Consider the following 57,671-nt stretch of genomic DNA (forward strand, 5'->3'; position numbering starts at 1 on the left):
CTCATGGGAAGTGCGCTCTGGTCTCCTCATGATCACCCCTCCCGGCCCTGATGGCCACCCATTCGGCAAGGTCGGTGAGACAAGGTTGTGACGACGGGAGTGCATCCCCACATTCGGAATCACAGATTCCAGGGTGTGCCGTCGATACCTCCGAACGGGTTCCCCCGCGAAGTGCCAGGTCAGAAAGGAACGGCGGCCGAGCCCCGGTCCGCCGGGGACTCGGCCGCGAAATCGGTGTAGGACACACGTCGGGATGAGGAGATCTCACACGAATGATGGATCACCGATGGGCCGAATGATCCATACGCTGTGGATCACACCTTCGATCAACCCCGGCTGACCGCTTCGGAGCCGAGGCCGCCCGTTTCGGGGCCCGGGCTGCCCGCGGCGGGCAGCCCGCCCCGGCGGCTCAGGCGAGGGCGACCAGGTCCGCGTAGTCGGCGCCCCACAGGTCCTCGACGCCGTCCGGCAGCAGGATGATCCGCTCCGGCTGGAGGGCCTCCACGGCGCCCTCGTCGTGGGTGACCAGGACGACCGCGCCCTTGTAGGTGCGCAGGGCGCCGAGGATCTCCTCGCGGCTGGCCGGGTCGAGGTTGTTGGTCGGCTCGTCGAGGAGCAGCACGTTGGCCGAGGAGACGACGAGCGTCGCGAGCGCCAGTCGGGTCTTCTCGCCGCCGGAGAGGACCCCGGCGGGCTTGTCCACGTCGTCACCGGAGAACAGGAACGAGCCGAGCACCTTGCGGACCTCGACGAGGTCCATGTCGGGTGCGGCCGAGCGCATGTTCTCCAGGACCGTGCGGTCGGGGTCGAGGGTCTCGTGCTCCTGGGCGTAGTAGCCGAGCTTGAGGCCGTGGCCGGGGACGACCTTGCCGGTGTCGGGCTCCTCCACCCCGCCGAGCAGGCGCAGCAGAGTGGTCTTGCCGGCGCCGTTGAGGCCGAGGATGACGACCCGGGAGCCCCTGTCGATCGCCAGGTCGACGTCGGTGAAGATTTCCAGCGAGCCGTACGACTTCGACAGGCCCTCGGCCATCAGCGGGGTCTTGCCGCAGGGCGAGGGCTCGGGGAAGCGCAGCTTGGCGACCTTGTCGGACTGGCGGACCTCCTCGAGGCCGGCCAGCAGCTTCTCCGCGCGGCGCGCCATGTTCTGCGCGGCGACCGTCTTGGTGGCCTTGGCCCGCATCTTGTCGGCCTGGGAGTTGAGCGCGGCGGCCTTCTTCTCGGCGTTCTGCCGTTCGCGCCTGCGGCGCTTCTCGTCGGCCTCGCGCTGCTGCTGGTAGAGCTTCCAGCCCATGTTGTAGACGTCGATGGTGGCGCGGTTGGCGTCCAGGTAGAACACCTTGTTGACGACCGTCTCGACCAGGTCGACGTCGTGGGAGATGACGATGAAGCCGCCGCGGTAGCTCTTGAGGTAGTCGCGCAGCCAGACGATCGAGTCGGCGTCGAGGTGGTTGGTCGGCTCGTCGAGCAGCAGGGTGTCCGCGTCGGAGAACAGGATCCGGGCCAGCTCGACCCGGCGGCGCTGACCGCCGGAGAGCGTGTGCAGCGGCTGGCCGAGCACCCGGTCGGGCAGGTTCAGCGCGGCGGCGATGGTGGCGGCCTCGGCCTCGGCGGCGTACCCGCCCTTGGTGAGGAACTCGGTCTCCTGGCGCTCGTACTGCTTGAGCGCCTTCTCGCGGGTGGCGCCCTGGCCGTTGGCGATCCGCTGCTCGTTCTCGCGCATCTTGCGGATCAGTGCGTCGAGGCCGCGCGCGGAGAGGATGCGGTCGCGGGCGAACACGTCGAGGTCGCCGGTGCGGGGGTCCTGGGGGAGGTAGCCGACCTCGCCGGAGCGGGTGACGGTGCCGCCGGCGGGGATGCCCTGGCCGGCGAGGACCTTGGTGAGGGTGGTCTTGCCCGCGCCGTTGCGGCCGACCAGTCCGATGCGGTCGCCCTTGGCGACGCGGAAGGTGGCGCTTTCGATGAGGACGCGGGCACCGGCGCGCAGCTCGATGCCGGAGGCGGAGATCACGGTCAGACTCCTGGGCGATGGGTCCCCCCGCTCGGGCGAAGCCGGGAGTGGGGGAGGGTGGCGGTGGGCGGCTGAGGACGTTCCCGCCGTCTAATGCGCGAGGAGAATGGCCATGCGAGCCATTCTAACGGTGCCGTGCAAGCGGTTTTGCTGCGTGCGAGAGTCGGTGCACAGGTCCCGACACGAGGGAGTGATCGCCATGGCAGGCACGGGCGGCGGACGTCCGAGCGTCTTCCCGACGCTGCTCTACGCGGACGCGAAGGCGGCCATCCGGCAGCTCACGGAGGCTTTCGGCTTCACGGAGCTGTCGGTGTACGAGGGTGAGGACGGCACGGTGATGCACGCCGAGCTGGTGCAGGGCAACGGTGCGGTGATGCTGGGCTCGAAGGGCCGCGGCGGGGTGTTCGACACGGCGATGAAGGGGGCGGGTCCGGCCGGGGTGTACGTCGTCGTGGACGACGTCGACGCACACCACCGGCGGGCGGCGGAACAGGGCGCCGAGATCCTGATGCCCCCGACGGACCAGGACTACGGCTCACGGGACTACATGGCCCGGGACCTCGAGGGCCACGTGTGGAGTTTCGGCACGTACGCGCCCGAGACCGGCCCCGGGGCCTGAGAGACCCGCGGGCGGCTCAGCCGCCGGTGTGCACCTGGAAGGCGGCCCGGCGGACGGCCTTGGCCAGGGCCGGGTCGGGGTGCGCGGCGGCGAGGGCGACCAGCACCTGCACGGTGCGCGGGTGGCCGACGGCGCGCACCTCTTGGAGCAGCGCGGGGACGGTCGGCTGCACCGCGGACTCCAGGTGCCGGACCAGCAGGGGGGCCTCCCCGTGGTCGGCGACGGCGGCGGCGGTGTCCACCCACAGCCAGGTCGCCTCCTGCCGGGTGAGGACCTCGTGGGCGTCCTCGGGGTCGGCGCCGTCGTGCTCGGCGAGCCACAGCAGGGCGTAGGGCCGCAGGGTCGGCTCGTCGATCACGGCGCGGACCTCGGGCTCGGCGGGTGCGCCGACGACGCGCAGCGCCTCGAAGGCGAGGCCGCGCAGCAGGGCGTCCTCGCCGCGGGCGGCGCCGATCAGCTCGGTGACGGCGCTGCCGACCGGGCGGGCGGCGAGCCAGGCGCGGTATTCGGCGCGGGCGGCGTTGGGGCGCAGCTGGGCGCAGCCGCGCAGCATGTCCTCGGCGCCCTGCTCGATGTTCCCGGCGGGGCTCTGCGCGGCGACGCAGATCTGCTCCAGCTTGACCCACACCGCCCAGCTGCCGAGCGGGGTGAGCGTGGCCTGCCCGTCGCCGTAGGTGAGGGCGCCGACGGAGGCGAGGGCTTCGAGGGCCCAGTCGAGCAGCGGCTCGAGCGGGGCGTCGGCGGCGGCCGGCTCGGCGGGCGCGGGGCGCGGCCGCTGGAGCCGGGGCCCGGAATCCGGTTCGGGCGGACCGTCGGGGGTCGCGGACGCGTCGGGCCGCGGTGCGGGCGGCGGTGCGTCGGCCGCGGGCGCTTCGGCGCCGGCCGCTTCGGGCTGCGGGGCGTAGTCGATCTCGCAGCGCTCCGTACGGAGTTCGGTGACGCGCTGCTGCAGGAGATCGAGGAGCTGCGGTACCGGTACCGGGCCGGCGGACAGCTGGAGGAAGGAGAGCACCTGCGGCATGGCCGTGACGACCTCGGCGACGGCGGCGGGCTCGTACTCCTCGGGTTCCGGATGGGCGAGCGACCAGGCGTCGCAGAGGGCGACCCAGCCGCGCAGCACGGCGCTGTCGTCGCGGTCCCAGGCGCGCAGCCGCCAGCCGGGGCGGGCGCTGTCGCCGTGCACCTCGATGAGACCGGCCAGGCGGGCGGTGTCCCAGTCGGCGCGGACCTGAGCGGGGGTCAGGCCCAGAGCACGGGCCGCCCGTTCGGCGGTCGCGTCGGAGAGGGTGGCCTTGCCGTCGACGGTGGCGCTGTCCCCGCCGGGGCCGAGGGCGGCGTCGGCCCAGCGGGCGACGCGGGCCGCGGCGGCCAGACCGGAGCGCGCCATTCTGGCCAGCTCCGCCGGTGCGGGGGTGCCCTCCGGGGGGCGCGGCGCGGGGCGGCGCGAGCGCCGCTGGTTGATCGCTGTGGGGGCGGCGGCCAGGGGTCGCGGGCGGACAAGTCGAAGCCTGGAGTCGCGCGGGATACGGGACGTCACGGGTGCAGTCTTCCGGTTGACGGTCCGAAAACCCAAACGGAATGCGCACGAGGGCCCGGGGGCGGCCCGCGCGTCGGCCCCGGATGCGGTCGGGGGAGGGAATCAGGCCAGTGGTACGGCCGTAAACGGAATCCTCGGCACCGGCTGTGGGCCGCGCTCGGGGGCGCCGTCACATCAGGGGGGTGAGGAAGCGCCGTAGCACCTCTTCGTAGGTGGCCGGGTCGGCGTTCCACATGGCGGCGTGGGGGGCGCCCGTGACGGTGTGCAGGGTGATGGTGTTCGGGTGGTCGGCGGCGAGGCGGCGGGAGAACCGCCACGGGGCCACCGTGTCGTCGGGGCCGTGGAAGATCTGTGTGGGGACGGCGACACGGTCGAGGTGGACGGCGCCGGGCCTGCGGTCGCCGTACAGGCCCGTGCGGCCCTGGGCCGCGCGGACCGCGAGCGGCAGCAGCACGCCCGGGGTGCGGCCGGCCGCGGCGAGGGCGCGCAGGGTCGCCTCCCAGTTGAGCACCGGGGAGTCCAGGATGAGCCCGGCGACGCGGGCGCGTACGTCGGAACGGGCGGCGGCGCGCAGCGCCATGGTCGCGCCGATGGACCAGCCGTACAGGACGACCTGCCGGGCACCCGAGCGCACCGCGTGGTGGAGCGCCGCGTCGAGATCGCGCCACTCCGTCTCGCCGAGGTGGTTGAGGCCGTCCGGGGGGCGCGGTGCGCCCGGGTCGCCCCGGTGGGCGGGGGCGAGCACCGGGAAGCGGTGGCGGTGCAGGGCCTCCATGACGTTCATGGTGTGTTCCCGGGTGGCGCCGAGGCCGTGGACGGCGATCACCCAGGTGTCCCGGTCGCCCGGCACGAACCAGGCGGGCAGGGGGCCGAGTTCCCCGAGGATGTCGAGGTCGGTGTGGTCGAGGCCGAGGGCGGTGCCGGGGTCGCCGACGTACAGGTTCGGGGTGAGCCAGGCGTGGTCGCCGGGTTCCAGGGTGCCGTGCGTGACGCGTTCCAGGCGGCGCACGACGGTGTCGGCGGAGTGCGGGGTGCCGCCCTGCACGGGTCCGACGACCGCGTGGAAGCCGTCACCGGCGAGGCCGTAGCGGCCGGGGCGCAGCGCGGCGAGATCCCGGGTGAGGCTGACCCGGTCGGCCGCGGTGGCGTGCACGGTGAGCCTCGGTTCGGTGGGGAGGGGCCCGCCCGGGGGCGTCCTGAGGGCGGCGGCGCTGGCGAACCGGCCGGCGGCCACCGCGGCGGCACCGGCCCCTATCACGGCGGTGACGGCAGCGGCCGTCGCTCTGACAGTGCGCACGCTCCCAGTGTCCTGTCGGAACACACACCCGGCCAGTGGACGCGGCACCCGGATCCCGGCGGGTCAGTCCCGTTGGCCGTAGCCCCGCAGGCGTTCACCGACCTCTGTCAGCTGGTCCGGGGTCAGGAGGTGGGGGGACAGGGTGGGAATGGATGACGCGGTCAGCCATACGCGGCACATCCACTCCAGCTGGGCCGTGCGGTCGTAGGCCTGGGCGAGGGTCGTGCCGTGGGTGACGGTGCCGTGGTTCTGCAGGAGGCAGCCGGTGCGGTCGTCGAGGGCGCGGAGCATGTTCTCGGCCAACTCGTCAGTGCCGTACGTCGCGTAACGGGCGACCCGAACAGGTCCGCCCAGCGCCGCGGCCATGTAGTGGATCAGCGGCACCTCCTCCACGAGGGTGGAGACGGCCGTCGCGTGCACGGCGTGCGTGTGCACCACGGCGCGCGCGCCGGTGGTCCGGTAGACGGCGAGATGCATGGGCAGTTCGCTGGTCGGGACCAGCGTGCCGAGCACCTGTCGGCCGGCGAGGTCGACGCCGGTCACGTCGTCCGGCGTCAGCCGGTCGTACGGCACTCCCGACGGTGTGACCAGGACCGTCTCGCCGACCCGCACCGAGACGTTGCCGGAGGTGCCGACGACGAGTCCGTCGGCGACGGTCCGGCGCGCGGCCCCGACGAGTTCCGCCCAGGCGCGCGCCTCCTCCTCGCGCGCACGCCGTGCCCGCGGTTCCCTCGCGCCCCGGGCGCCACCCCCGGCGCCTCCCGCTTCCCGCCCGTCCCGCCGTTGTTCAGCCATGCCGCGATCCTGCCAGGCGCGCCCGGCGGTGCGCCGTGGAGCCGGGGCACTCCAGGCCGGTAGCCGACCCTCCGTAAGGGCGCATACCGGAACACATCACCCTTCGGTGGTGTGTGACCAGAGATCGTCAGCCATTCAACGATCTTCCGGAGTGTCATGACCTTCGGGCAGTACGACGACGGGGGCAGGTTCCCGGGTGACCAGAATCTCTTCGACGGCCCACTCGACCGGCTGAAGAAGATCGCCGAAGGTGCCTGACCGTCCGATGCGGCGGGGCCCCGCACCACACGGCGGCGGCCCCGCCATCCGGCGGAGCGACCACCCCCTCTTACGGTCACCACGAAGCCCATTCCAGTTCATCTTCCGTTCACCCTGGTTACCTACGGTCGACCAGCCAATGACCTCGAACGATTGCCTGGGTAAATGGAAAGCTTCTCGCTGATCCTCGCGATTGTGGTGGTAACCGCACTCGCGTTCGATTTCACGAACGGTTTCCACGACACCGCGAACGCGATGGCGACGACCATTTCGACCGGTGCGCTCAAGCCCAAGGTCGCGGTGGCCATGTCCGCCGTGCTGAACCTTGTCGGCGCCTTCCTCTCCGTGGAGGTCGCCAACACGATCTCCAAGGGCCTCGTCGACGAGGCCGGCATCCGTCCCGAGGTCATCTTCGCCGCGTTGGTCGGCGCGATCCTCTGGAATCTCCTGACCTGGCTGGTCGGCCTGCCGTCCAGCTCCTCGCACGCCCTCATGGGCGGTCTGATCGGTGCCACCGTCGCCTCCGCCGGCTTCGGCGCGGTCCACGGCGAAGTCCTCGTCACCAAGGTCCTGATCCCCGCGATCGCCGCCCCCCTGGTGGCCGGCCTCGCCGCGATGTTCGCGACCCGGCTGACCTACCGCCTGGGCAAGAAGGCCGACGGCAAGGCCTCCGAGAAGGGCTACCGCGCCGGGCAGATCGCCTCCGCGGGCCTGGTCTCCCTCGCCCACGGCACCAACGACGCCCAGAAGACGATGGGCATCATCACGCTCGCCCTGGTCGCCGGCGGCACCCTCGCCCCCGACTCCGACCCGCCCATGTGGGTCATCCTCTCCGCGGGCGTCGCCATCGCGCTCGGCACCTACCTCGGCGGCTGGCGCATCATCCGCACGATGGGCAAGGGCCTGACCGACCTCCAGCCGCAGCAGGGCTTCGCCGCGCAGACCAGCGCCGCGACGGTCATCCTGGCCTCCTCGCACCTCGGTTTCTCGCTCTCCACCACGCATTCCGTTTCCGGTTCCGTGATGGGCGCGGGACTGGGCCGCAAGGGCGGTGTCGTCCGCTGGTCGACGGCCACCCGGATGTTCATCGCCTGGGGTCTGACGCTGCCGGCGGCAGCCCTGGTCGCGGCGCTCGCCGAGTGGATCTGCGGCTTCGGTGACTGGGGCACCGCCGTGGTGGCCGTCTTCCTGATCGCCTCCAGCGCGGCGATCTGGAAGGTGTCCCGGCGCGAGGTCGTCGACCACACCAACGTCAACGACCACGACGTCCCCGGCGAGGAAGCGTCCGGCGTGGTGACCCAGGCGATCGCCGCGGTGACCCCGCCCCCGGCCGGCACCGTGACCGACGAGCTCGCCGCCTCCATCCCGGCCCCGGTGCCCACGGACCCGGCGGCCCCGCCGGCCAAGACCACCGTCTGACCGCGACCCGGCACGAAGGAAGAAGAGCACCATGAAGATCGACTGGGCGGCCCTCGGTTCCGTCTTCGGCGTCAGCCTCGTGGTCACCGTGGCCCTGGTGGGCCTGTTCACCCTCGGCATCACCGGCCTGTCCCGCCGCGAGCGGGCCGCCGCCCAGGGCCAGTCCGCGGCCCTGGCGGTCACCGGCGCCTACGCCTGCTTCGCGGCGTGCGCGGCGGCGGTCGGGTACGGGATCTACCTGATCATGGCCTGACCCGGGCCGACATCGCGGGTCATCACCGTCCGAGCGGGCGGTGCGGGAGCTTCGGCCCCCGCACCGCCCGCTCGCGTGTACCGACCCGCGCTCACGGGTCACCCACCGAGCTCCCGCCCGCGGCGCACCCGCCGCAGCCCACTCACCGTTCACCCACCGGAGCCCCGCTGTGGGCCTCAGCACACTTCAGCCTCGCAGGTCAGCGGCAGGTTGACGGCCCTTCCGGGGCCGTGGTGGACTGCCCCAGCCAATACGGCGGCAGGAGAGGAAGCCGGTGCGAGTCCGGCGCGGTCCCGCCACTGTCACCGGGGTGGACAACCCCGGGAGCCAGGAACTCTCACCGCCGGTCTCGTCGAACCAGGGCGTGGACACCCTGAGTGAGGACCTATCGCCATGCGCGGCTGCCTGTTGAGGTCGACCAGCGAAGCACCGCCCCGCCCCGGGGCCACTTGCTCCTCCGGATCATCGGCCGGCTGACCCCATGGGTGCCGATCGCGTGTTCGCGTACGGCGCCGCCGCCGGCCTCCTCGGCGACCTGCTGCTCGGCGATCCCCGCCGTGGGCATCCGGTCGCCGCTTTCGGGCGGGCCGCGGCTGCCGTGGAGCGGGTGCTGTGGCGGGACGACCGCGGGCGGGGCGCCGTGCACACCGCCGTGTGCGTCGGCGGGACCGTCGTACTGGGAAGCCTCGCCGCGCGCTGCGTACGCTCCTCCCCCGCCGCCTCCGTCGCCCTGACCGGTGTCGCCACCTGGGCCGTCGTCGGCGGCACCTCGCTGGCCCGTGAGGCCCGCGCCATCGCGCGGGCCCTGGAGACCGGGGACGTCGAGGCGGCCCGGGCCCGGCTGCCGCACCTGTGCGGCCGGGACCCGCAGGCCCTGGACGCCGACGGGATCGCCCGCGCGGTGGTCGAGTCCGTCGCCGAGAACACCTCCGACGCCGTGGTGGGCGCCCTGCTGTGGGGCGCCGTCGCCGGGGTGCCCGGCCTGCTCGGGTTCCGGGCCGTCAACACGCTGGACGCGATGGTCGGCCACAAGTCCCCCCGCTACCGCCGCTACGGCTGGGCCTCCGCCCGCCTCGACGACGTCGCCGGGTGGCCCGGGGCGCGGCTGACCGCCGTACTCGCCGCGCTCGCCGGACCGGACCCGCGGGGCGCCGTGCGGGCGTGGCGCGCGGATGCCGCGAAGCATCCGAGCCCCAACGCCGGGCCCGTCGAGGCGTCCTTCGCGGGCGCGCTCGGGGTGCGGCTCGGCGGCACCCTCTCCTACGGCGGGCGGGTCGAGCACCGGCCCGTCCTGGGCGGCGGCGGGCGTGCCGTGGCCGTGTCCGACATCGACCGGGCGGTACGGCTCTCGCGGCGGGTCGGCTGGCTCGCCCTGGGGGTCGGTGCCGCCGCGCGGCTCGTCGTGAAGGGACGTACGTCATGAGCGGTGGGGGTCTGCTGGTCGCCGGGACCACCTCGGACGCCGGCAAGAGCGTGGTGACCGCCGGGATCTGCCGGTGGCTGGTGCGGCAGGGGGTCAAGGTCGCGCCGTTCAAGGCGCAGAACATGTCGCTGAACTCGTTCGTGACCCGGGAGGGCGCCGAGATCGGGCGGGCGCAGGCCATGCAGGCCCAGGCCTGCCGGGTGGAGCCGGCCGCGCTGATGAATCCCGTGCTGCTCAAACCGGGCGGCGAGCAGAGCAGCCAGGTGGTGCTGCTGGGCAAACCGGTCGGCGAACTGAGCGCACGCGGATACCACGGCGGGCGCCGGCAGCGGTTGCTGGGCACGGTGCTGGACTGTCTGGAGCAGTTGCGGGGCACGTATGACGCGGTGATCTGTGAGGGGGCCGGCAGCCCGGCCGAGATCAATCTGCGTCGGACGGACATCGTCAACATGGGGATCGCCAGGAACGCCGGGCTGCCCGTGCTCGTCGTCGGCGACATCGACCGGGGTGGCGTCTTCGCGTCGTTCTTCGGCACCGTCGCGCTGCTCTCCCCGCAGGACCAGGAGCTGGTCGCCGGGTTCCTGGTGAACAAGTTCCGGGGCGATGTGTCGCTCCTCGAGCCGGGTCTGGAGATGCTGCACGGCCTGACCGGACGGCCCACGTACGGCGTGCTGCCCTTCCGGCACGGGCTCGGCATCGACGAGGAGGACGGGCTCCGCGTGTCGCTGCGCGGCGCCGTGCGGGAGTCGGTGGTGGCCGCGCCGGTCGGCGAGGACGTGCTGCGGGTCGCCGTGTGCGCGGTGCCGCTGATGTCCAACTTCACGGACGTGGACGCGCTCGCCGCCGAACCGGGTGTCGTGGTGCGGTTCGTGGACCGGCCCGAGGAACTGGCCGACGCCGACCTCGTGGTCCTACCGGGGACCCGCGGGACCGTGCGGGCCCTCCAGTGGCTGCGGACGCGCGGACTCGCGGAGGCGTTGCGGCGGCGGGCGGCCGAGGGGCGGCCCGTGCTCGGCATCTGCGGGGGCTTCCAGATCCTCGGTGAGCGCATCGAGGACGACGTGGAGAGCCGGCAGGGGCGGGTCGACGGGCTGGGACTGCTGCCCGTACGGGTGCGCTTCGCCCGCGAGAAGACCCTCGCGCGGCCGGAGGGCGAAGCCCTCGGGGAGCGGGTCGAGGGGTACGAGATCCATCACGGGGTCGCCGAGGTGCTGGAGGGTGAGCCCTTCCTGGACGGCTGCCGGGTCGGTCAGACCTGGGGTACGCACTGGCACGGCTCACTGGAGTCGGACGGTTTCCGGCGGGCCTTCCTGCGCGAGGTCGCCGCCGCCGCGGGACGCCGCTTCGTGCCGGCCCCCGACACCTCGTTCGCCGCGCTGCGCGAGGAGCAGCTCGACCGGCTCGGCGACCTGATCGAACAGCACGCGGACACGGACGCGCTGTGGCGGCTCATCGAGTCGGGCGCGCCGCAAGGACTGCCATTCATTCCACCGGGAGCGCCCGCATGAGCACTGTGTTGTTGTTGTCGACCGCCGACACGGACCTGCTGGCGGCCCGTGCCTCCGGGGCCTCCTACCGGATCGGCAACCCGACCCGCGTGGACGTGGCGGCCGAGCTGCCCGCGCTGCTCGACGGCGCGGACCTCGCCGTCGTACGGCTGCTGGGCGGCAAACGCGCCTGGGAGGACGGGCTCGCGGCGCTGAGGGCGTCCGGGATCCCGACCGTGCTGCTCGGCGGGGAGGCCGTGCCGGACGCCGAGCTGATGGCCGAGTCGACGGCGCCGGCCGGTGTGGTCGCGGAGGCGCTGAGGTACCTCGTCGAGGGCGGCCCGGAGAACCTGACCGAGCTGGCGCGGTTCCTGTCCGACACGGTGCTGCTGACCGGCGAGGGCTTCGAGGAGCCGCGGAAGATGCCGGAGTACGGCGTCCACGGCTCCCGTGCCGCGCTGGAGGGCCGTCCGACGGTCGGCGTGCTCTTCTACCGCGCGCACGAACTGAGCGGCAACACCGCCTTCGTGGACACCCTCTGCGACGCGATCGAGGCGCAGGGCGCCAACGCCCTCCCCGTCTACTGCGGTTCGCTGCGCGGCGCCGACGCCGGGCTCTACGCGCTGCTGTCGAAGGCCGACGCCCTGATCGCCACGGTGCTCGCGGCCGGCGGCACGCACGCCTCGCAGGCCTCGGCCGGCGGCGACGAGGAGGCCTGGGACATCGGGGCGCTGGCCGACCTGGACGTGCCGGTGCTCCAGGGGCTGTGCCTGACGTCGTCGCGCGCCGCCTGGGAGGCGTCCGACGCCGCCCTGTCCCCCATGGACGCCGCGATGCAGGTCGCGATCCCGGAGTTCGACGGCCGGCTGATCACCGTCCCCTTCTCCTTCAAGGAGCAGGGCCCGGACGAGGTGCCGGTCTACGTCGCCGACCCCGAGCGGGCCGCACGGGTGGCCGGGATCGCCGTACGGCACGCCCGGCTGGGGCACAAGCCGAACGCCGAGAAGAAGCTCGCCCTCGTCTTCACCGCGTACCCGACGAAGCACTCGCGCGTCGGCAACGCGGTGGGGCTCGACACCCCCGCCTCGGCGGTGCGGGTGCTGGACGCGCTGCGCGAGGCGGGATACGCGGTCGACGGCTACCCCTCGGGCGGCGACGAGTTGATCCACCGGCTGATCGAGGCCGGCGGGCACGACGTCGAATGGCTCACGGAGGACCAGCTGGCCGCCGCGCCCGCGCGGGTGCCGCTGGCGGACTACCGGGCGTGGTTCGAGAGGCTGGACCCAAAGCTGCGGGACGCGATGACCGTGGCGTGGGGCGAGCCGCCGGGCTCGCTGTACGTCGACGGGGACGACATCGTGCTCGCCTCCCTGGAGTTCGGGAACGTCGTCGTCATGATCCAGCCGCCGCGCGGCTTCGGCGAGAACCCGATCGCGATCTACCACGACCCCGACATGCCGCCGTCCCACCACTACATGGCGGCGTACCGGTGGCTGGAGCACGGTTTCGGCGCCGACGCGATCGTGCACATGGGCAAGCACGGCACCATGGAGTGGCTGCCGGGCAAGGGTCTCGGGCTGAGCGCCGGGTGCGCGCCGGACGCGGTGCTCGGCGACCTGCCGCTGATCTACCCGTTCATCGTCAACGACCCCGGCGAGGGCACCCAGGCCAAGCGGCGCGGGCACGCGACGGTGGTCGACCACCTGGTGCCGCCGATGGCCCGCGCCGACACGTACGGCGATCTGGCGAAGCTGGAGCAGCTGCTCGACGAGTACGCGCTCGTCTCCGACCTGGACCCGGCGAAGGCACCGGCGGTGCGCGCGCAGATCTGGACGCTGGTGAAGGCGGCCGAGCTCCACCACGACCTGCACGTGGACGACCAGCCGGACGACGACGCGTTCGACGAGTTCGTCATGCACATCGACGGCTATCTGTGCGAGATCAAGGACGTGCAGATCCGCGACGGGCTGCACATCCTGGGCGGCGGGCCGGTCGGCGAGCCGCGCGTCAACCTCGTGCTGGCGGTGCTGCGCGCCTCGCAGGTGTGGGGCGGGCAGGCGAACGCGCTGCCGGGGCTGCGGGCCTGCCTGGCCTCGCACTTCGGGCTGGTGGAGAAGGAGCTGCTGGCCGAGCCGGGCGCGCCGGTGAAGGTGCCGGTGGAGCTGACGGACCTGGTGGACGGCCCGGCCCGGACGGGCGCCGACGCGATCGACCTGCTGGAGCAGTTGTGCCGGCGGATCGCCCAGGGGATGGAGGAGCGCGGCTGGGCGACGGCCGACAGCGGTGCTCTCGTACGGGAGGTGCTGGGCACGGAACTCGCCGACGCGGAGGCCGTGCTGCGGTTCGCGTGCGAGGAGGTCGTGCCCCGGCTGGCCCGTACGACCGACGAGATCGGGAACATCCTGCGGGCGCTGGACGGCGGTTACGTCCCGGCGGGACCGTCGGGCTCGCCCACCCGCGGTCTGGTCAACGTGCTCCCGACCGGGCGGAACTTCTACTCCGTCGACCCCAAGGCGATCCCCTCGCGGCTGAGCTGGGAGGTCGGTCAGTCGCTCGCCGACTCGCTGGTCCAGCGGTATCTGCAGGACACGGGTGCGTACCCGAAGTCCGTCGGCCTGACGGTGTGGGGCACGTCCGCGATGCGCACCCAGGGCGACGACATCGCCGAGATCCTGGCCCTGCTGGGCTGCCGCCCGGTGTGGGACGACGCGTCGCGCCGGGTGACCGGCTTCGAGGTGGTCCCGCTCGGGGAGCTGGGCCGGCCGCGCATCGACGTGACGGTCCGTATCTCCGGGTTCTTCCGGGACGCGTTCCCGCACGTCGTGGGGCTGATCGACGACGCCGTGCGGGCGGTGGCGGACCTGGACGAGCCCGCCGAGTCCAACTACGTACGGGCGCACGCCGACGAGGACACCGCCGAGCACGGCGACCGCCGGCGGGCCACGGCCCGCATCTTCGGCTCGAAGCCGGGCGCGTACGGCGCGGGTCTGCTGCCGCTGATCGACGCGCGGAACTGGCGCTCCGACGCCGACCTCGCCGAGGTGTACGCCGTGTGGGGCGGATACGCCTACGGCCGCGGGCTCGGGGGGCGGCCGGCGCGCGGGGACATGGAGACGGCGTTCCGGCGGATCGCGGTGGCGGCGAAGAACGTCGACACGCGTGAACATGACATCGCGGACGCGGACGACTACTTCCAGTACCACGGTGGCATGGTCGCCATGGTGCGGCATCTGACGGGGGCGAGCCCCCAGGCGTACGTCGGCGACTCGGCGACCCCGGACCAGGTGAAGACGCGGACGCTGGGCGAGGAGACGCACCGGGTCTTCCGGGCCCGGGTGGTCAACCCGCGGTGGATGAGCGCCATGAGAAGGCACGGCTACAAGGGTGCATTCGAGATGGCGGCCACGGTGGACTACCTGTTCGGGTACGACGCCACGGCGGGCGTGGTCGACGACTGGATGTACGAGAGATTGGCGGCGGAGTACGTCTTCTCGCCGGAGAACCAGGAGTTCATGCGCACGTCGAACCCGTGGGCCTTGAGGGGCATCACGGAACGCTTGCTGGAGGCAGCGGATCGCGGTCTTTGGGCGGAGCCGGATCAGGAGACCCTGGACCGGCTCCGGGCGACCTACCTCGAGCTCGAGGGAGATCTGGAGGGGGACGAGTGACCCCCTTGGACACCCCCGCTGACGCGGGGAGCACCGGATGTACGGGCGACTCGGCGCGCAGTACGCCGGACCATCCCCGCGTCAGCGGGGAGCAGGCACCCACCACCACTGACCGACACACGGGTCGCGTGCCTTTCTCGAATCAGCCACCCGAAGGAGTGATCGCCGCGTGAGCACGCCCTATCCGTTCACAGCAGTCGTCGGACAGGACGACTTGCGTCTGGCGCTGCTCCTCAACGCCGTGAGCTCGAAGGTCGGTGGTGTCCTTGTGCGCGGCGAGAAGGGCACCGCCAAGTCGACCGCGGTACGGGCGCTGTCCGCGCTCATGCCCCAGGTGGCCGTCGTTCCCGGGTGCCGCTTCTCCTGTGACCCCGCCCGGCCCGACCCGGGGTGCCCGGACGGGCCGCACGAGCCGGGCGCGGGCGCGCACCGCCCCGCCCGCATGGTCGAGCTGCCCGTCGGCGCCTCCGAGGACCGGCTGGTCGGGGCGCTCGACATCGAGCGGGCGCTGGCGGAGGGCGTGAAGGCCTTCGAGCCGGGGCTGCTCGCCGACGCGCACCGGGGGATCCTGTACGTCGACGAGGTCAACCTCCTCCATGACCATCTGGTCGACCTGCTGCTGGACGCGGCGGCGATGGGTGCGTCGTACGTCGAGCGCGAAGGCGTCTCCGTACGGCACGCGGCACGGTTCCTGCTCGTCGGGACCATGAATCCCGAGGAGGGCGAACTGCGGCCGCAACTCCTCGACCGGTTCGGGCTGACCGTCGAGGTGGCCGCCTCACGGGAGCCTGACCAGCGGATGGAGGTCGTACGGCGGCGGCTCGCCCACGAGGACGACCCGGCCGGTTTCGCCGCGCGCTGGGCCGACGAGGAGGCCGCCGTGCGGCAACGGATCGTGGCGGCGCGGGAGCTGTTGCCGTCGGTGCGGCTGGGCGACGCGGCGCTGCGGCAGATCGCGGCCACCTGCAGCGCCTTCGAAGTGGACGGCATGCGCGCCGACATCGTGATGGCTCGGACAGCGACCGCGCTGGCTGCGTGGGCCGGGCGGACCGATGTGCTGGCGGAGGACGTGCGGCAGGCCGCGCTGCTGGCCCTGCCGCACCGCAGGCGTCGTTCGCCCTTCGACGCGCCGGGTCTGGACGAGGACAAGCTGGACGAGACGCTGGAGGAGTTCGGGGACGACGACCCGGACACCGATCCGGACGGGCCGGGGGGTGGCGGCGGGCAGCCGCCTGCCGACGGTCCCGAGGGCGGTGACACGGGGACGGCGCCCGAGGCCGGACCGGGCGAGGAGTCCGGGGACTCCGGGGGACCCGGGGGGTCCGGGGGGTCCGGGGGGCCCGGGGGGCCCGGGGAGCCGCAGCCCGCGGGGGCCGGCTCCGGCGAGCGGTCGCCGGTGGGTGCCGCCGAGCCGTTCCGGACGAAGGTGCTGAGTGTGCCGGGCATCGGTGAGGGGGCCGCCGGGCGGCGGTCCCGTGCGCGGACCGAGCACGGGCGGACGACCGGGGCGCGCCGGCCGAACGGCGCGCTGACCAAGCTGCACCTGGCGGCGACCGTGCGGGCGGCGGCGCCGCACCAGCGGGCCCGGGGCCGGTCGGGGCCGGGGCTGGTGGTGCGCCGGGACGATCTGCGGCAGGCCACGCGTGAGGGGCGTGAGGCGAACCTCGTGCTGTTCGTCGTGGACGCCTCCGGGTCGATGGCCGCGCGGCAGCGGATGGGCGCCGTGAAGGGTGCCGTGCTGTCGCTGCTGCTCGACGCCTATCAGCGGCGGGACAAGGTGGGGCTGGTGACCTTCAGGGGGTCGGCGGCCGATGTCGCGCTGCCGCCGACGTCGTCGGTGGACGCGGCGGCGGTCCGGCTGGAGTCGCTGCCGACCGGTGGGCGCACCCCGCTGGCGGCCGGGCTGCTCAAGGCGCATGACGTGCTGCGCGTGGAGCGGCTGCGGGATCCGGCGCGGCGTCCGCTCGTCGTCGTGGTGACGGACGGGCGGGCGACCGGTGGCCCCGAGCCGGTGGCTCTGGCGGGGCGTGCGGCGCGGCTGTTCGCGGCCGAGGGCGTCGCCTCCGTGGTCGTGGACTGCGAGTCGGGGCCGGTGCGGCTGGGGCTCGCCGGGCGGCTGGCCGGTGACCTGGGCGGTACCGCCGTGACGCTGGACGAGCTGCGGGCCGACTCGATCGCCGGGCTGGTCAGGGACGTGCAGGGGACTTCGAGGAGGGCCGCGTAGTGCCGAAGGGGCAGCCGAGTGTCGTACCGGACGACGGGCTGACGACGCGTCAGCGGCGCAATCGTCCGCTGGTCGTCGTGCACACGGGCGTCGGCAAGGGCAAGTCGACCGCCGCGTTCGGGCTGGCGCTGCGGGCCTGGAACCAGGGGTGGCCGATCGGGGTGTTCCAGTTCGTCAAGTCGGCGAAGTGGAAGGTCGGCGAGGAGAACGCCCTGCGGGTGCTCGGTGCCTCCGGCGAGGGCGGGAGCGTCGACTGGCACAAGATGGGCGAGGGCTGGTCCTGGGTTCAGCGCGATGCTCAGATGGACAACGAGGAGAAGGCCCGCGAGGGGTGGGAGCAGGTCAAGCGTGACCTGGCCGCGGAGACGTACAAGCTGTACGTGCTCGACGAGTTCGCCTACCCGATGCACTGGGGGTGGGTGGACACCGACGAGGTGGTGTCCGTGCTGCGGGACCGGCCGGGCACCCAGCATGTGGTGATCACCGGGCGGAACGCGCCGGAGAAACTGGTCGGCTTCGCGGACCTCGTGACCGACATGTCCAAGGTCAAGCACCCCATGGACGTCGGGCAGAAGGGGCAGAGGGGCATCGAGTGGTGACCTCCGTGCCCCGGCTGGTGATTGCCGCGCCCTCCTCGGGCAGTGGCAAGACGACCGTCGCGACCGGGTTGATGGCCGCGCTCACCGCGCGGGGACTCGCCGTGTCCCCGCACAAGGTGGGCCCGGACTACATCGATCCCGGGTACCACGCGCTCGCCACCGGTCGGGTGGGGCGGAACCTCGACGCGTATCTGTGCGGGCCGGAGCTGGTCGGTCCGCTGTTCGCGCACGGTGCGCGCGGGTGCGACATCGCCGTGGTCGAGGGTGTGATGGGCCTGTACGACGGGGCGGCCGGGGAGGGCGAACTGGCGTCCACCGCCCACGTCGCCAAGCTGCTGCGCGCGCCGGTCGTGCTCGTCGTGGACGCGTCGTCGCAGTCGCGGTCGGTGGCGGCGCTGGTGCACGGATTCGTGAGCTGGGATCCGCAGGTGCGGGTCGGGGGCGTGATCCTCAACAAGGTCGCGTCGGATCGGCACGAGGCGTTGTTGCGGGAGGCGTTGGACTCCGTCGGGGTGCCGGTGATGGGGGTGGTGCGGCGGGGCGCGCAGGTGGAGACGCCGTCTCGGCATCTGGGGTTGGTGCCGGTTGCCGAGCGGGGTTCCCTGGCTGTCGCGGCTGTCGATGCGATGGCCGCGCAGGTGGCGGCCGGGTGCGACCTGTCGGCGTTGGTGGCGCTCGCGCGGAGTGCGGGTTCGCCGGCGGGTGCGGCGTGGGACGCGGCTGAGGTTGTCCCGCCCCCGCCGCCCCGTCCCTTCCCGTCCCTGGGGGCCGCGCCCCCGGACCGCCGTTCGGCCCTGGACGGGCCTCGTCCTCAGTCGCCGGACGGGCTGGTCGTGGCTGTCGCCGGTGGGGCCGCGTTCACGTTCTCCTATGCGGAGCACTCCGAGTTGCTCGCCGCCGCCGGGGCCGAGGTCGTCGTCTTCGATCCGTTGCGGGACGAGGAACTGCCCGAGGGGACCGCCGGCTTGGTCATCGGCGGGGGCTTCCCCGAGGTGTACGCCTGCGAGCTGTCCGCCAACGAGCCGTTGCGCAAGGCCGTTGCCGAACTTGCCGCCAGTGGTGCTCCCGTGGCGGCCGAGTGCGCGGGGTTGCTCTATCTGTGCCGGGAGCTGGACGGCATGCCCATGTGCGGGGTGCTGGATGCCTCCGCACGGATGTCGCAGCGGCTGACCCTGGGTTACCGGGACGCCGTGGCCGTGAGCGACAGCGTGCTGGCCGGCGCGGGGACGCGGATGCGGGGGCACGAGTTCCACCGGACGGTCGTGGAGCCGGGGGCGGGGGCCGCTCCCGCGTGGGGCGTGCGGGTGCCCGAGCGGCGCGTCGAGGGTTTTGTACAGCGCGGTGTGCACGCGAGCTATCTGCACACGCACTGGGCGTCCGAGCCCGGTGTCGCCCGTCGGTTCGTGGAGAGGTGCCGGACGTCATGAGCAGCAGGCTGATCGGGGTCGGGGTCGGTCCCGGGGATCCGGAGCTGGTGACCGTCAAGGGTGTCAACGCCCTGCGCGCGGCGGAGGTCGTCGTCGTCCCGGTGATGGACACCGGTGAGCGGGGGCGGGCCGAGGCGACCGTGCTGCACTACGTGCCCGGGGAGAAGATCGTCCGGGTGGTGTTCGCGCTGAACGAGCGCACCGACCGGGCGCGGCGCGAGGCGGCCTGGGACGCGGCCGGTGAGCGGGTCGCCGGGCTGCTGCGGGACCACGGGTCCGTCGCCTTCGCGACGATCGGCGACCCCAACGTGTACTCGACGTTCACGTATCTCGCGCAGACCGTCGCGGAGTCGGTGCCGGGGACGCTCGTGGAGACCGTGCCGGGGATCACCGCGATGCAGGATCTGGCGGCGCGTTCGGGCGCGGTGCTCACCGAGGGGACCGAGCCGCTGACGCTGGTGCCGGTGACCGCGGGCGCCGCCGTGCTCAAGGACGCCCTGGCCGGGCCCGGGACCGTCGTGGCGTACAAGTTCGGGCGGCAGGCGGGCGAGGTGGCCGAGGCGCTGCGGGAGACCGGGCGGATCGACGACGCCGTGTGGGGGTCGGCGCTCGGGCTGCCGGAGGAGTCGGTCCGGCCGGCCGCGGAGCTGGACGGGGCGCCCCTGCCGTATCTCTCGACGCTCATCGCGCCGCCCCCGCGCGACGGCGGGCGGGGCGGCAAACTGTGAGCCCGTCCGGGCCGGGCTCAGTGCGCGGCGCCCACCACCAGCCAGATGAACAGTGCTCCCGCGATCGTGCACAGCAGCGTGGAACGGGCCGGGTGCGCGTGGTGCGCCTCGGGCAGGATCTCGGCCGCGGCCAGGTACAGCAGCGCGCCGCCGAACAGGCCGAGGTAGCCGCCGAGCAGGGGTTCCGGGAGCGTGAAGAACAGTGTCGAGGCAGCGCCCACCACCGGTGCCGCCGCGTCCGCGACCAGCATGGCCAGCGCCCGGCGGCGGGCGTTCCCGTAGGCACTGGTGAGCGTGTAGGTGTTGAAGCCGTCCGCGAAGTCATGGGCGATCACGGCCACCGCGACGGCCGCGCCCATACCGCCGTCGACCTGGAAGGCGGCGCCGATCGCCACGCCGTCCATGGCGCTGTGACCGACCATCGCGGCGGCGGCGACGAGACCCACCTCGGGGGTACGGCCGTCGGACTCCTCCGCGCCGTGAGCGGCCTGGCGGTGGGCGAGCAGGCGTTCCACCAGATGGGCGAGCAGGAAGCCGCCCACGAAGAGCAGCAGGGCCGCCGGTACGCCGTACAGCTCGGCGCCCGCCGCTTCCAGGGACTCCGGGAGGAGTTCCAGGCCGACGACGCCCAGTATCAGCCCGCCGGCCAGGCCCAGCACCAGATGGCGGCGGTCGGTCACGCGGTGTGCCGTCCAGCCACCGGCCAGCGTCATCAGGAACGCGCCGAGCGCGACGAAGACCGCCATGTGCTCTTCGTATCCGATCGGTGGCCGCTCGCGCACGCGTGACAGCCGGTCACCGCCCACTTCTTGATCCGCTGATCCCTTGATCCCCCTGATCCCTTGACTCGCATGACTCGCTCGACTCGTAGGAGAGGACCGATCCCCATGGCCGATGCCCCCGCCGGCAAGGTGACCTTCGTCGGTGCCGGCCCCGGCGCCGCCGATCTGCTGACGTTCCGTGCCGCACGCGCCATCGCCGAGGCCGATGTCGTGATCTGGGCCGCCAGCCTGGTCCAGGCGGAGGTCCTCGACCACGCGCGTGAGGGCGCGGAGATCCTCGACTCGGCGGCGATGTCGCTGGAGGACGTCGTGGCCGTCTACGAGCGGGCCCGCGCGGAAGGGCTGAAGGTCGCGCGGATCCACTCCGGCGACCCGGCGCTGTGGGGCGGCACGCAGGAGCAGGTCGACCGGTGTGCCGAGCTCGGCATCGCGACCGAGATCGTGCCCGGTGTGTCGTCGTTCTCCGCCGTCGCCGCGCTCGCGCAGCGCGAGCTGACCATTCCGGAGGTGGCGCAGTCCGTCGTCCTGACCCGGCTCGGCGGCGGCAAGACGCCGATGCCGCCCGGTGAGGAGGTCCGCGAGTTCGCGCGGCACGGCACCACCATGGCGATCTTCCTGTCGGCCGCCCGCAGCGGGCAGCTGGTGCGGGAGCTGCTGGAGGGCGGCTACCCGACGACCACCCCGGTCGTCGTCGCGTACCAGGCGACCTGGCCGGAGGAGCTGGTCGTGAGGTGCACGGTCGGCACGCTGGAGGAGACGGTCAAGGAGCACAAGCTCTGGAAGCACACGCTGTTCCTGGTCGGTCCGGCCCTCGACGCGCACGGCACCCGCTCGCACCTGTATCACCCCGGCCACTTCCACGGCTACCGCAAGGCGGATCCGGAGGCCCGCAGGGCGTTGCGTTCGCGGGGTGCGAGCACGTGATCACGGTCGTCGGTATGGGGGCGGGGGCGCCGGTCGACGCGTCGGTCGCGGCCGGGGCCGAGCTGGTGGTCGGCGGGCGCCGGCATCTGGACGCCCTGCGGCTGCCGGAGGGGGCCGAGCGGGTCGTGCTGGGTCCGCTGACGCCCGCGCTCGACGCCATGGAGAAGTACGTCGCCGGGGAACGGCGGGTCGTGGTGCTGGCGTCCGGGGATCCGGGGTTCTTCGGGATCGTGCGGGCGCTGGCCGAACGGTTCGGGCCGCAGCGGCTGGACGTGCGGCCCGGTGTGTCCTCGGTGGCCGCCGCGTTCGCGCGGGTCGGGCTGCCGTGGGACGACGCCGTGGTGGTCAGCGCGCACGGGCGGGATCCGCGTACGGCGGTGCTTCTGTGCCGGGCGCACCCGAAGGTCGCCGTGCTGACCGGGCCGGGGGCGGGTCCGGCCGAGCTGGGGGCCGCGCTGCGGGCCGACGGGCGCGTGCTGGTCGTCGCCTCCGCGCTCGGTTCCGCCGAGGAGCGGGTGGAGCGGGTGACGCCCGCCGAGGCCGCCGCCCGCGACTGGGGGCCGGCGGTGAGCGTGGTGCTCTGTCTGGACGAGGAGCGGGCGCTGGGGCCGGTGCGCACGGTCGCGGGGCCGCCGTCCGGGCCCGCCGGATGGGCGCTGGACGAGTCCGAGTTCACCCACCGCGACTCGATGATCACGAAGTTCGAGGTGCGGGCGCTGGCGCTGGCCCGCCTCGGGCCGCGTCCGGGCGACCTGGTGTGGGACATCGGCGCGGGTTCGGGTTCCGTGGCCGTGGAGTGCGCGCGGCTCGGCGCCGCCGTCACCGCCGTCGAGAAGACACCGGACGGGGTGGAACGCGTCCGGGCCAACGCCGCGGCGCACGGCGTCGACGTGCACGTGGTGCACGGGGCGGCGCCGGCCGTGCTGTCCGGTCTGGACGACGACCCCGACGCCGTGTTCGTCGGCGGGGGCGGGCGGGAGCTGCCCGCCCTCGTCACCGCGTGCGCGCGGCGGGCCCGGCGGACCGTGGTGGTCGCCCTGGCCGCGCTCGACCGGGTACCGGCCGTGCGTGAGGCGCTGGCCGGGGCCGGGTTCGGCTGTGACGGGGTGCTGTTGCAGTCGTCGCGCCTGGCGCCGCTGCCCGGGGACGTGACCCGGCTGGCGGCGACCAATCCCGTTTTCCTGCTGTGGGGCGTCAGGCCTCCGGCGCACAGTGAAGGAGTTTGCCAGTGATCGGCCTCATCTCCGCCACCGCGGCGGGAGCGGCCGCGCGGGACCGGCTGGCCGCCGCGTGGCCGGACCGTACGCGCGTGTACGAGGGTCCCGTCGGGGACGCCGTACGGGCCGCGTTCGCGCAGTGCGAGCAGCTCGTGTGCTTCCTGGCCACGGGTGCCGTGGTGCGGCTGGTGGCGCCGCTGCTGGCCGGCAAGGCGAGCGACCCGGGCGTGGTCTGCGTGGACGAGGGCGGACGGTTCGCGGTGTCGCTGCTGGGCGGACACGGCGGCGGTGCGAACGGCCTCGCCCGCGCGGTGGCCGAGGTGCTGGGTGCCGAGCCGGTGGTGACCACGGCGACCGACGCCGTGGGGCTGTCCGGCCTGGACACGCTGGGCCTGCCCGCGGAGGGCGATGTCGCCGCCGTCTCACGGGCCCTGCTGGACGGCGAGGCGGTGGCGTTGCGCGCCGAGGTGGCCTGGCCGCTGCCGCCGTTGCCGGTGACGGACGAGGGGCGGTACACGATCCGCCTCACGGACCGGCTGACCGAGCCCGCCGAGCGGGAGGTGCTGTTGCGGCCGCCGACCCTCGTCGTGGGAGTCGGTGCGTCGAAGGGTGCCCCGGTCGAGGAGGTGCTCGCGCTGGTCGAGGGCGCCTTGCGGGAGGCCGGGCTGTCGGCGGCGTCGCTCGCCGAGCTGGCCACCGTGGACGCCAAGGCCGGGGAGCAGGGCATCGTGGAGGCGGCCCGGCGGCTCGGGGTGCCACTGGTGACGTACGGCGCCGGGGAGTTGGCGCGGGTCGAGGTGCCGAACCCCTCCGACGCGCCGCTCGGCGCCGTCGGCACCCCGTCGGTCGCGGAGGCCGCCGCGCTGCTGGGCGGGGGTGAACTCCTCGTGCCCAAGCGGAAGTCGGAGCGCGCCGACGGACGCCCCGCGATGGCGACCTGTGCCGTCGTACGGCGGCCGGGACGGGGGCGGCTCGCGGTGGTCGGACTGGGACCCGGCGCCCGGGATCTGCTGACCCCGCGCGCGAAGGCCGAACTGCGCCGCGCCTCCGTGCTGGTGGGCCTCGACCAGTACGTCGACCAGATCCGCGATCTGCTGCGGCCCGGCACGCGCGTGCTGGAGTCGGGGCTCGGCGCGGAGGAGGAACGGGCCCGCACGGCCGTCGCCGAGGCCCGCCGGGGTCGGGCGGTGGCGCTGATCGGCAGCGGGGACGCGGGCGTGTACGCCATGGCCTCACCGGCGCTCGCGGAGGCGTCCGACGACATCGACGTGGTCGGGGTGCCGGGCGTGACGGCGGCGCTGGCGGCCGGGGCGATCCTGGGTGCGCCGCTGGGCCACGACCATGTGTCGATCAGCCTGTCCGACCTGCACACGCCGTGGGAGGTCATCGAGCGGCGGGTGCGGGCGGCGGCCGAGGCGGACATCGTGGTGACGTTCTACAACCCGCGCAGCCGGGGCCGTGACTGGCAGTTGCCGAAGGCGCTCGCGATCCTCGCGGAGCACCGGGAGCCGACGACGCCGGTCGGGGTCGTGCGCAACGCGTCGCGCGCCGACGAATCGAGCCGGCTGACGACACTGGCCGCGCTGGATCCGGCGACGGTCGACATGATGACGGTCGTGACCGTGGGCAACACGGCGACCCGTGAGATCGCGGGGCGCATGGTCACCCCGCGTGGCTACCGCTGGCAGGAGGAGCCGCAGTGAACCGCGTGGTGCACCCCATCGAGCAGGAGTCCTTCCGGCGGCTGCGCGCCCGGCTGGACACCTCGCACTTCCCGCCGCTGACCCGGGCGGTCGTCGAACGCGTCATCCACTCCTCCGCCGACCTCGGCTACGCCGGGGAACTCGTCATGGACGAGGGCGCGTTGGCGACGGCGCATGCCGCGCTGCACGCGGGGGCGCCGGTCGTCGTGGACGTGGAGATGGTCGCGGCCGGGATCACCCGCCGCGAGACCGTGTGCCGGCTGAAGGACGCCGGGGCCGGACCCGGTCTGACGCGTTCGGCGCACGCGATGCGGCTGGCGTACGAGGAGGTCGGGCCCGGCGCCCTGTGGGTGATCGGCTGTGCGCCGACCGCCCTGGAGGAGCTGCTGACCCTGGACGCCTCCCCCGCGCTCGTCATCGGTCTGCCCGTCGGTTTCGTCGGGGCGGCCGAATCCAAGGCCGCGTTGCGGGAGAGCGGGCTGCCCGCCGTGAGCAACGTGTCCGAGAAGGGCGGGTCGGCGGTGGCCGCCGCCGCGCTCAACGCCCTGCTGTACCACCCCCTTTCTGCTGAGGAGAACCTGTGACCACCCCGCCCGCCCTGCTCATCGCCGGCCACGGCACCCGGGACGACGCCGGAGCGGAGGCGTTCCGCGACTTCGTCCGGGAGCTGGGGCGCCGCCACCCCGAACTGCCCGTCGCCGGCGGTTTCATCGAGCTGTCCCCGCCGCCGCTGGGCGAGGCCGTCGCCGAGCTGGTGGAGCGGGGGGTGCGGCGGTTCGCCGCCGTGCCGCTGATGCTGGTGTCCGCCGGGCACGCCAAGGGGGACATCCCGGCGGCGCTGGCCCGCGAGAAGGAACGCCACCCCGGCATCTCGTACACCTACGGCCGTCCGCTGGGCCCGCACCCCGCCCTGCTGAGCGTGCTGGAGCGGCGGCTGGCCGAGGCGGTGGATCCCTCCTGGGACCCGTCCGAGGTGACGGTGCTGCTGGTGGGGCGCGGCTCGACGGACCCGGACGCCAACGCCGAGGTGTTCAAGGCGGCGCGACTGCTGTGGGAGGGGCGCGGTTACGCGGCCGTGGAGACGGCGTTCGTGTCGCTGGCGGCACCGGACGTGCCGAGCGGTCTCGACCGGTGCGCGCGGCTGGGCGCCCGGCGGGTCGTGGTCCTGCCGTACTTCCTGTTCACCGGGATCCTGCCGGACCGGGTGCGGCGGCAGACCGATGAGTGGGCGGCGGCGCACCCGGAGACGGGGGTGCGGTCGGCGGACGTCATCGGTCCCGAGCCGGAACTGCTGGATCTGGTGATGGAACGGTACGCGGAGGCCGTGAAGGGGGATCTCCGGATGAACTGCGACTCGTGCGTGTACCGGATCGCGCTGCCGGGCTTCGAGGACAAGGTGGGCCTGCCGCAGCAGCCGCACTTCCACCCCGACGACGACGGCCACCACCATCACGGGCACCATCACGGGCACGGCCACACCCACTCCCATGCGCACTGACCCCGGGCACGACCTGCGTCACCACGGGGACGCCGAGGTCCGTGACGACGGCGCGGAGCTGGTCGACCTCGCGGTGAACGTCCGCGCGGACACGCCGCCGCCGTGGCTGCGGGAGCACATCGCCGCGTCGCTGTCGGGCCTCGCCGCCTACCCGGACGGGCGGGCGGCGCGGGCGGCGGTGGCGGCGCGGCACGGGCTGCCGGTGGAGCGGGTGCTGCTGACGGCCGGTGCGGCGGAGGCGTTCGTGCTGCTGGCGCGGGCGCTGGAGGTGCGCCGGCCGCTGGTCGTGCATCCGCAGTTCACGGAGCCGGAGGCGGCGCTGCGGGACGCCGGGCACTCGGTGGACCGGGTGCTGCTGCGGGAGGCGGACGGCTTCCGGCTGGATCCGGCGGCGGTGCCCGAGGACGCGGACCTGGTGGTGATCGGCAACCCGACGAACCCGACATCGGTGCTGCACCCGGCCGCGAGCATCGCCCGGCTCGCCCGTCCCGGGCGGACGCTGGTGGTGGACGAGGCGTTCATGGACGCGGTGCCGGGCGAGCGCGAGGCGCTGGCCGGGCGGACGGACGTGCCGGGCCTGGTGGTCCTGCGCAGCCTCACCAAGACCTGGGGCCTGGCGGGCCTGCGGATCGGTTACGTCCTGGCGGCCCCGGAGACGATCGCGGAACTGGAGCGTGCCCAGCCGCTGTGGCCGGTGTCCACGCCGGCACTGGCGGCGGCGGAGGCCTGCGTGGCCACCGGGGCACTCGCGGAGACGGCCCGCGCGGCGCACCGCATCGCCGCGGCCCGGTCCCATCTGATCGCGGGGCTGCGCGAGTTCACCGGCCACGGCCTGCGGGTCGTGGGACCCGCCGCGGGTCCCTTCGTCCTGGTCCGGCTGCCGCACGCGGCGACCGTACGGCGACGGCTGCGCGCCCTCGGCTACGCGGTGCGCCGTGGGGACACGTTCCCGGGACTGGACGAGGAGTGGCTGCGACTGGCGGTGCGGGACCGGGAGACGACGGACGGGTTCCTGAGCGCGCTGGGGCGGGCCCTGGGGCGGGGCTGATGCGGGCTCCTTCGGCGCCGGAGGCGTACACCGGGCGGAGGCCCACCGGGCAGAGGTACCAGTGACCGTGGACAGGCTCCTTCGGCACCGGAGGCGTACACCGGGCGGAGGCCCACCGGGCAGAAGCACCAGTGACCGTAGACAGGCTCCTTCGGCACCGGAGGCGTACACCGGGCGGAGGCCCACCGGGCAGAAGCACCAGTGACCGTAGACAGGCCCCTTCGGCGCCGGAGGCGTACACCGGGCGGAGGCCCACCGGGCAGAAGCACCAGGGACCGTAGACAGGCCCCTTCGGCACCGGAGGCGTACACCGGACGGAGGCCCACCGGGCAGAAGCACCAGTGACCGTAGACAGGCCCCTTCGGCACCGGAGGCGTACACCGGGCGGAGGCCCACCGGCGGGCCAACCCCGGTCGGCGGGCCGGGCACCCGGGAGGGCCGGCCCCCGGTGCCGCCCTTGCGGCCAGGCGGGACAAGGGCGCCGACGACACCCCCGCCGTACCCGGAGTGCCGCGCGCGGCACGGTTTCGCCGGGCCCGCGCGCTACCCCACCACGCGGCCGTTCAGCACCACCCGGCGCGGATCCGTCAGGACCCGGACGTCCGCCCTGGGGTCGGAGGCGTAGACCACGAGGTCCGCGGGGGCACCCTCCTCCAGGCCGGGGCGGCCGAGCCACGCGCGGGCCGCCCAGGTACCGGCGGCCAGGGCCTCGACGGGCGGTATGCCGGCCCTGGTCAGTTCCACGACCTCGTCGGCCGCCAGGCCGTGCGGGAGGGTGCCGCCGGCGTCCGTGCCGACGAAGACGGGGATGCCGGCGTCGTGGGCGGAGCGCACGGTGTCGTAGCGGCGTGCGTGGAGTCGGCGCATATGGGCCGACCAGCGCGGGAACCGGGACTCGCCGCCGTCGGCCAGCTCGGGGAAGGTGGCGATGTTGACCAGGGTGGGGACGATCGCGACGCCTCGTTCGGCGAAGAGCGGGATGGTGTCGTCGGTCAGGCCCGTCGCGTGCTCGACGCAGTCGATGCCGGCCTCGACCAGGTCCCGCAGGGAGTCCTCGGCGAAGCAGTGCGCGGTGACGCGGGCGCCCAGGCGGTGCGCCTCGGCGATGGCCGCCTCGACGGCGCCGCGCGGCCAGCAGGCCGACAGGTCGCCCAGATCGCGGTCGATCCAGTCGCCGACCAGCTTCACCCAGCCGTCGCCGCGCCGGGCCTCCCGGGCGACGTACGCGACCAGGTCGTCGGGCTCGATCTCCCAGGCGTAGCCCCTGATGTAGCGGCGGGTGCGGGCGATGTGCCGGCCGGCGCGGATGATCTTCGGGAGGTCGTCGCGTTCGTCGATCCAGCGGGTGTCGGAGGGCGAGCCCGCGTCGCGCAGCAGCAGGGCGCCGGCGTCGCGGTCGGTGAGCGCCTGTTTCTCGGCGACCTCCCCGGGAACCGCGCCGTGCCGGTCGAGGCCCACATGGCAGTGGGCGTCGACCAGCCCGGGCAGCACCCAGCCGTCGACGGTCCGGATGTCGCGGGCGCCGGCGGGACGGTCGTAGGAGATCCGGCCGTCGACCACCCACAGTTCGTCGCGGACCTCGTCCGGGCCGACGAGGATCCGCCCCTTCACGTGCAGCACGGCGCGTTCGCTCATACCCGGCACCCTAGTCAGCCGCTAGTCGGACGTGCCCGCCTGGTCCGTGGTTCCCTCCTCCACGTCCGCCATCGCCGGGTCGAGGAGGCGGGAGAGGAAGTGGCGGGTGCGTTCGTGCCGGGGGTGAGCGATGACCTGCTCGGGGGCGCCGTCCTCGACGATCACTCCGCCGTCCATGAAGACGACCCGGTCGGCGACCTCGCGGGCGAAGGTCATCTCGTGGGTGACGACCATCATCGTCATGCCCTCGTTCGCCAGCATCCGCATCACGGCGAGGACGTCGCCGACCAGTTCGGGGTCGAGCGCCGAGGTCGGCTCGTCGAACAGCATCACCTCGGGGCCCATCGCCAGCGCCCGGGCGATGGCGACACGTTGCTGCTGGCCGCCGGAGAGGGAGGACGGATAGGCGTCCGCCTTCTCGGCGAGGCCCACGCGGGCCAGGTTCTCGGCGGCGACCTTCGCGGCCTGCGCCTTGCCCCTGCGCAGCACCCGGCGCTGCGGCAGCGTGAGGTTCTCGGTCACGGTGAGGTGCGGGAACAGGTTGAACTGCTGGAAGACCATGCCGACACGGCGGCGTGCGGCGTCGATGTCGACGTCCGGGTCGGTGAGTTCCGTACCCCCGACGAAGACCTGGCCCTTGGTGGGCTCCTCCAGGAGGTTCACGCAGCGCAGCAGGGTCGACTTGCCCGAGCCGGACGGGCCGATCACACAGACGACCTCGCCCTGGCCGATCTCCAGGTCGATGCCGCGCAGCACCTCGTTGCTGCCGAAGGACTTGTGCAGACCGCTGACGCGGATCTCCGGTCGGCTCATCTCACGGCCTCCTGGGCCTTGGCCTCCATGCGGCGCACGACGAAGCCGAGCGGGATGGTGATCAGCAGGTAGCACAGGCCGGCCACCAGGATCGGCGTGGAGTTGGCGGTCGTGCTGGCCAGGTCCCTGCCGTACTTGGACAGTTCGCGCTCCTCCAGGGTGACGCCGAGGAACAGCACCAGCGAGGAGTCCTTGAACAGCAGGACGAGTTCGTTGGTGAGCGGCGGGAGGATGATGCGGAAGGCCTGCGGGATGATGATGGAGACCATGGCACGGGCGGGCGAGAAGCCCAGCGAACGGGCCGCCTCCATCTGTCCCTTGGGCACGGCCTGGATGCCGGCCCGGATCGTCTCCGCCATGTACGCGGCGGCGACCAGGCCGAGGGCGAGGGCGACCTTGCCGTAGGTGCCGCCGATGATCTCCGTGCCGGGGAAGGCGAGCGGCACGGCGACGCCGATGAAGATGAAGATCAGCAGGGCCGGCAGGCCGCGGAAGATCTCGATGTAGATGCCGGCCAGCCAGCGGTACGGGCCGACGGACGACAGCCGCATCAGCGCGATCACCATGCCGAGGGCGAGTCCGACGGCGAAGCCGGTCACCGTGAACAGCACGGTGTTCTTCAGCGCCAGCGTGATGACGTCCGGGAACATCTGCCGCGCGATGTCCTTCTGCGCGAACTGGTTCTGCAGCCGGTCCCAGTCGGCCGCGAACGCGAAGGCGATCACGGCCGCGACGAAGACGGCGTACTGGATGCCGCGGGACAGGCTGCGCTTCTGACGCCGGGTCAGGCCCTTTTTCTTCGGCTGGAGTCGTGTGTCCGTGTCGGTCATGGAATCAGGACGCGGCCGGTGAGGCGGCGGACTCGTCGTACGGGCCGATCCACTGCTCGTACAGCTTCTTGTACGTGCCGTCCGCCTTGGCGTCCGCGATCGCCTTGTTGATGGCGTCGCGCAGCTCGGTGTTGCCCTTCTTCACCGTGACGCCGTACTCCTCGCCCGTGTCGATCTGCTCGGCGACCTCGAAGGCGGCGGCGTTGGCCTTGTCCTTCAGCCAGCCCTGGACGACGGGGTAGTCGATGACGACGGCCTTGACCTGGCCGGTGCGCAGGCCGTTGAGGACGGCGTCGGAGGACTCGAAGGAGACCGGGTCGTAGCCCTGCTTCTTGACGTAGTCCTCGCCGGTGGTCTGCGCCTGGGCGCCGAGCGCGACCTTCTTGGACTTCACGTCGGCGAGGGAGGTGACCCCGCTCTTCTTGTCGACGAGGACGGCCTGGGTGGCGTTGAAGTACGGGTCGGAGAAGTCGACGTTCTTCTTCCGCTCCTCGGTGATGGTCATGCCGGCCGCGGCCAGGTCGCACTCGCCGGAGTTGAGGAAGGCACCGGTCTTGAAGTTCTCGAAGGGCGTGTCGAGGATCTCCTGCTTCACGCCCAGGTCCTTGGCGACCAGGTCGATCAGCGCGACGTCGAAGCCCTGCACCTTGCCGTCGATCTCCGACTGGAAGGGCGGATAGGGCAGGTGGGTGCAGGTGGTGAGCTGCCCCGCCTTGACGAGCTCGACACCGCCGGCGGCGGTCTTGGACCCGCTGCCTCCGTCGTCGCTGGAGGTGCAGGCGGTCAGGAGGACCAGTCCGGCCGTCGCGGTGGTGGCGGCCAGAATGCGGGTCCGGCGGCCGAGGAGCGTCTTCACGGGGGCCTCCTGTCAGGGAACTGTGAGTTCCGATTATAAGGAGGGGTTTGACCGCCTCAAACCAAACCGATGGCCGCGGGGCCGTCCGGCCTGAGAACCCGGTGGTCGGGCGGCGGCGGGGCGACGGTTTACCCTCGACTGCGTCGTACCCGTGCAGTCGCGAAGCAAAGAGAGCACCGCCGTGACCCACCTCCTCCTCGACCTGCCCCCGCTGAGCGCCGCGCGTTTCGCCTCGATCGAGGACCGGGTGGCACGACTGCTGAGCACCGGGCAGGACGTCGTGATCATGCAGGGTGAGGCGCTGCTGCCGCTGGAGGGCGCGATCCGCGCGACCGCAGGTCCGGGCACGACCGCGCTGAACGTCATCACGGGCCCCTACGGGCAGACCTTCGGCGACTGGCTGCGGGACTGCGGCGCCACGGTGATCGATCTGGCGGTGCCCTTCCACACGGCGGTGACGGCCGGGCAGATCCGGGACGCCCTCGCCGAGCACCCGGAGATCGACTTCGTGTCCCTGGTGCACGCGGAGGCGGCGACCGGGAACACCAACCCGGTCGCGGAGATCGGTGAGGTGGTGCGCGCGCACGGGGCGCTGTTCTATCTGGACGCGGTGGCGTCGATCGGCGCGGAGCCGGTGCTGCCGGACGCCTGGGGCGTGGACCTGTGCGTGATCGGGGCGCAGAAGGCGATGGGCGGCCCGGCCGGGGTGTCGGCGGTGTCGGTGAGCGAGCGGGCGTGGGCGCGGATGGCCGCCAACCCGCGGGCGCCGCGCCGCTCCTACCTGTCCCTGCTGGACTGGAAGGAGCGCTGGATCGACGGCGGCCGCAAGGCGCTGCTGCACGCACCGGCACAGCTGGAGATGCTGGCGCTGGAGGCGTGCGTGGAGCGGATCGAGGCGGCGGGCCGGGATGCCGTGATCGCCCGGCACGCGGCGGCCGCGGCGGCGACCCGTGCGGGCGCGCTCGCGCTGGGCGGCGGTCTCGGGCCGTACGTCCATGACGCGGCCGAGGCGGCCCCGGTCGCCACGACGCTGCGGGCGCCGTCCGGCACGGTGGCCGCGGACCTGGTGGCCCGCGCCCTGGCCGCGGACCCGGCCCTTCCGCTGGCCGCCGGCGGCGGCGCCCTCGCCAAGGAGATGATCCGCGTCAACCACTACGGACCCGCGGCGGACCAGGGCGCGGTGCGCGCGAGCCTGACGGGCCTGGGCACCGCCCTGGCGGACACGGGGCTGACGGTGGACGTGGCGGCGGCCCTGGGCGCGGCGGAGCAGGCCTGGCGCCGGACCCTGCGGGAGCGTATCGGCGAAGTGGCCGGGGCGTGAATTCAGCGGGATTATCAGAATCCCTCGCACACATTCTCCTGCGACATTCTTTCACTAATTCCGCGAATACCTTCCGGGGTAGCTTCCCGTCTTCTTCTGCCCGCTTTCCCCGACCCTAAACGCCACGATTTCGGGAGCGGGAACCGGCGCGTTCCAGACACGGTCATGAGGGTTGCACAGTTGTGACCGGTTCCACATCGCGCCCGATTCGCACTATATGCACCGTGCAAATCGGGGCATACGGCGGCGCCGTCGCGCGGACCCGCCCGTACGCGCGATAACACAGATCAAGCCCGCACGTAACCCCGACAGGCGATGCAATTTTGAATTTACCTCGGTAAGTTCAATTCGCATGACTGCCGCACAAGCAGACCTGCAAATCGACCGCCCCACCGTGGCGGACGGAGCCGTGCTGTGGCGGATAGCCAGGGACTCGAAGGTCCTCGACCTGAACTCGTCGTACAGCTATCTGCTGTGGTGCCGCGACTTCGCCGCCACGTCGGCCGTCGCCCGCGACGAGCACGGAGAACCGATCGGCTTCGTCAGCGGATACCTGCGACCGGACAGCCCGCGCACCCTGCTCGTCTGGCAGGTCGCGGTCGACGAGACGTACCGCGGCCGCGGCCTCGCCGCCGCCCTGCTCGACGGACTGGTCGCCCGGACCGCCGCCGAGCACGCGGTCGACACCGTGGAGACCACCATCACCCCGGGCAACACCGCGTCCGAGCGCCTGTTCACCGCGTTCGCGGAGCGTCACGGCGCCCCGCTGGAGCGCGAGGTGCTGTTCGACGCCGGCCACTTCCCCGACGGACCGCACGACCCCGAGGTCCTGTACCGCATCGGGCCGCTCGCGCACTGACCACGCGGCAGACGCGGCAGGCCCCTCCCCTGACCTTTCCGACTCCCTCTGACCTTCCCACGCCACCGAGGAGCGATTCGTCGTGACCATCACCCAGCCCGACCTCAGCGTCTTCGAGACCCTCGAGTCCGAGGTGCGCAGCTACTGCCGCGGCTGGCCCACCGTCTTCGACCGCGCGCACGGCAGCCGCATGTACGACGAGGACGGCCATGAGTACCTCGACTTCTTCGCCGGAGCCGGCTCACTCAACTACGGGCACAACAACCCGGTGCTGAAACGCGCGCTGATCGACTACCTGGAGCGGGACGGCGTCACGCACGGGCTCGACATGTCGACCACGGCCAAGCGGGCGTTCCTGGAGTCCTTCCAGAACTGGATCCTGCGCCCGCGCGACCTGCCGTACAAGGTCATGTTCCCGGGCCCGACGGGCACCAACGCCGTGGAGTCCGCGCTGAAGCTGGCCCGGAAGGTGAAGGGGCGCGAGGCGATCGTGTCGTTCACCAACGCCTTCCACGGCATGTCGCTGGGCTCGCTCGCCGTGACCGGCAACGCCTTCAAGCGGGCCGGGGCGGGCATCCCGCTGGTGCACGGCACGCCGATGCCGTTCGACAACTACTTCGACGGCCAGGTGCCGGACTTCCTGTGGTTCGAGCGGCTCCTGGAGGACCAGGGCTCCGGCCTGAACAAGCCCGCCGCCGTGATCGTCGAGACGGTGCAGGGCGAGGGCGGCATCAACGTCGCCCGGCCCGAGTGGCTGCGCGCCCTGGCCGAGCTGTGCGAACGCCAGGACATGCTGCTGATCGTCGACGACATCCAGATGGGCTGCGGCCGCACCGGCGCCTTCTTCTCCTTCGAGGAGGCCGGCGTCACGCCCGACATCGTCACGGTGTCCAAGTCGATCAGCGGCTACGGCCTGCCCATGGCGCTGACCCTGTTCAAGCCCGAGCTGGATGTCTGGGAGCCGGGCGAGCACAACGGCACCTTCCGCGGCAACAACCCCGCCTTCGTCACGGCCACCGCGGCCCTGGAGGCGTACTGGGCCGACGGGGCCGCGATGGAGAAGCAGACCCGTTCGCGTGGCGAGCAGGTCGAACAGGCGCTGATCTCCATCACCGAGGAGAACCTCGCCGACGTCAAGGAGTACCGCGGCCGCGGGCTGGTGTGGGGCCTGGAGTTCCACGACAAGCAGCGTGCGGGCCGGATCGCCCAGCGCGCCTTCGAACTCGGGCTGCTGATCGAGACGTCCGGCCCCGAGAGCGAGGTCGTCAAGCTCCTCCCGTCCCTGACCATCACCCCGGACGAGCTGGACGAGGGCCTGACCACCCTGGCCCGCGCCGTCCGCGAAACCGCCTGACACACACACCCCAGCCGAGGAGGCATCGCAACACCGTGATTGTCCGTTCGTTCAAGGAGATCGAAGGCACCGACCGGCACGTGAAGTCCGCGTCCGGCACCTGGGAGAGCAAGCGCATCGTCCTCGCCAAGGAGAGGGTCGGCTTCTCCGTCCACGAGACGATCCTGTACGCGGGTACCGAGACCGACATGTGGTACGCGAACCACATCGAGGCCGTCGTCTGCACTCAGGGCGACGCCGAGCTGATCGACCGCGAGACCGGGAAGACTTACCACATCACGCCCGGCACCATGTACCTGCTGGACGGCCACGAGCGGCACACGCTCAAGGTCAAGGAGGACTTCCACTGCATCTGCGTCTTCAACCCGCCCGTGACCGGACGGGAGGACCACGACGAGAACGGCGTCTACCCGCTGCTCACCGAGGAGGTGTGAGTCACCGTGACCACGACCACGAACGTCACCGATCTCTATCCCACCCGCGGTGCCACCGAGGTGGCGACCCCCCGGCAGGACCCGGTCGTCTGGGGCTCCCCGGACACGCCCGGTCCCGTCCCGGCCGGTGACCTGCGGGCGCTGGACCGCGACGGCTTCCTCGCCATCGACCAGTTGATCGGGCCGGACGAGGTCGCCGTCTACCGGCGCGAGCTGGAGCGGCTGACCACCGACCCGGCCATCCGCGCGGACGAGCGCTCGATCGTCGAGCCGCAGTCCAAGGAGATCCGGTCGGTCTTCGAGGTGCACAGGATCAGCGAGGTGTTCGCGAACCTGGTGCGCGACGAGCGGGTGGTCGGGCGGGCCCGGCAGATCCTCGGCTCGGACGTCTACGTCCACCAGTCCCGGATCAACGTCAAGCCGGGATTCGGAGCCAGCGGTTTCTACTGGCACTCGGACTTCGAGACCTGGCACGCCGAGGACGGCCTGCCGAACATGCGCACGATCTCGGTCTCGATCGCGCTCACCGAGAACTACGACACCAACGGCGGTCTCATGATCATGCCGGGGTCGCACAAGACGTTCCTCGGGTGCGCGGGGGCCACGCCGAAGGACAACTACAAGAAGTCCCTGCAGATGCAGGACGCGGGGACGCCGTCCGACGAGGCCCTGACGAAGATGGCCTCGGAGCACGGCATCAAGCTGTTCACCGGCAAGGCCGGCTCGGCGACCTGGTTCGACTGCAACTGCATGCACGGCTCCGGGGACAACATCACGCCGTTCCCGCGCAGCAATGTGTTCATCGTGTTCAACAGCGTCGAGAACACGGCGGTCGAGCCGTTCGCGGCGCCGGTGCGGCGGCCGGACTTCATCGGGGCGCGGGACTTCACTCCGGTGAAGTGAGCGCCTGACACATACTGCGGGCCGGGCCTCCTCGTGTGGGACAAGGAGGCACCGGCCCGCTGGCGTGTGCCGGACCGGGAGGGCGTTCAGCCGGACAGCGCGTCCAGCAGGCGGTCCACGTCGGCGGCCGTGTTGTAGAGGTGGAAGGACGCCCGCAGGTTGCCGGCCCGGGCGGACACCGCGATGCCCGCCTTCGCCATCTCCGGTTGCAGGCGGCCGAGTCCGGGCACCGACACGATCGGCGAACCGGGCGAGGGCACGGGCGTGTGGCCCAGCGTGGCAAGGCCCGCGCGGAAGCGGTCGGCGAGGGCCAGGTCGTGGGCGCGGACGACGTCCACGCCGATCTCCTCGACGAGTTCGAGGGAGGCCCGCAGTCCCGCGTAGCTGAACAGCGCGGGGCTGGAGTCGAACCGCCGGGCCGAGTGGGCGAGTTCGGTGACGGGGCCGTAGCAGCTGTCCCACGGGTTCTCGCCCGCGACCCAGCCCGCCTGCACCGGCGTGAGATCGCCGAAGTCCTCCGGTACGACCAGGAAGGCCGCGCCGTTCGGGCCGAGCAGCCACTTGAAGGTGATGGAGACGCTGTAGTCGTAGGCGTCGGCCGTCACCGGCAGCCAGCCGGCCGCCTGGGAGAAGTCGACGTAGGTGCGTGCTCCGTGTTCCGTGGCCGCCTCGCGCAGCGCGGCGAGATCGGCGATCCGGCCGTCGGCGGACTGCGCGGCGCTCACCGCGACCAGCGCGGTGCCCGGGCGGACGGAGTCGGCGAGCCGTTCCAGCGGCACGGCCCGCACCTTGAGGTCGCCACGGGCGTGAAAAGGATTCAGTACGGAGGTGAAGTCGCCCTCCGCGGTGAGGACTTCGGCGCCGGGCGGCAGCGAGGCCGCGACCAGCGCGGTGTGCAGGGCGACGGTCGCGCCGGCGGCCACCCGCTCGACCGGGACGCCGGCCAGCCGGGCGTACGCGGCGCGGCAGGCCTCGACGTCGGCGAACAGCGGATCGAGTGACCGGCCCTCCGCGCGCAGCCGTACGGCGTCCTGGAGTGCGGCCACGGTACGGGTCGGCAGGAGCGCGCTGCTCGCGGTGTTCAGGTAGGTGTTCTTCGGGGTGAACTCGGCACGGACGAGGTTCTCGAAGGTCTCCATGGACCCACTGTGCGGCCCCGGGATCTCCCCGTCCATTGCGGAATGTGTGCCAATAACGCCAAGGAATGCTTATCCATCGGCCCTGACCTGCGTGTCTACTGCCTTGGTACCGCGCATCCGTCCGGGCCGCAGACCTCGCCGCCGTCGTCGATCGACGTCAGCGGCGCACGCTCGCCCCAGGCCTGGGTCAGCGCCTGGGTGAACACCTCGGCGGGCTGGGCGCCGGAGACGCCGTACGTGCGGTCCAGCACGAAGAACGGCACCCCGGTCGCGCCGAGCTGCGCGGCCTCGCGCTCGTCGGCGCGGACCTCGTCGGCGTACGCCTCCGGGTCGGCGAGGACCTGGCGGACGGCGTCCGCGTCGAGACCGGCGGCGGTGGCCAGAGCGACGAGCCGTTCGTCGTCGTCGTAGACGGACCGCTCCTCGGCGAAGTTCGCCTTGTACAGCAGGTCGAGCAGCTCGACCTGGCGGCCCTGCTCGCGGGCGTGGTGCAGCAGGCGGTGCATGTCGAAGGTGCTGCCGTGGTCGCGGCCCCGGGTGCGGTAGGGCAGGCCCTCGGCGGCGGCCTGGGCGCCCAGGTTGTCCTCACCGGCCTCGGCCTGGGCCTCGCTCATGCCGTACTTCTCGGTGAGCATCGTGATCACCGGCTGGATGTCGTCCTTGGCCCGGCCCGGGTCCAGCTCGAAGGAGCGGTGCACGACCTCGATCCGCTCACGGTGCGGGAAGGCGGCCAGGGCCTTCTCGAAGCGGGCCTTTCCGACATAGCACCAGGGGCAGGCGATGTCGCTCCAGATCTCGACGCGCATGAGTCGGCTCTCTCCAGGGTCGTAGGGGTACGGAGACTCCCTCCGATAACCGCGTGAACGTTCAAGCAGCCGCTCTCATTCCCTCAGCTGCCGTCCCGCAGATCACGCGGCCAGTGGGGCCGGTACTCGATGTGGTCGTACGTCACCACACAGCCCTCCCCCATCGGCGACTGGCTCATGAAGCCGATCAGGGCGGCGCCGGACTCCTTCTCGTCGCCGAGAGTGAAGAGCCGGACGAAGGTCCAGTGCTCGCCGTCGCGGGAGGCGTGGAAGGCGAAGGCGCGGCCGGTGCGGCTCACCCGGAGCCAGACCGAACTGCCGTCGACGGTGAAGGAGTTGGCGTCGTCGGAGTGGTCCCGTGTGACCACCGTGCAGACGGTGGGCACGTCCGGGGAGTACTCCAGGCAGAGCTTGGCCCAGGCCCGCTCGCCGACATGGACGTAGAGGACGCCGGCGTCGAAGGAGGCGGCGAAGCCGACCGTGACGCGGGCGATCAGCTGGAAGTCGCCCTCGGGCGCGCCCAGCAGACGCGGCGCGTCGGAGGCCGGGTCCAGGGCCTCAGCGGTGGGCGGCACGAAACGGTCCTGCCGGGGCCCGGCCCAGCCCGTGAGGACGCCGTCCTCGTGGGACCAGTGGCCGTCGGGGCCGTAGGCGCGCAGGGGAAAGGGCAGTTCGGGGATGTCCAGGTCCATGGCGGGATTCTTTCAGGCGGGGCCCGGCGCCCAGGGCCCGGGTCGCGGTCCCGGTCAGCGGTCCTGGAGCGTGTCCAGGGCCACGGCCTGGGCGATGGCGAGGCGCGGGTCGAGACCGGGCGCGGCCATGTCGACCACATAGCGGTCGTGCAGCCCGAACTTCTTGTCGACCTTCATCACCGGCTTGCCGTCCGTCTCGAAATCGAAGTGGTACGGCCACATGAACGGCACCAGGTCCAACGGCAGGAAGTTCCAGACGCGGCGGAGCACGGCCACGAACCGGTTGCGCTCCCGCCCGACGGCCGCGGGCGAGCCCGGCTGGTCCAGAACCCACGTCGAGCGCAGCAGGGAGGCGAGGAACCTCTCCTCGAACGCGCCGATGGGGTCCCCTTCCGCGTCCCGCACGTCGTAACCGTCACCGGCGTCGAAGAGGCCGCGTTCCTTGACGGTGAAGAGGACTCGTGTCCTGGACTCGTCGGTGTAGAAGGTCATCTCCTCCTCGAGCGACAACCGTTTCAGCTCGGCGAAGGCGAGGACGTCGCCGTCGGAACCGTCCGGCAGCAACTCGCTCACTGTGTACCGGTCGGTCGTGAGAGCGGCCTTCTGCCGGATGACGAAACGCCCGCCGGTCCACTGTCCCGCACTGTCCACTGTTCCGCTCCCGTTGCCGTGGTCTCTGCGCCGTCGCCTGTGTGGCATCCGGCGGAGCCATCGTCGCCGTGTGCCGCGGCCCGGAGCAGTCTCCATAAGTCGCCACCCGCAACGACCAAAGGTGACAGGCCCCTTGGCGACCGGGAGTTCACTTTCGTCGTTCGGGACCGCGCCCAAGGGGGGATGCGGGCGTCCGGGGGCGGCCCTCTATCGTCTGCGCGTGGACGTACCAGAGACACCCCGTACCGGCCTGCCGCTCCGTTCCCGGCTCGCCGCCGCCTCCCCCTGGCCCCGCAAGCGGATCGTCGGAGAGGTCGTACTCACCCCGGTGCTCGCCGGGATCGCGGGTCTCCTCCACACGACGGAGACCGGATCCGTGGCGCGGGGCGGTGCCCTGGCCCTGGTCGTCGCCGTACTGTCCCTGGCCCGCCGCGCCCTGCCGGCGACGGTGCTGATGGTCTCGTCGGCCCTGGCCGGGGCAGTCGTCGGCACGTTCCCGCTGCTGATCTACGCGAGCTGGTCGGCGGGCAGCCGCATCAAGCGCCCGGTGCGCGCGCCGGCCGCGTACGCGGCCGGACTCGCGCTCTACTTCGTCACCACCGCGGCCGACGACGAGCTCGGGGTGTCGCTGCTGGTGACGGCCGCGCTGAGCGGAAGCCCGTTCCTGGTGCTGGCGGTCGTGCCGGGGCTCGCCTCCCGGTACCGCGCCCAGCGCCACGACCTGCTCGACGCCCTGCGGCGGCACAACGCCCAACTGGTGCGCGAGCAGGCGATGGTGGCGCGGCAGGCCCGGCTGCTGGAACGGCAGCGCATCGCCCAGGACATGCACGACAGCCTCGGCCACCAGCTCGCCCTGATCGCCGTGCACGCCGGGGCGCTGGAGGTGGACCCGGAGCTGAACGACCGCCAGCGGGAAGGGGTGGGCATCCTCCGGGAGGCCTCCAGGTCGGCGATGCGGGAGCTGCGCGAGGCCGTGGGCATCCTGCGGGACGGCGTGGAAGCGCCCGCGCCGGGCCCGAAGGACGACGCCGAGCCCTCCACGGCCCGTGTGGCGGCCTCCGTCGACAAGCTGGTCGCGTCGTCGCGGGCCGCGGGCGCGCCGGTGGAGCTGCACCGCTCCGGTACCGAACGGCCCCTCGCGCCCGCCGCCGACCACGCGGTGTACCGCATCGTCCAGGAGGGCCTGACCAACGCGCACAAGCACGCGCCGGGCGCCCCGATCACCGTGGCGCTGCGCTACGAACCGGACAGTCTGGTGGTCGAGGTGGCCAACGGGGCGGTACCGGCCGGGGCACCGGCCGGGCCGCCCGCGATCAGCGGCGGCCAGGGGCTGACGGGCCTGCGGGAGCGGGCCAGGCTGGTCGGCGGCATGGTGCACACCGGCCCCACCCCCGACGGAGGTTTCCGCCTCGCCGGTGTGCTGCCGTACGGCGACGGCCGGGGGCGGTCCCGTCCGGACGGCGCGACTTTTGTCGCTGTGGGCGACGACTATCGGGGGCAGACCGGCGGGGGGTCCGCGGGCGACGGTGGAGCCGTCATCGAACGCGCTGATCCGCAGAAGGAGTTCGCCGCCCTCATGAGCAGCAAGAAGAACGTCGCCCTCGGGTGCGCCCTCACCGCCGTCGTCCTCGTCGTGGGCACCGGTGCCCTGCTGTTCTGGGGGGTCGGGAAACTGATGGACGAGGTGGGGAAGGGCGTCATCCCGGCGAGCGTGTACGAGTCGGCCCAGGTCGGTGACTCCGAGGCGGACATCCGGAAGAAGTTCCCGGAAGGCGGCTCGCTGCTCACCGAGGGCGTGGAGAAGGACGGCCCGCCGCTGCCCGAGGACGCGACCTGCGAGCACTTCGTGGACGACGAGGCCGACATCGTCTACCGGTTCTGCTTCCGCGACGGGAAGCTGTCCTCCAAGGAGTCCTACCAGCACAGGGTATGACGGACGGTCGGTGGCCGCACCCGCGCCCGGATCGGGCATGATGGGCGGGCTTCGCCATCCGCTTGGCACACCGACACCGTGCAGGAGGCCGTGTGATCCGGGTCCTCGTCGCCGACGACGAGCCGCTCATCAGGGCCGGCATCAGGATGATCCTCACCTCGGCCGACGACATCGATGTCGTCGCCGAGGCGCGGGACGGCCGGGAGGCGGTGGAGATCGCCCGCGGCACCGCGGTCGACGTGGCCCTGCTGGACATCCAGATGCCCGTGATGGACGGGCTGACCGCACTGGCCGAGATGGGCCGGGCCGCGCCGCGGGTCCGCGTGCTGATCCTGACCACGTTCGGGGAACGCGACAACGTCCTGCGGGCACTCGGCCACGGCAGCGCGGGCTTCCTGCTGAAGGACTCCGCGCCGCAGGAGCTGATCCACGCGGTCCGCGCGGCGGCGGCCGGCAACGCCTATCTGTCCCCGGCCGCCACCCGGCACGTGGTGGACACCCTCGCCTCCCCCGCCGCCACCGTGCGCGGCGAGGAGGCACGCCGCCGCCTGGCCGGGCTGACGACGCGCGAACGCGAGGTCCTGGCCCTGCTGGGCGAGGGCCTGTCCAACGCGGACGCCGGCGCCCGCCTGCACATGAGCGAGGCCACGGTGAAGACCTACGTCAGCCGCATCCTGACCAAGCTGGACTGTGACAACAGGGTGCAGGCGGCACTCCTGGCCCGCGACGCGGGCCTGGAGCCGAGCGCGGGGTGAACCTCAGCGCTCCAGCCTGCCGTTGAACCTCCGGGGCAGTCCCAGCGGGTTGTCGTCCTTGAGCTCCGGCGGCAGCAGGGCTTCGGGCGCCCCCTGGTACGACACCGGCCGCAGCCACCGCTCGATGGCCGTACCGCCCACCGACGTGGACGTCGAGGTCGTCGCCGGGTACGGCCCGCCATGGTGCTGAGCGGCGGCGACCGCGACCCCCGTCGGCCAGCCGTTCACCAGCACGCGCCCGGCCAGCGGCGTCAGCTCCCGCACGATCTCCGCGCCGCGGCCCTCCCCGGCCGCCTCCTCGGCGGAGAGCTGCACCGTCGCGGTGAGGTTCCCGGGCAGCCGCGACAGCACCGCCCGCACCTCGGCGTCGTCCTCGTAGCGGGCCACCACGGTGACCGGGCCGAAGCACTCCTCGAGCAGCAGGTCGTGCTCGCCCTCCTGGGCCAGCCGGCTCGCCGGGACGGTGAGGAAGCCCGCGCTGACCGTGTGCTCGCCGCCCGCGCCCGGGGTGACCGGGGACTCCACGTCGGGCAGCTGGGCGCGCTCGGCGACCCCGGCGACGAAGTTGTCGCGCATGCGGTGGTCGAGCAGGACGCCCGCGTCGGTGTCGCTGACGGCCTCCGTCAGCGACTTGAGCAGCCGGTCACCGGCCTCGCCGGCCGGCGCCAGGACCAGGCCCGGCTTCACGCAGAACTGGCCGACGCCCAGGGTCATGGAACCGGCGAGCCCGGCACCGATCGCCTCGCCGCGCTCGGTGGCGGCGGCCTCGGTGACGACGACCGGGTTCAGGGAGCCCAGCTCGCCGTGGAAGGGGATCGGGACGGGCCGGGCGGCGGCCGCGTCGAAGAGGGCACGGCCCCCGCGGATGGAGCCGGTGAAGCCGGCCGCCGAGACGAGCGGGTGCTTGATGAGCTCGACGCCGGCCTCGAAGCCGTGCACCAGGCCGAGCACGCCCTCGGGGATGTCGTGCCGGGCGGCGGCCCGGCGCAGCACCTTGGCGACCAGCTCGGACAGGCCGGGGTGGTCCGGGTGGGACTTGACGACGACCGGGCAGCCGGCCGCGAGCGCGCTCGCGGTGTCGCCGCCGGGCACCGAGAAGGCGAAGGGGAAGTTGGACGCCGAGTAGACGGCGACGACGCCCAGCGGGATCTTGTAACGGCGCAGGTCCGGGATGGGCGGCGTCGCGGTGTCGTCGGGGTGGTTGATGACGACGTCGAGGAAGGCGCCCTCGTCGACGATGTCGGCGAAGGCGCGCAGCTGATAGCAGGTGCGGGCGAGCTCGCCGGTCAGCCGGACCGGCCCGAGCGCGGTCTCCGCGTCGGCGGCCTCGACGAGCTGGTCCTTGGCCGCCTCGAGCTCGTCGGCCGCCGTGCGCAGGAAGGCCGCGCGGACGGCGCGGTCCGCCAGCGCGCCGCGCGCGTCGTGCGCGGCGCGGACGGCTGCGTCCACCTCCTGGGCTGTGGCCTCCACCGCAACCTGTTCACGCTGCTTCCCGGTTCGGGGGTCGACACTCCAGACTGGTGCTGCTGCCACCGCGGGTCCCTCCACTTGATTGCCGCATGCAATGCCGCAGTATGTACGTCATCCACCAGGGGCGTTCGATATGCTGAACACTGTCTCTGTGGATGAATGTGCTTCGGAGACTATTTCCCGGCGAACGAAGGGGTCAAGGGCGATGTCGGCTGGCGAGACGGGCGGCGGGGCACAGGTCAAGTCCGCGGTACGGACCGTTGAACTGCTCGAATACTTCGCGGGGCGCCCCGGCATGCACTCCCTGGCGGCGGTCCAGGAAGCCGTCGGGTACCCCAAGTCGAGCCTCTACATGCTGCTGCGCACGCTGGTGGATCTCGGCTGGGTGGAGACGGACGCGACGGGCACGCGGTACGGCATCGGTGTCCGGGCGCTGCTGGTCGGCACGTCCTACATCGACGGCGACGAGGTGGTCGCGGCGGCCCGCCCGAGCCTGGACCGGCTCTCGGACGACACGACGGAGACCATCCACCTCGCCCGGCTCGACGGCACCAACGTCGTCTACCTGGCCACCCGCCAGTCGCAGCACTACCTGCGCCCCTTCACCCGGGTCGGCCGCCGGCTGCCCGCGCACTCGACGTCGCTCGGCAAGGCGCTGCTGAGCACGTACTCGGACGAGCAGGTGCGCAAGATGCTCCCGGAGACGCTGCCCGCCCTGACCGAGAACACCATCACCGACCGGGAGAAGCTCATCGAGGAGCTGCACCTGGTGCGGGAGCAGGGCTTCGCCGTGGACCGCGAGGAGAACACCCTGGGGCTGCGCTGCTTCGGTGTGGCGATCCCGTACCGCACCCCCGCGCGGGACGCGATCAGCTGCTCGGTGCCGGTGGCCCGGCTCACGCCCGCGCACGAGCAGCTGGTCAAGGACGCCCTGTTCGACGCGCGCGACCGGCTGACCCTGGCCACCCGTAGGCTCTGACCCATGGACGTCTCCCTGCGGCCCGTGCACGACAGCGATCTGCCGGTCTTCTACCGGCAGCTCAACGACCCGGACGCGCTGCGCATGGCGGCCTTCACCCCCGAGGACCCCACCGACCAGGACCGCTTCGGCGCCCACTGGGCCCGCATCCGCACCTCACCGGACATCGTGGTGCGCACGGTCCTGGGCGACGGTGACGTGGTGGGCCACGCCTCCGTGTACGGGGAGCCGGGCGAGCTCGAGGTGACGTACTGGATCGACCGCGCCCACTGGGGCAAGGGCGTCGCCACCGCCGCGCTGCGCGCACTGCTGGCGGAGGTGACCGAGCGCCCGCTGTACGCGCGCGTGGCCGCGGACAACGCGGGGTCGCTGCGGGTGCTGCGGCGGTGCGGTTTCGAGGTCTCCGCGCGCACCACCGGGTACGCGCCCGCGCGGGGTGCGGAGATCGAGGAGCTCGTGCTCACGCTGGGAGGCTGATGCGGTCCTCCCCCGCGCGGCGGAGGCGGATCGTCGTCGTGCAGGAGGTGCCGGCGGGCGGGCGGGCGCGAGTCTGAGGGCATGTCGCAGACACTCGCCCCCGCCGTCGCCACCGTCGGCCCCGCACTCCCCCGCTCCCGCAGGCTGCTGCGCGCCGTCGCCGTCGTGGCCTGCCTGCCCTACCTGTCCCTCAAGACGATCTGGGTGGCCGGCAGTCATGTCGGCATCCCGGCGGGCAGTCCGCTGCTGGACCACGACACCGCGATGGTCGTCGCGAACGTGGTCACCGTCGCGATGGACGGCGCCGTGATCGTGCTGGCGCTGCTGCTGACCCGGCCGTGGGGCCGCGCGGTGCCCGCGTGGCTGCTCGCGGCGCCGATGTGGGTCGCGGCCGGGCTGCTGGCGCCGGTCATGGCCGGCTATCCGCTCCAGCTGCTGGTGCGCGCGTTCGGCGGGGGTGCGGCGGGCACGTCCGGCGGCGGAGGCGAGCCCTTCCTGCACGAGTGGGTGTTCGCCGTCGTCTACATCGGGTTCATCGTCCAGGGCCTCGCGCTGGGCGCCCTGTTCGCGCTGTACGCCCGGGACCGCTGGGGTCACCTGTGGCGCGGCCGGATGGGGGACCTGCCCATCGGTCCGGCGGGCACGGCGCAGCGGGTCACCGCGGTGGCGGCCACCGTGCTCGCGCTGTTCCCGCTGACCCTGCGGGCCGTCTGGGCCCTGGGCGGCACGACCGGGCTGAGCGCGGGCGTGCTCGCGGACCGCGGCAGCGACTTCCACGTCCTGGAGTCCTTGTACGTCGTCTACATCCTGGCCGCGGTCACCGGTGGTGTCCTGCTGGCCTTCCGCCGGGTTCCGGCGCTGCCGGTGCGGGTGCCGCTCGCCCTCGCCGGGATCGGATCCGGTGCCGTGGCCTGCTGGGGCGGCTGGATGGCGGCGGCCGCCCTGGTCACCGGGGGAGATCCCGCCGACCGTCCGACGGGGCTGATGCTGCTGGCCTACGCTGGCCAGATGATCGTCGGCCTGCTCGTCGCCCTCGTCGCCGCCCGGTTCCTCGCGGCACGGTCCGCCGGGGCCGTGCGGCCCCCGCTGGCGTGAGGGCGTTCGCCCGGCCGCTGTTCGGCCGGCGGGCGCGGCTGCGCTGGATCCACCTGATCCTGGGCGGCGCGCTCGCCATGCCGTACGTCCTGGTCGGCGCGATCGTCGTCGGTCCCGTGGCCGGCTCCGACGACGTCTTCTCGTCGTTCCCCCTGCACCTCTCCTCGTTCGCCGTGGGGTTGCCGCTCGCCGCCGTCACCTCCCTGTTCCCGCTGACCCGGCCGCTGGAGAGCGCCGCCGTGCGCTGGCTGTGCGGGGTGGAGGCGGACCGGCTCGCCGACGGGCCCGCCCGCGGCCGGGCCGCCAAGGGCCGTACGGCGCTGTGGTTCACGCTGCATCTGGCGTTCGGCGGGATCCTCGCGGGGATGTCGCTGGCGGTGCCGCCGTTCGCGGCCGTACTGATCGTGATGCCCCTCACCTCGGGGGCGTGGCACAACCGGCTCGGGTTCCCGGAGGTGTTCGACCACACGTGGGCGATGGCGCTCGCACCGGTCGCGGGCGCGGCGTCGCTGCTGGCGCTGGCCGGCTGTGCGGCGGGGGCCGGGGCGCTGCTGGCCCGCTGGGCGCCCGCGCTGCTCGGCCCCACCCCCGAGGACCGGCTCGCCGCCGCCGAGGCACGCGCCGCCGACCTCGCCGTACGCAACCGGCTGGCGCGGGAGCTGCACGACTGTGTGGGGCACGCGCTGAGCGCGGTGACCTTGCAGGCGAGCGCGGCCCGCCGGGTCCTGGACGCCGACCCGGGGTTCGCCCGCGAGGCCCTCGCCGCGATCGAGGAGACCACCCGGCGCACGGTGGGCGAACTCGACGCGGTACTCGGTCTGCTGCGGGACGGCGATGCCCCCGGTACGGCCCCGGCGCCCACCCTCGCCGCCGACCTGGACGATCTGCTGCGCCGCACCCGGGCGGGCGGGCTGAAGGTGACGGCCACGGTCGGGGCGCCGCTCCAGGCCCTGCCGCCGGTGCTCTCCCGCGAGGCCTACCGCATCGTGCAGGAGGGTCTGAGCAACGCCCTCAAACACGCCGGTGACGGAGCCGAGGTGACCCTGCGCGTCGAACTGCGCGACGGCCGCCTGGAGCTCACCGTGGAGAACCCCCTGCCGTCCGCTCCCGTCACCCGCCCCGGCGGCGGCCACGGCCTGCCCGGCATCGAGTCCCGCGCCCGCGTGCTGGGCGGCACGGCCCACGCGGGTCCGGCCGGGGACACCTGGCGCCTGCACGTACGCCTTCCGAGCCGTGCGACACCCTGACCCCGAACGCCCCACCACCTCAAGGAAGTGCCATGACCGCCCCCGCCCCGATCCGTGTCGTCCTCGCCGACGACGAGCGCATGGTGCGCACCGCTCTGCGGGCCATCCTGTCGGCCGAGGCGGATCTGGAGGTGGTCGGCGAGGCGGCCACGGGGGCGGAGGCGGTCGCCGTGGTGCGGGAGCTGCGGCCCGACGTGGTGCTGATGGACGTCCGGATGCCGGAGATCGACGGCATCCGCGCCACCGAGCAGATCCTCGCCGGTCTGGACGAACCGCCGCGGATCGTCGTCGTCACCACCTTCGAGAACGACTCGTACGTGTACGACGCCCTGCGCGTGGGGGCCGCCGGGTTCCTCCTGAAGCGGTCGGACGCCGACGCGCTCGTCGGGGCGGTGCGACTGGTGGCGCGCAGCGACAGCCTGCTGTTCCCGGCGGCGGTCCGCGCGCTCGCCGCCGAACACGCGCGCGCGTGCGCCGCGCCTCCCGCGTGGGTGGCGCGGCTGACCGGGCGCGAGAGCGAGGTACTGCGGCACATGGCGGCCGGGCTGACCAACGCGGAGATCGCCCGGCGGATGGAGGTCGGCGCCGCGACGGTGAAGACGCACGTGGCCTCCGTGCTGGCCAAGACGGGCGCCCGGGACCGCACCCAGGCCGTCATCGCGGCCTACGAGTCGGGCTTCCTGCGCAATCCGTGACCGGCGTCCCGCCCGCCGGTCCCTTCGCCCGCTTCGTGAACGCGCGAACCCGCCCGGCCGCGAGGGGTGGACGTCCGTCCGGAGATCCGGAAGAACCGGTCGAGGCTGTTCACCGTGGGTGGCCCGGCTTCGGGTCGGCCGGCCGTCTGCCGCGCCCCGGGCACGGCAACCATCCCTCGGTACCTGGGCGATCGACCCGGTGATGATGGCTGGATCGTGCCCGCGGTGAACCTCGTTCCGGTGGGGTTCGTGTTACGGATTCGTATGCCGACCGGCCAGACGCTGTTCGACCCTCCGCACGAACCCGTGAAGGATCACTGCTACGCTCCGGAACCCGCGCCGGTCGGCTCCGGACGTCCACATGTCATCTACATGACACACACCCGGTCACCGGTGCCCCGTCGGGCGCCCGGCGCCGCTGCGAGAGGAGGTCGCCCGTGGGCACCGTCGTCGACGATGCCGCCTCCGTGGAGTTCCACGCGTTCTTCGAGCGCCATTACGCCGAACTGTCCCGGCTGGCCCATCTGCTGACGGGTGAGGCGGACATCGCCGACGATCTGGCGGCGGACGCGCTGCTGGCGCTGTGGCACCGCTGGGACCGGGTGCGCGCCGCCGACCATCCGGTGGCGTACGCCCGGGGGGTGGTGGCCAACCTGGCCCGTACCCGCATCCGCAGCGCGGTGCGCGAGCGGCGGCGGATCGCGCTGTTCTGGTCGCCGCGCGAGGAACGGACCGAGAACCCCGACGTGCCGGGCGTGGTGGACGTGCAGGAGGCGCTGCGCCGGCTGCCGTTCCGCAAGCGGGCGTGCGTGGTGCTGCGGCACGCCTTCGACCTGTCCGAGAAGGACACCGCGCTGGCCCTCGGCATCTCGGTGGGTACGGTGAAGAGCCAGACCTCGAAGGGGATGACCGAACTGCAGCGGCTGCTGGGCACGCGGGAGGTACCGCGTCGGGTGCACGCGGCGGTGGCGGCGACCGCCCGCGGGGACGAGGGCGGGAGCGTGCGCGAGCGCGCCGACGAGGCCACGGGAAGGGACCGATGACGACGCGGCGGGACGTGCACGAGGAACTGCGCGCCCGGCTGCACGAGGCGGCCGGGGCGCACGAGCCCGACCGGGAGCGCATCCTGGCCCGGGTGGAGCGCGGCATGGCCGGCCCGGCCCGTCCGGACCACCGGGCCACGCGGCCGCCGGTGTTCGGCTGGGTCCGGGTGGCGGGCGCGACGGCGGCGGTGGCCGGGGTGCTGGCGGTGGGCGGTTACGCGGTCGCGTCCGCGGTGAAGGGCGAGGAGGCTCCCCCGCAGCGGCAGGTGGCCGTGTCGCCGACGACCACACCGTCCCCGGACGCGACGAGCCGGGCGCCCGAGCCGCCGGTGCACCCCCCACCGAAGACGGACCGGTCCCAGGACACCGCGGCTCCCCCGGCCGGCACGCCGAGTTCGTCCGGCGGCGCCTCCCGGCCACCGGCCGGTGTCGAGGACGGGCCGCTGTGGTCGGACGGCTCGGTGGACCCGCACAGCAACGAGTTCTGGGCGCAGAGCAACGTCACGCTGAAGACGAGCGTCCGGCTGACGGCGCTCACCGTGGAACTGCGGGTCGCGCAGACCGGCGGGGTGACCTCCACGGGTGCCTGGCGTTCGCTGCCCGAGGACGACTTCGCGCTCACGGTGGACGAGCGGGACGGCTTCCTCGTCTACACCTGGACGCTCAAGGAGGGCCGTACGGTCGAGCCCGGCGCGTGGATGTTCGCGGGGCAGTACGACCACGAGCGCGGCGGCCGGGACGCCGGGGACGACACCTACGCGGCGACGGCCGCCGCCGGGTCCGAAAGGGCCGAGGTCGGCGGCGACTTCGCGGCGCAGGACGACAACGACGCGACCGGCGACGGGGATCCGTAGAAAAAGATCACCGGACACGGCAACCCTTCCCGCACCGGCGGCGACCGGAAGACGCAAAGACTCTCCGTACGCAAGGACATTGCGCATGACTGCACAACCCGAACAGCGCGTCTCCCACCGCCGCCGGACCACCAAGCGGCGGGCCGTGATCGCCTCGGTCTCCGCGCTCGGCCTCACGGGCGCGGCGATCGTCACCACGACGATGCTGTCCACCGCGGGCGCCGCGTCGTCCTGGCCGTCCGACACCGGCAGCAAGCCGGTCTCGAAGACCGTCCCGGTCTCCGGCGTCTACGACGGCGGCATGAAGAAGTTCTACGGCACCGGCGCCCTGGGCGGCGACGGCCAGGACGAGGGCCAGGACCCGATCTTCGAGCTGGCCGACGGCGCCACGCTGAAGAACGTCGTCATCGGCACCCCGGCCGCCGACGGCGTGCACTGCAAGGGCAGTTGCACGCTGGAGAACGTGTGGTGGCTGGACGTCGGCGAGGACGCGGCCAGTTTCAAGGGCACCTCGTCGTCCGCCCAGTACAAGGTGATCGGCGGCGGCGCGAAGAAGGCCGACGACAAGGTGCTCCAGTTCAACGGCGCCGGCAAGCTGACGGTGAGCGGCTTCCAGGTCGAGGACTTCGGCAAACTGGTGCGCTCCTGCGGGAACTGCAAGAAGCAGTACAAGCGCACGATCGTGCTGAGCGACATCGACGTGACCGCACCCGGCAAGTCGCTCGTCGGCATCAACACCAACTACGGCGACACGGCCACGCTGTCGAGGATCCGCATCCACGGCGACGGCAAGAAGAAGATCAAGACCTGCACCCGCTACCAGGGCAACGACTCGGGCAAGGAGCCGAAGGACCTCGGCTCCGGTCCCGACGGCACGTACTGCAAGTTCTCGGCGTCGGACCTCACCTACGACTGAGCCCCGCCGGGCCCGTGACCGGCTCCGGGCCGCCGCACCGACGTCCGGCGGCCCGGTCCCGGTGACGCCCGGGCGGACATCACCCCGGGCGGCTTCCGCGAGGGCTCCTTCGTGGTGAAGCGGGACGGCACCTACTACTTCATGTGGTCCGAGGACGACACCCGCGGCGAGGACTGCCACGTGGCCTACGCGACCGGACCGTCCCCGCTCGGCCCGTGGACCGAGCGGGGCACCATCCTGTCCAAGCGCCCCGAGTACGGCATCCTCGGCACCGGCCACCACAGCGTGGTCAACGCCCCCGGAACCGACGACTGGTACATCGTCTATCACCGGTTCGCGCTGAACGGCCCCGGCGGGCCGGGCGGGGACGGCACGCACCGGGAGACCACCGTCGACCGCCTGGAGTTCGCGGCCGACGGCACCATCGAGCCGGTGGTGCCGACCCTGGAATCGGTCCGGCCGGTGCGGCGCCGAGCCGCGGCCGCCTCACAGGACGGAGTCGAGCCAGCCGTACACCTCGTCCTGCATCACGGCGTTGAAGACGTGGCCGTACTCCGGCCACGTCTTCAGCCGCAGCCGCTCCTCGGCGCCGCGTGAACGCCAGACCGCGCGCAGCTTCCCGTACGCGACCCGCACCCCGTCGGCGGGGAACAGGGTGTCCTGCCCGCCGTGGAAGAACAGCATCGGCCGGGGCGCGGCGATGCTCGCCACGTCGGGGATGTCCAGGTGCCGGGAGAGCCCCGGGTGGAGCATGTGGAACGCCGACTGGCCGCGCAGCGTGTTGTTGCCGGGGACCATCATCTCCTTCAGGCCCGTCATCCAGCACACGCTCGCCGCCGCCGCGATGTCGTCGCTGAGGGCGGCGACCTGCCAGGCGCGGTAGCCGCCCATGGAGAACCCGACGGCGGCGACCCGGCGTTCGTCCACCCGGTCCAGGCCCGCCAGGAAGGCGGCGGCCCGCTGGTCCTCGCGGGCGAGCAGACCCGCGAGGGAGGAGCCCAGGTGGTAGAGGTTGCTCGCCAGGGCCTGCTGCTGCTCGTAGACGAGGGGGCCGCGGTCGCCCCAGCCGAGCGCGTCCAGGCACAGCACCACATGGCCGCGCCGGGCGAGTTCGTCGCCGACGAAACGTCCGTCGAAGAAGCGGTCGGCCCAGCCCCGCGCGGAGGCGAGACGGGTGTCGTCGTCCCAGGGACGGACGAGTTTCTCCTTCCCGATGTCGAACTTCGACCCGTGGTCGTGCAGCAGGAGCACCGCGGGGAAGGGCCCGGGGCCGTCCGGGGTGAGCAGGGAGCCGCGCACCCTTTCGTACCGGGTGAGGGAGACGGTCACGGACTCCCTCGTGTAGCCGTCGCCCCGGGTGCCCGCCGTGAACTCGGGCGCGTACGGGGTGTCCGCCTGCCGGTCGGTCAGCAGGAGTTCCTCGACCTTGGCGCGGGCCACCCGCCGCCATGCGCGGAAGTCCCGGACGGGTGAGGTGCCCCAGGCCAGCGGGAACCGCAGGTCGTCCTTGAGGGCGAGGTGGAAGCCCGGCAGGGTGCCGCCGGGGGGATCGGCCGCCGCGCTGCTCCCGGTGCCCGCCATGAGGGCGGCCGCGGCGGCCCCGGTGACGAACGTCCGTCGCCCCAGTGGCTCAGGGCCGCCCATGGCGCCTCCCGGTGCCGGCGTGGCGCGGTACGCGGTGCTCGACGGCCGCGGCGGAGGTGAGCGTGCCCCTACGCACGGGGCCGCCAGTCGCCGAGGTGGCTCTCCCGGGTGAGGGCGGCGGCCTCGGCGCGGGTCAGCTGGGGCCGGTTCTCGGGGACGGTGATCCGGGCGCCGGGGCCGGTGTTGCGGTATTCGGCGAACCGCTGGTCCTGCCACGGGTGGCCGCTCGCCATGGTGGTGTACGGCGCGACCGCGTCGATCCCGGCGCTCAGGTGGGTCTCCCGGACGGTGAGCATCGGGCGGGCGGTGCGGTCGGAGCTGGGCACCCAGGGGCGGGCCAGCTTGTAGTAGCCGTCGGGGGCCTCGCTGCTGATCCTGCTCCGGGTGACCAGGTAGCCGCGCGGGTTGGCACCGGCCGTGGAGGGCGCGAAGACGAAGCCGTACGGCGCGCCCGTCAGGTCCGGGCGGATCAGGGTGCGGAAGTGGCAGTGCTCGAAGACGGCGGTGGCCCGGCCGAAGACGAAGTCGACGTCGCCCTCGACGTAGCAGTGGGAGAAGTACTGGCGGGCGAAGGTGTCCAGGGAGAGCGAGTCGGCGTACAGGGTGTCCTGGTGGCCGAGGAACCGGCAGTGGCTGAAGGCGCTGCGGTCGCCCTGCACCTTGAGGGCGACGGCCTGGGTGCCGCTGGTGCCGGGGAGGTCGGTGCGCAGCCAGTCGTTGGCGAAGGTGATCCGGCGGGCGGTGAAGCCGTCGGCGCGCACGGTGGTGGTGGCGGAGCCGGAGGTGCCGTAGGTGCCGCCGCCGGGCTTGGGGGTGCCGGCCGCGTTGTCGAAGACGATCACCACGTCGCGGGGGTCCCCGGAGGCGCCGAGCCAGGTCATGCCGGTGCGGTCGGCGTCGACCGAGACCGTCTCGCGATAGGTGCCGGGCGCGATGACGAGGACGCGTCCGGCGCCGGTCGCGGCGGTCACGGCGGCCTGGACGGTGGTGAAGTCACCCGCGCCGCCGGGGTGGACGTAGAGGGTCCCGGGCGTGAGGCGGGCGGACGGTGAGCCGTACCGGCCGAACGGGCCGCGTGGCCGATGGGCGGCCACGGCCGGGGCGGCGGACAGGGCGAGGGCGGTGCCGGCCACGGCGCCGCCCAGCAGGACGTTCCTTCTGGACAGGGACGGGGACATGCGGGTGCTCCTTGACGACGGATACGGCCCGGGGCGGTCCGCACCCCGCGGTGGGGTGGAAGCGGGACCGCCCCGGCCGGTGCTCGGGGGTGTCAGCGGATACGGCCGGCGCCCGCGCCGTGCTCGACCAGGACCGGGACGATCCGGGCCGGGTGGACCGCGGTGCGCAGGGTGGGGGTCCAGCCGGCGCCGGACCGCAGGGTCTCGGCCGGGATCTCCGCGTTGTGCACGGCGATCAGGTCCACGCTCCTGCCGTTGACCCGGTTGCCCGCCGCGGTGAGCGGCGAGTCGTTCCACCGCTTGAGGATCTTCGCGGGGCTGATGCCCTTCGGCAGGGTGAAGGCGTTGTGCTCGGCGACGAGCTGGGACTCCTTGCCGATGCCGAAGCTGTAGGAGTAGCCGGCGTCCGCCACGAAGTGGTTGTTGTACACGTCCACCTGCCCGAAGCGGACGCGCGGCGCGCGCTCGACCAGGTTCGAGAACAGGTTGTGGTGGAAGGTCGCCTTCAGCTTGCCCCGGTCGCCGACGGCGGTGGACTCGCTGTCGCTGTTGCCGATCAGGATCGTCTTGTCGTGCTCGGTGAAGACGTTCCAGGAGGCGGTGACGTAGTCGGCGCCCCGGACGATGTCCAGTTCGCCGTCGTGCTGCTGGTACAGCATGCCGAAGTGGGTCGGGGCCTCGCTGTCGGGGTGCTCCCCGTCGGTGAAGGTGTTGTGGTCCAGCCAGACGTGCGTGGAGCCGTACACGACGGCGGTGTCGTACTCGGAGTTCCAGTTGCCCTGGCTGCCGTCGGTCGGGTCCCACTGCGGGAAGCAGTCGACCGGGCTCTCGAGGGTGAGGTTGCGGACGATGACGTTGTCCACGCCCTTGATCTGGAGGCTGGCGCCCTTGATGCCGGCGTTCCGGCCGACGCCGATGATCGTGGTGTTGGCGGGGATGTTCGCCTTGATGGCCGTGTCCTGCTGGGCGGCGGACGCCCTGCGCAGCCCCTCGGGGCTGTCGTCGGGCTCGGCGCTCAGGTCCCGCTCCAGGCCCCAGGTCTGCGGTGCGTACTTCTCCAGGTAGGCGTCGAAGTCGTACCCGGGCGCGGCGAACGCCTCGCAGCCCTCGAAGACCGCGTCGATGGTCCCCTTCACTTTGATGATCTTCGGCGCGCTGCCGCCGTCCGCCAGCGCGGCCTTGAATTCGGCCCAGTTGGTCACGGTGTGGACGTGCTCGGCGTCGGCGGCGGCGCCCCCGGTGGTGCCGGTGCCGTGGGAGGCCCAGCCGTCGCCCGCGCCCAGTGTCTGCCGGGCGGGGTCGTGGTGGTGCGAGGGGGAGTGCGCCTGGGCGCCGGTGCCGGTCAGGGCCAGCACGAGGGCGGTGCAGCCGGCCAGCGAGGCGGCTCTCACTCTGGCATGCCCATGCCATTTCGATCTGTTCATGGTGCGGCTCTCCTTCGTCATGGTCTGGAGGGTGTTACACGGCGGCCTCCGGCCAGGTGATCCACGACTGCGGGATCTCCTCGTCCAGCCGCCGCACGTCGCGCGGTGCGAGCACCCGGGTGCGCAGCAGCTCCCGGGCGAGAAGTCGCGCCACGGCGATCGCGCCCGGCGGGTTGAAGTGCGTGTTGTCCTGCTCGGTCGCCGTCCAGTTGAAGTACGTCTTGGTCTGCTCGGCCCCGAGCTCCTGCCACAACGCCAGCGACAGCGCCTGGATGTCGAGCAGCGCGACCTGCTCCTCCTCCGCCAGCGCCCGCATCGCCGCCGGATACTCACCGTGGCTCGGCACGGCACGGCCGTCCGCGTCGAACCGCCGCCGCTCCACGGCCGTGGCCAGCACGGGCCGGGCCCCACGGGCCCGGGCACCGTCGACGTACCGCCTCAGGTACTCCTGATACGTCGTCCAGAGCTCCGTGTGGCGGCTCGGGTCCTCCGCCTTCTCGTCGTTGTGCGCGAACTGGATCAGCAGAAGGTCTCCGGGCCGGATCGAGGAGAGGATCACATCGAGCCGTCCCTCGTCGACGAAGCTCTTGGAACTCCGCCCGTTCAGGGCGTGATTGGCGACGGTGAGATGCCGGTGCAGCAGGAAGGGCAACGCCATTCCCCACCCGGTCTCGGGCGCGGCGTCGGCGTATTTCCGGGCGGCGGTGGAGTCACCGGCGATGTAGAGGGTGCGGGAACGCCGGCCGGCCGTCGCTCGCGCGGTCCCGTTCATGGCGAGAGCGAGAGGAACGCCGATCCCGGCAACGGCGACCCGTCTACGCGTGATGGACACGAGCTGTGCCTTTCCACAGGGGTCGGTGGAGCTTCCCTTCAGGGGCGCGGGGAACCGCGCGAGCAACCGGGGACGGCCCGCAGCCGAAGCGGAACGAGCCGCCCCCGGCGAGAAGAACCCGCGTCAGCCCAACTGCTCCTGCCACTCCGCCTGAGCCTCGTTCAGCTGCCCGGCCAACGTGTCCAGGAACTCCTTGGCGCTCATGTCGCCGAGCAGGACCTTCTGGAAGTTCGGCTCGTTCTCCGCCTTGGAGATCGTGTTCCAGTCCGGCAGGTAGTACGGCAGCTGCACAATGCTCGTGGACCCGTCGCTCAGCGCCTCGGCCGCCAGCTTCGTCGGCTCCGCCTTGGCGATCCAGTCGTCCTTCGCGGCGTCCATGTGCGCCGGCACCTGCCCGGCCGCCTCGTTGAACTTCGAGCTGGACGGAGCCGACGTGGCGAACTCGATGAACTTCCAGGCGGCCTCCTTGTTCTTCGAGCCCTTGAACAGGCCGACGCCGTCGACCGGGTTGGAGACCTGGACCCGCTTTCCGCCGGGCCCGGTGGGCTGCGGAATGCCCCGGAACTTGTCGCTGCCGAGCGCCTTCACATGGTCCTGGTAGGAACCGAGGTTGTGGTTCAGCATGCCGATCTGGCCGGAGTCCCACTGCGCGACCATCTTGGTGAAGTCGTTGTTCAGGTCGGCGGCGGGGGTGACCTTCTTGAACAGGGCCGCGTACTTCTCCAGGGCCTCGATGTTCTTCGGGTCGTTGACCGTGGTCTTCTTGCCGGTGGAGTCCCAGAACGAGGTGATGCCGGACTGGCCGTACATCGCGTCCAGGGCCTGGGCGATGGAGCCGGCGCCACCGCGGATGGTGTAACCGAACTCGTTGCTGCCCTTCTTCGTGAGCTTCTCCGCGGCGTCGTAGAACCGGTCCCAGGTGGTCGGCTCCTCCAGGCCCGCCTTCTCGAACAGGTCGGTGCGGTAGTAGAGGACGCCGTTGTTCGCCGAGGTCGGGATCGAGTACAGCTTGTTGTCGCCGCCGCCGGCGGCCCGCAGCGACTCGATCATGTCCTTGTTGAGCTTGCCGTTCAGGGGGGACTTGGCCAGCCGGAAGTCCAGCGAGTCGAGCGCGCCCTGGGCGGCGAAGCCCGCGAGCATGGACGCGGTGACGCCGCCGACGTCCGGCAGGCCGCCGCCCTGGATGGCGGTGTCGACCTTGGACTGGTACTCGGTGGAGGCGATACCGACGTACTGGACGTCGATGTCCGGGTTCGCCTTCTCGAAGTCGGCGATGATCTCCTTCCAGATGTCGGTGCGGACACCGCCGTTGTTGTCCCAGAAGACGATCTTGCCCTTGCCGCTGCCCTCGGCGCCGTCGCCGCCGCCCGCGCCGCTGCCGTCGTCGCCGCAGGCGGTGGCGGTCAGGGCGAGCACGGCCCCCAGGGCGACGGCGGCCGACGTCCGGCGCCTGCCTGTGCTGCTTCTGCGAATGCTGATCATCATTGGTCGGCTCTCTTCTTCTGGATCCAACGGACTGTGAAGTTGTGGACGGGTCGGTCAGGACGGCCCGGCGGCGGTCAGCCGTGCGCCGGGGCGCCGATCCCGAACCGGGTGAACGTGGCGGCACCGGCGTGTCCCTGACCGGTGGGCGCCAGGGCGACCAGACCGAGCAGAGCTCCGACCCAGCGCCACGGAGTGGCGGCGAAGACCTGCCCGGAAGGGCGGAAGCCGTCGCCGGTGTCGTACGAGAAGCGGCAGCGCGCACCGGCGCCTATGTCGATGCGCAGCCGGGCCCGGCCCTCTGGAGCGAGCCGCGGGTGATCGGCGTCCCGTTCCCTGTCGGCGACCGCCTCGGCGAACCGGTGCACCAGATGCACCGCGCCGTCCGCGCCCCGCTGGAGCCCGATCCAGCGATACGCGTCCCCGAGGACCGCGAGCCC

General features: G+C 72.8%; 51 protein-coding genes, 1 pseudogene and 1 riboswitch (1 of these 53 only partly in view). Of the genes and pseudogenes, 32 read left to right on the forward strand and 20 right to left on the reverse strand.

The window, feature by feature from the left end; translation table 11 throughout:
- Window positions 1-409 precede the first annotated feature (409 nt).
- Window positions 410-2,008: an ABC-F family ATP-binding cassette domain-containing protein gene (locus IE178_RS24340; RefSeq protein WP_184763615.1), complete on the reverse strand. Its 1,599-nt coding sequence runs from the start codon at window positions 2,006-2,008 to the stop codon at window positions 410-412.
- Window positions 2,009-2,207: 199 nt separating this feature from the next.
- On the opposite strand from IE178_RS24340, the gene IE178_RS24345 reads away from it, so the two are divergent.
- Window positions 2,208-2,627, forward strand: a complete 420-nt coding sequence (locus IE178_RS24345; RefSeq protein WP_184763614.1) for a VOC family protein — start codon at window positions 2,208-2,210, stop codon at window positions 2,625-2,627.
- A 16-nt stretch (window positions 2,628-2,643) separates the two neighbouring features.
- Here IE178_RS24345 and IE178_RS24350 read toward each other — a convergent pair whose 3' ends face one another.
- The 3 genes from IE178_RS24350 to IE178_RS24360 form a co-directional block, all read right to left on the reverse strand.
- On the reverse strand, window positions 2,644-4,164 hold the full coding sequence (locus tag IE178_RS24350; protein WP_193513783.1) for a hypothetical protein: 1,521 nt from the start codon (window positions 4,162-4,164) through the stop codon (window positions 2,644-2,646).
- A gap of 169 nt (window positions 4,165-4,333) precedes the next feature.
- Window positions 4,334-5,461 carry an alpha/beta hydrolase gene (locus IE178_RS24355; protein ID WP_184763612.1) on the reverse strand — a complete coding sequence of 376 codons (1,128 nt, stop codon included), beginning with the start codon at window positions 5,459-5,461 and terminating at the stop codon, window positions 4,334-4,336.
- Window positions 5,462-5,524: 63 nt separating this feature from the next.
- Window positions 5,525-6,256, reverse strand: a complete 732-nt coding sequence (locus IE178_RS24360) for a class II aldolase/adducin family protein (protein WP_193513784.1) — start codon at window positions 6,254-6,256, stop codon at window positions 5,525-5,527.
- 423 nt (window positions 6,257-6,679) lie between these two features.
- Between IE178_RS24360 and IE178_RS24365 the strand changes: the two genes are divergently transcribed.
- The 9 genes from IE178_RS24365 to cobI all read left to right on the forward strand — a co-directional run bounded on the left by IE178_RS24365 (window position 6,680) and on the right by cobI (window position 19,742).
- Entirely contained in the window at window positions 6,680-7,933 is a 1,254-nt protein-coding gene (locus IE178_RS24365; protein WP_184763610.1) for an inorganic phosphate transporter, read from the forward strand.
- 31 nt (window positions 7,934-7,964) lie between these two features.
- Window positions 7,965-8,186 carry a hypothetical protein gene (locus tag IE178_RS24370; RefSeq protein WP_184763609.1) on the forward strand — a complete coding sequence of 74 codons (222 nt, stop codon included), beginning with the start codon at window positions 7,965-7,967 and terminating at the stop codon, window positions 8,184-8,186.
- Window positions 8,187-8,403: 217 nt separating this feature from the next.
- Window positions 8,404-8,542, forward strand: a riboswitch (cobalamin riboswitch).
- Between the two features lie 125 nt (window positions 8,543-8,667).
- A complete protein-coding gene (locus tag IE178_RS24375; protein ID WP_193513785.1) occupies window positions 8,668-9,609 on the forward strand; it encodes a cobalamin biosynthesis protein in 942 nt (313 codons plus the stop codon).
- Window positions 9,606-11,117, forward strand: a complete 1,512-nt coding sequence (locus tag IE178_RS24380) for a cobyric acid synthase (RefSeq protein ID WP_193513786.1) — start codon at window positions 9,606-9,608, stop codon at window positions 11,115-11,117. Before IE178_RS24375 ends, IE178_RS24380 begins: the two co-directional genes overlap by 4 nt.
- On the forward strand, window positions 11,114-14,764 hold the full coding sequence (gene cobN / locus IE178_RS24385; protein ID WP_193513787.1) for a cobaltochelatase subunit CobN: 3,651 nt from the start codon (window positions 11,114-11,116) through the stop codon (window positions 14,762-14,764). Before IE178_RS24380 ends, cobN begins: the two co-directional genes overlap by 4 nt.
- 169 nt (window positions 14,765-14,933) lie before the next feature.
- Window positions 14,934-16,988, forward strand: coding sequence for a putative cobaltochelatase (locus IE178_RS24390; RefSeq protein ID WP_193513788.1), 2,055 nt, complete (start codon window positions 14,934-14,936; stop codon window positions 16,986-16,988).
- A complete protein-coding gene (gene cobO, locus IE178_RS24395; protein WP_184763604.1) occupies window positions 16,988-17,587 on the forward strand; it encodes a cob(I)yrinic acid a,c-diamide adenosyltransferase in 600 nt (199 codons plus the stop codon). Before IE178_RS24390 ends, cobO begins: the two co-directional genes overlap by 1 nt.
- Window positions 17,581-19,014, forward strand: coding sequence for a cobyrinic acid a,c-diamide synthase CobB (locus tag IE178_RS24400; RefSeq protein WP_193513789.1), 1,434 nt, complete (start codon window positions 17,581-17,583; stop codon window positions 19,012-19,014). Before cobO ends, IE178_RS24400 begins: the two co-directional genes overlap by 7 nt.
- Complete coding sequence (gene cobI, locus IE178_RS24405) at window positions 19,011-19,742, forward strand: precorrin-2 C(20)-methyltransferase (protein WP_184763602.1); 732 nt, start codon at window positions 19,011-19,013, stop codon at window positions 19,740-19,742. The genes IE178_RS24400 and cobI overlap by 4 nt, the downstream gene beginning before the upstream one ends.
- Window positions 19,743-19,759: 17 nt before the next feature.
- On the opposite strand, the gene IE178_RS24410 is transcribed toward cobI, so the two are convergent.
- Window positions 19,760-20,488 (reverse strand): ZIP family metal transporter, encoded by a 729-nt coding sequence (locus IE178_RS24410; protein WP_184763601.1) that lies wholly within the window; start codon window positions 20,486-20,488, stop codon window positions 19,760-19,762.
- Window positions 20,489-20,629: 141 nt separating this feature from the next.
- Between IE178_RS24410 and cobM the strand changes: the two genes are divergently transcribed.
- From cobM to cobC, 6 genes are read left to right on the forward strand one after another with little or no spacing between them, the layout of a single operon-like run.
- A complete protein-coding gene (cobM, locus tag IE178_RS24415; RefSeq protein ID WP_184763600.1) occupies window positions 20,630-21,448 on the forward strand; it encodes a precorrin-4 C(11)-methyltransferase in 819 nt (272 codons plus the stop codon).
- The gene (cbiE, locus tag IE178_RS24420; protein WP_193513790.1) at window positions 21,445-22,680 is read left to right on the forward strand and encodes a precorrin-6y C5,15-methyltransferase (decarboxylating) subunit CbiE; all 1,236 of its coding nucleotides are present in this window, start codon (window positions 21,445-21,447) and stop codon (window positions 22,678-22,680) included. Before cobM ends, cbiE begins: the two co-directional genes overlap by 4 nt.
- The gene (gene cobJ, locus IE178_RS24425; RefSeq protein ID WP_193513791.1) at window positions 22,677-24,368 is read left to right on the forward strand and encodes a precorrin-3B C(17)-methyltransferase; all 1,692 of its coding nucleotides are present in this window, start codon (window positions 22,677-22,679) and stop codon (window positions 24,366-24,368) included. Before cbiE ends, cobJ begins: the two co-directional genes overlap by 4 nt.
- Window positions 24,365-24,952 carry a precorrin-8X methylmutase gene (locus tag IE178_RS24430; protein WP_184763598.1) on the forward strand — a complete coding sequence of 196 codons (588 nt, stop codon included), beginning with the start codon at window positions 24,365-24,367 and terminating at the stop codon, window positions 24,950-24,952. The genes cobJ and IE178_RS24430 overlap by 4 nt, the downstream gene beginning before the upstream one ends.
- On the forward strand, window positions 24,949-25,866 hold the full coding sequence (locus IE178_RS24435; protein ID WP_193513792.1) for a sirohydrochlorin chelatase: 918 nt from the start codon (window positions 24,949-24,951) through the stop codon (window positions 25,864-25,866). The genes IE178_RS24430 and IE178_RS24435 overlap by 4 nt, the downstream gene beginning before the upstream one ends.
- The gene (gene cobC, locus IE178_RS24440; RefSeq protein WP_193513793.1) at window positions 25,856-26,914 is read left to right on the forward strand and encodes an Rv2231c family histidinol phosphate aminotransferase CobC; all 1,059 of its coding nucleotides are present in this window, start codon (window positions 25,856-25,858) and stop codon (window positions 26,912-26,914) included. Before IE178_RS24435 ends, cobC begins: the two co-directional genes overlap by 11 nt.
- A gap of 543 nt (window positions 26,915-27,457) precedes the next feature.
- Here cobC and IE178_RS24445 read toward each other — a convergent pair.
- Genes IE178_RS24445 through IE178_RS24460 form a run of 4 tightly spaced genes read right to left on the reverse strand, consistent with a single transcriptional unit; the run spans window position 27,458 to window position 31,048 of the window.
- The gene (locus IE178_RS24445) at window positions 27,458-28,549 is read right to left on the reverse strand and encodes an amidohydrolase family protein (protein ID WP_184763595.1); all 1,092 of its coding nucleotides are present in this window, start codon (window positions 28,547-28,549) and stop codon (window positions 27,458-27,460) included.
- Between the two features lie 21 nt (window positions 28,550-28,570).
- Window positions 28,571-29,362, reverse strand: a complete 792-nt coding sequence (locus IE178_RS24450; protein ID WP_184763594.1) for an amino acid ABC transporter ATP-binding protein — start codon at window positions 29,360-29,362, stop codon at window positions 28,571-28,573.
- Window positions 29,359-30,192 (reverse strand): amino acid ABC transporter permease, encoded by an 834-nt coding sequence (locus IE178_RS24455; protein ID WP_184763593.1) that lies wholly within the window; start codon window positions 30,190-30,192, stop codon window positions 29,359-29,361. The genes IE178_RS24450 and IE178_RS24455 overlap by 4 nt, the downstream gene beginning before the upstream one ends.
- A 4-nt stretch (window positions 30,193-30,196) precedes the next feature.
- Window positions 30,197-31,048, reverse strand: coding sequence for an ABC transporter substrate-binding protein (locus IE178_RS24460; protein WP_184763592.1), 852 nt, complete (start codon window positions 31,046-31,048; stop codon window positions 30,197-30,199).
- 181 nt (window positions 31,049-31,229) lie between these two features.
- On the opposite strand from IE178_RS24460, the gene IE178_RS24465 reads away from it, so the two are divergent.
- From IE178_RS24465 to thpD, 5 genes are all read left to right on the forward strand, one after another.
- A complete protein-coding gene (locus IE178_RS24465) occupies window positions 31,230-32,369 on the forward strand; it encodes an aminotransferase class V-fold PLP-dependent enzyme (protein WP_193513794.1) in 1,140 nt (379 codons plus the stop codon).
- A 352-nt stretch (window positions 32,370-32,721) separates the two neighbouring features.
- Window positions 32,722-33,228, forward strand: a complete 507-nt coding sequence (gene ectA / locus IE178_RS24470; RefSeq protein WP_184763590.1) for a diaminobutyrate acetyltransferase — start codon at window positions 32,722-32,724, stop codon at window positions 33,226-33,228.
- Between the two features lie 82 nt (window positions 33,229-33,310).
- The gene (gene ectB / locus IE178_RS24475) at window positions 33,311-34,582 is read left to right on the forward strand and encodes a diaminobutyrate--2-oxoglutarate transaminase (RefSeq protein WP_184763589.1); all 1,272 of its coding nucleotides are present in this window, start codon (window positions 33,311-33,313) and stop codon (window positions 34,580-34,582) included.
- 35 nt (window positions 34,583-34,617) lie between these two features.
- The gene (locus IE178_RS24480; protein WP_184763588.1) at window positions 34,618-35,016 is read left to right on the forward strand and encodes an ectoine synthase; all 399 of its coding nucleotides are present in this window, start codon (window positions 34,618-34,620) and stop codon (window positions 35,014-35,016) included.
- A gap of 6 nt (window positions 35,017-35,022) precedes the next feature.
- Window positions 35,023-35,919 (forward strand): ectoine hydroxylase, encoded by an 897-nt coding sequence (gene thpD, locus IE178_RS24485; RefSeq protein ID WP_193513795.1) that lies wholly within the window; start codon window positions 35,023-35,025, stop codon window positions 35,917-35,919.
- Window positions 35,920-36,005: 86 nt separating this feature from the next.
- Here the strand turns inward: thpD and IE178_RS24490 are convergent, their stop codons facing one another.
- From IE178_RS24490 to IE178_RS24505, 4 genes are all read right to left on the reverse strand, one after another.
- Window positions 36,006-37,058 carry an aminotransferase class V-fold PLP-dependent enzyme gene (locus IE178_RS24490; protein WP_193513796.1) on the reverse strand — a complete coding sequence of 351 codons (1,053 nt, stop codon included), beginning with the start codon at window positions 37,056-37,058 and terminating at the stop codon, window positions 36,006-36,008.
- 95 nt (window positions 37,059-37,153) lie between these two features.
- On the reverse strand, window positions 37,154-37,864 hold the full coding sequence (locus IE178_RS24495; RefSeq protein ID WP_193513797.1) for a DsbA family oxidoreductase: 711 nt from the start codon (window positions 37,862-37,864) through the stop codon (window positions 37,154-37,156).
- Between the two features lie 83 nt (window positions 37,865-37,947).
- On the reverse strand, window positions 37,948-38,556 hold the full coding sequence (locus tag IE178_RS24500) for a DUF1349 domain-containing protein (protein ID WP_193513798.1): 609 nt from the start codon (window positions 38,554-38,556) through the stop codon (window positions 37,948-37,950).
- Window positions 38,557-38,610: 54 nt separating this feature from the next.
- The gene (locus tag IE178_RS24505; protein ID WP_184763583.1) at window positions 38,611-39,207 is read right to left on the reverse strand and encodes an LURP-one-related family protein; all 597 of its coding nucleotides are present in this window, start codon (window positions 39,205-39,207) and stop codon (window positions 38,611-38,613) included.
- Between the two features lie 220 nt (window positions 39,208-39,427).
- On the opposite strand from IE178_RS24505, the gene IE178_RS24510 reads away from it, so the two are divergent.
- The gene (locus IE178_RS24510) at window positions 39,428-41,140 is read left to right on the forward strand and encodes a sensor histidine kinase (RefSeq protein WP_318280225.1); all 1,713 of its coding nucleotides are present in this window, start codon (window positions 39,428-39,430) and stop codon (window positions 41,138-41,140) included.
- 92 nt (window positions 41,141-41,232) lie between these two features.
- Complete coding sequence (locus IE178_RS24515) at window positions 41,233-41,895, forward strand: response regulator transcription factor (RefSeq protein ID WP_184763581.1); 663 nt, start codon at window positions 41,233-41,235, stop codon at window positions 41,893-41,895.
- Window positions 41,896-41,898: 3 nt separating this feature from the next.
- Here the strand turns inward: IE178_RS24515 and IE178_RS24520 are convergent, their stop codons facing one another.
- Window positions 41,899-43,428 carry an aldehyde dehydrogenase (NADP(+)) gene (locus IE178_RS24520; protein ID WP_193513800.1) on the reverse strand — a complete coding sequence of 510 codons (1,530 nt, stop codon included), beginning with the start codon at window positions 43,426-43,428 and terminating at the stop codon, window positions 41,899-41,901.
- 142 nt (window positions 43,429-43,570) lie between these two features.
- Here IE178_RS24520 and IE178_RS24525 point away from each other — a divergent pair, with 142 nt between their 5' ends.
- The 9 genes and pseudogenes from IE178_RS24525 to IE178_RS24565 form a co-directional block, all read left to right on the forward strand.
- Complete coding sequence (locus IE178_RS24525; RefSeq protein ID WP_193513801.1) at window positions 43,571-44,344, forward strand: IclR family transcriptional regulator; 774 nt, start codon at window positions 43,571-43,573, stop codon at window positions 44,342-44,344.
- A gap of 3 nt (window positions 44,345-44,347) precedes the next feature.
- Window positions 44,348-44,821: a GNAT family N-acetyltransferase gene (locus IE178_RS24530; RefSeq protein ID WP_193513802.1), complete on the forward strand. Its 474-nt coding sequence runs from the start codon at window positions 44,348-44,350 to the stop codon at window positions 44,819-44,821.
- A gap of 81 nt (window positions 44,822-44,902) precedes the next feature.
- Window positions 44,903-45,916 (forward strand): hypothetical protein, encoded by a 1,014-nt coding sequence (locus tag IE178_RS24535; protein WP_193513803.1) that lies wholly within the window; start codon window positions 44,903-44,905, stop codon window positions 45,914-45,916.
- Complete coding sequence (locus tag IE178_RS24540) at window positions 45,913-47,163, forward strand: sensor histidine kinase (RefSeq protein ID WP_193513804.1); 1,251 nt, start codon at window positions 45,913-45,915, stop codon at window positions 47,161-47,163. Before IE178_RS24535 ends, IE178_RS24540 begins: the two co-directional genes overlap by 4 nt.
- A 32-nt stretch (window positions 47,164-47,195) precedes the next feature.
- Window positions 47,196-47,858, forward strand: a complete 663-nt coding sequence (locus tag IE178_RS24545) for a response regulator transcription factor (RefSeq protein ID WP_184763575.1) — start codon at window positions 47,196-47,198, stop codon at window positions 47,856-47,858.
- Window positions 47,859-48,295: 437 nt separating this feature from the next.
- Window positions 48,296-48,901 (forward strand): SigE family RNA polymerase sigma factor, encoded by a 606-nt coding sequence (locus IE178_RS24550; RefSeq protein WP_184763574.1) that lies wholly within the window; start codon window positions 48,296-48,298, stop codon window positions 48,899-48,901.
- Entirely contained in the window at window positions 48,898-49,755 is an 858-nt protein-coding gene (locus IE178_RS24555; protein WP_193513805.1) for a hypothetical protein, read from the forward strand. Before IE178_RS24550 ends, IE178_RS24555 begins: the two co-directional genes overlap by 4 nt.
- An 85-nt stretch (window positions 49,756-49,840) precedes the next feature.
- Complete coding sequence (locus IE178_RS24560; protein ID WP_184763572.1) at window positions 49,841-50,671, forward strand: pectate lyase; 831 nt, start codon at window positions 49,841-49,843, stop codon at window positions 50,669-50,671.
- 75 nt (window positions 50,672-50,746) lie between these two features.
- Window positions 50,747-51,142 (forward strand): annotated as a pseudogene (locus IE178_RS24565) (family 43 glycosylhydrolase); the annotation flags it as partial.
- Between the two features lie 15 nt (window positions 51,143-51,157).
- Here the strand turns inward: IE178_RS24565 and IE178_RS24570 are convergent.
- The 6 genes from IE178_RS24570 to IE178_RS24595 all read right to left on the reverse strand — a co-directional run.
- On the reverse strand, window positions 51,158-52,315 hold the full coding sequence (locus tag IE178_RS24570; RefSeq protein WP_193513806.1) for a dienelactone hydrolase family protein: 1,158 nt from the start codon (window positions 52,313-52,315) through the stop codon (window positions 51,158-51,160).
- Window positions 52,316-52,383: 68 nt separating this feature from the next.
- Window positions 52,384-53,493, reverse strand: coding sequence for a pectinesterase family protein (locus IE178_RS24575; RefSeq protein WP_184763570.1), 1,110 nt, complete (start codon window positions 53,491-53,493; stop codon window positions 52,384-52,386).
- 92 nt (window positions 53,494-53,585) lie between these two features.
- On the reverse strand, window positions 53,586-54,917 hold the full coding sequence (locus IE178_RS24580) for a pectate lyase family protein (RefSeq protein WP_193513807.1): 1,332 nt from the start codon (window positions 54,915-54,917) through the stop codon (window positions 53,586-53,588).
- Between the two features lie 34 nt (window positions 54,918-54,951).
- On the reverse strand, window positions 54,952-55,749 hold the full coding sequence (locus IE178_RS24585) for a rhamnogalacturonan acetylesterase (RefSeq protein WP_193513808.1): 798 nt from the start codon (window positions 55,747-55,749) through the stop codon (window positions 54,952-54,954).
- Between the two features lie 123 nt (window positions 55,750-55,872).
- The gene (locus IE178_RS24590; protein WP_193513809.1) at window positions 55,873-57,234 is read right to left on the reverse strand and encodes an ABC transporter substrate-binding protein; all 1,362 of its coding nucleotides are present in this window, start codon (window positions 57,232-57,234) and stop codon (window positions 55,873-55,875) included.
- Between the two features lie 74 nt (window positions 57,235-57,308).
- Window positions 57,309-57,671, reverse strand: partial view of a glycoside hydrolase family 43 protein gene (locus IE178_RS24595; RefSeq protein ID WP_193513810.1) — the 3' portion only. 1,170 nt of this gene lie beyond the right edge of the window; 363 of the gene's 1,533 nt are visible here — the last part of the coding sequence; its start codon lies off the right edge, out of view; it ends in the stop codon at window positions 57,309-57,311.

The sequence above is a fragment of the Streptomyces griseoloalbus genome (assembly GCA_014650015.1).
Lineage (GTDB): Bacteria > Actinomycetota > Actinomycetes > Streptomycetales > Streptomycetaceae > Streptomyces > Streptomyces griseoloalbus.

Coding starts and splice junctions, on each gene's coding strand:
- IE178_RS24370 (WP_184763609.1), top strand. CDS start 7,965: ATGAAGATCGACTGGGCGGCCCTCGGTTCCGTCTTCGGCGTCAGCCTC.
- IE178_RS24455 (WP_184763593.1), bottom strand. CDS start 30,192: ATGACCGACACGGACACACGACTCCAGCCGAAGAAAAAGGGCCTGACC.
- IE178_RS24450 (WP_184763594.1), bottom strand. CDS start 29,362: ATGAGCCGACCGGAGATCCGCGTCAGCGGTCTGCACAAGTCCTTCGGC.
- ectA (WP_184763590.1), top strand. CDS start 32,722: ATGACTGCCGCACAAGCAGACCTGCAAATCGACCGCCCCACCGTGGCG.
- IE178_RS24490 (WP_193513796.1), bottom strand. CDS start 37,058: ATGGAGACCTTCGAGAACCTCGTCCGTGCCGAGTTCACCCCGAAGAAC.
- IE178_RS24500 (WP_193513798.1), bottom strand. CDS start 38,556: ATGGACCTGGACATCCCCGAACTGCCCTTTCCCCTGCGCGCCTACGGC.
- IE178_RS24345 (WP_184763614.1), top strand. CDS start 2,208: ATGGCAGGCACGGGCGGCGGACGTCCGAGCGTCTTCCCGACGCTGCTC.
- IE178_RS24360 (WP_193513784.1), bottom strand. CDS start 6,256: ATGGCTGAACAACGGCGGGACGGGCGGGAAGCGGGAGGCGCCGGGGGT.
- IE178_RS24555 (WP_193513805.1), top strand. CDS start 48,898: ATGACGACGCGGCGGGACGTGCACGAGGAACTGCGCGCCCGGCTGCAC.
- IE178_RS24530 (WP_193513802.1), top strand. CDS start 44,348: ATGGACGTCTCCCTGCGGCCCGTGCACGACAGCGATCTGCCGGTCTTC.
- cobN (WP_193513787.1), top strand. CDS start 11,114: ATGAGCACTGTGTTGTTGTTGTCGACCGCCGACACGGACCTGCTGGCG.
- cobC (WP_193513793.1), top strand. CDS start 25,856: ATGCGCACTGACCCCGGGCACGACCTGCGTCACCACGGGGACGCCGAG.
- cobI (WP_184763602.1), top strand. CDS start 19,011: ATGAGCAGCAGGCTGATCGGGGTCGGGGTCGGTCCCGGGGATCCGGAG.
- IE178_RS24445 (WP_184763595.1), bottom strand. CDS start 28,549: ATGAGCGAACGCGCCGTGCTGCACGTGAAGGGGCGGATCCTCGTCGGC.
- IE178_RS24525 (WP_193513801.1), top strand. CDS start 43,571: ATGTCGGCTGGCGAGACGGGCGGCGGGGCACAGGTCAAGTCCGCGGTA.
- IE178_RS24535 (WP_193513803.1), top strand. CDS start 44,903: ATGTCGCAGACACTCGCCCCCGCCGTCGCCACCGTCGGCCCCGCACTC.
- IE178_RS24570 (WP_193513806.1), bottom strand. CDS start 52,315: ATGGGCGGCCCTGAGCCACTGGGGCGACGGACGTTCGTCACCGGGGCC.
- IE178_RS24545 (WP_184763575.1), top strand. CDS start 47,196: ATGACCGCCCCCGCCCCGATCCGTGTCGTCCTCGCCGACGACGAGCGC.
- IE178_RS24495 (WP_193513797.1), bottom strand. CDS start 37,864: ATGCGCGTCGAGATCTGGAGCGACATCGCCTGCCCCTGGTGCTATGTC.
- IE178_RS24590 (WP_193513809.1), bottom strand. CDS start 57,234: ATGATGATCAGCATTCGCAGAAGCAGCACAGGCAGGCGCCGGACGTCG.
- IE178_RS24575 (WP_184763570.1), bottom strand. CDS start 53,493: ATGTCCCCGTCCCTGTCCAGAAGGAACGTCCTGCTGGGCGGCGCCGTG.
- IE178_RS24580 (WP_193513807.1), bottom strand. CDS start 54,917: ATGAACAGATCGAAATGGCATGGGCATGCCAGAGTGAGAGCCGCCTCG.
- IE178_RS24410 (WP_184763601.1), bottom strand. CDS start 20,488: ATGGCGGTCTTCGTCGCGCTCGGCGCGTTCCTGATGACGCTGGCCGGT.
- IE178_RS24375 (WP_193513785.1), top strand. CDS start 8,668: ATGGGTGCCGATCGCGTGTTCGCGTACGGCGCCGCCGCCGGCCTCCTC.
- IE178_RS24365 (WP_184763610.1), top strand. CDS start 6,680: ATGGAAAGCTTCTCGCTGATCCTCGCGATTGTGGTGGTAACCGCACTC.
- cobM (WP_184763600.1), top strand. CDS start 20,630: ATGGCCGATGCCCCCGCCGGCAAGGTGACCTTCGTCGGTGCCGGCCCC.
- IE178_RS24380 (WP_193513786.1), top strand. CDS start 9,606: ATGAGCGGTGGGGGTCTGCTGGTCGCCGGGACCACCTCGGACGCCGGC.
- IE178_RS24560 (WP_184763572.1), top strand. CDS start 49,841: ATGACTGCACAACCCGAACAGCGCGTCTCCCACCGCCGCCGGACCACC.